Below are 55337 nucleotides of genomic sequence, written 5' to 3'. Positions count from 1 at the left end.
TCCTGGCTCACGGCCGCGCCACCGTCGACGAGGTCGATAGGCGACTGGCCGCTCTCTCCTGACTGTGCCATCCCCTTCCCCGCAAGGAGCACCAAGCATGAGCACCCTCGATTTCAAAATCTTCGATCTGGACTTTCCGGTCGGCAGCAAGAACAAGACGGCCACCCTCGTCACCGGGGAGAGTGAGGCACTGTTGGTCGACGCCGCCTTCACTCGCGCCGACGGCCACCGCCTGGCCGCGGAGATCCTCGACTCGGGCAAGACTCTGACCACCGTCTTCGTCTCCCACGCCGACCCTGACTTCTACTTCGGCGCCGAGGTGATCGCCGACGCCTTCCCCGACGCGAAGTTCGTCGCGACCCCGATCGTCATCGAGCACATCCAGCACTCCTACCAGGGCAAGCTCAAGGCATGGGAGGCCCTCGGCCCGAACCTGCCCACGCGCCTGGTCGACCTGGAGCCCCTGACCGGCGACCTCACCCTTGAAGGACACCGCTTCGAGCTCAAGGGCGGCCCTGCTGGACTGCCCGACCGCCACTACCTGTGGCAGGCCGAGCACCGCGCCCTCCTCGGCGGTGTCCTGCTCTTCCAGCAGGAGCACGTCTGGGTCGCCGACACCCCCACCCCCGACGACCGCGCCGCCTGGGTCACCCTGCTGGACGAGATGGCCGCCCTCCAGCCGGAACTGGTCGTCCCCGGCCACCGCCTGCCCAACGCCCCGGCCAACGCCTCCGCGATCTCCGCCACCCGCGACTATCTGCTCGCCTTCGAGGAGGAGCTCGGCAAGGCCGCCGACGGCGCCGCGCTGACCGAGGCTCTGGTCGCCCGCTACCCGGACAACGGCATGCTCATCGCCGCCCAGATCGGCGCCAAGGTCGCCAAGGGCGAAATGAAGTGGGGCTGACCATGACCGACTTCGCAACGTCCACAGCCCCCGCCGACGTCGTGCGCCGCCAGTACCTGGCCTCCGCGGCCGGTGACCTGGAGGCCCTGCGCGCCACCCTCGCCCCCGACGTGGAGTGGACCGAGATGGCCGGCTTCCCCCTGGCCGGCACCTACCGCACCCCCGACGGGGTCACCACCAACGTGATGGAGCAGCTGGGCAAGGAGTGGGACGGCTGGACCGCCCACGACGACACCTACGTCGTCGACGGCGAGAACGTCGTCGTCCTCGCCCGCTACACGGCGGCCAACAAGGCCACCGGCAAGAACATCGACGTCCGGGTCGCCCACCATTTCGTCGTGCGCGGCGGCCTGATCGTCCGTTTCGAACAGTTCGTGGACACCGCGCTGGTCCGCGACGCCATGACCGACTGACCCTCCGCTACTTGAGGACGGCTCAGATGAACCCCACTGTCGTTCTCGTGCACGGAGCGATGCACACCCCGTGGATCTTCGAACCCCTGCGTGAGAGGCTCAGCGCCCGCGGCATCGCCTCCCGAGCCGTCCAACTGCCCAGCAGCAGTCCAGACAGCGCGGCCGCCCAGGGGCTGGCCGAGGACGTCGAGGTGGTGCGCGCCGCCGTCGCGGCTGTCGACGGACCTGTGGTGCTCGCCGCGCACTCCTACGGCGGAGTGCCGGCGACCTGGGCCGCCGCAGAGTCGGATCAGGTGACGGAGCTCGTCTACATCGCCGCCTTCGCCCTCGAAGCGGGCACCTCGATGATGGAGTGGATGGGCGGCGACTTCCCGCCCACCTGGAACCACTCGCCCGACGGCCTGGCCGTCAAGGCGGGAGACGCCGAGGAGTCCATCTTCAGCGGAGTCGACCCCGCCCTGACCGCCGAGGCCGTCAAACGCCTCAACTGGCAGGGCATGCGCGCCTTCACCGAGAAGCTGGGCGCCGCGCCCGCCCAGGTGCCCCTGACGTACGTCGTGGCCACCGAGGATCCGGCACTGCCGCCCGCGGTACAGGAACAGTGGGCTGCGCGTGCTGCCCACAGCGTTCGTGTTCCCTCCGGGCACTCTCCGCACCTGTCCCATGCCGACGAGGTAGCCGACGTTCTCGCCAAGGCCGTCGCGCGGGCCTCGTCCAACAGGTCCTAGTGATCCACACGGCTGGCTCCTGGCGTTCACCGCCAGGAGCCAGCCTTTCGTCATGAGACCGGCTTTGACCCCTGGGGCAGGGCCGGTGGATCTTCTCAGCGTCGACATCGCCACGAGCCGTTTCCCGCGTCCCCCGGCACTGCCGGGGCACAGACGCCGATCAAGATTGTTGAACGATGGACAGTGGGGGGAAGCCCGTGACAAGGGACGAGGACCACCGAGCACCCGCCTCCTTGGATGTCGTGCGTGCTTGTGCCATCCGAGCCAAGCAGGGTGGCACCGCTCTCATCAGTGCCTCGGACGCCGAGATCGACTCGGCGCTGCGTGGCATGGCGGAGCGTCTGGGATCGGCACGGTCGGCTCTCATAGCCGCCAACGGGAAGGACCTCGCGGCTGCTGTCTCCGCGGGCATGTCGTCCGCGCTTCAGGATCGCTTGCGACTGACCTCGACGCGGTTGGAGGCCATGGCGGCGGAGCTGCGCACACTGGCGGATACCTCGCATGAGCCGAGGGACAAGGCCGTCGAGGTGCGCCCGGACGGCCTCACTCTGTTGGAACGCAGGCGTCCGGTCGGGGTCATCGGCGCCAACTTCGAGGCTCGTCCGAACGTCACGCTCGATATCGCGTCCCAGTTCCTCAAGTCGCGCAACGCGGGTGTGCTGCGCACCGGATCGGCGGCGCTCGGCTCGTCCCGGGCCTTGGTGGATCAAGTGATCGCGCCGGCGCTCGCCGAGGCGGGGCAGGATCCGGACGCCATCCAGCTGGTGTCCAGCGAAGACCGCTCTGCGGCCTACGCGCTGGTGGCCCTGCCCGAGCTGATCCCGCTGGCTATCCTTCGCGGGAGTGGCGACAGCACCCGCGACCTCAGCCAGGAAGGCGCACGTCACGGTGTGCGGACCCTCGCCCATGCCGACGGCGGCGGAGTCCTGTACGTGGACTCGGCCGCCACCGAAACAACAGCACACCGGCTGATCACCGACAGCCTCGACCGCCTGGGCGTGTGCAACCGACTCAATCTGCTGCTCATCGACCGGCCTGTCTACGAAGAGCGGCTGCCCGGCATTCTTCAGCTCCGGCACCGTCTGGGCATCACCGCATCTCTTCCCCCGCACACCCATCCGCGCGGATTCGAGTGGGCACTCGACTCGGAGCGTGCGGCAACCGTGACGATCGACGCCACCGACGGTCCGTCGGACGCGGCGCGGAGCGCGAATGAGGAGACGTCCGGGCTGGCCGCCGCCATCGCGACCGACGACCCTGCCGCCGCTGCCCGGTTCATTGAGGCCCCGCCATCCTGATTCCTGCTGGTCAGCGGTGCTGGCGTGGTGTTTCGATGGTGTTCCCATACTGGTCGGTGCGGAGATCGGTAGCACGTGATTGTCCGTCAGGGGCGTCTTCAGTGGTTCCCGGGTGCGGGCTTCGGTCTGCCGCATAGCTTCGGCCGCGGGAGGGACCGTCATCGTGGACGTGCTGACGTGGACTGTCGAGCGGCGGATGTACCTGGCCGAGCGGGCTGAACTGCTGCGCAAGGAACTGGTGGGGATCGAGGTGGAGGTGGCCCGGCTGGAGGCCGCAGAGGTCGTCTTCGGGCAGTGGGCGGAGGCGACCGACGGCGGACGACAGCCGTCCGGCATCATCGAGCCGGAGCCGGAGCCGGAGCCGGAGCCGGAGCCGGAGCCGGAGCCGGAGCCGGAGCCGGTGGTGGTGGCTGGTCCGGGTGCGGGTGGGATGCGGCTGGTGCCGGACCGTGTCGAGGGCATGGGGGTGGAGGTCCTCACCCCGGAGTACCGGCGGGTCATGGAGATCGTGGCCGGTGCGGATGGTCCGGTGATGGCCAAGGACGTCGCGGTCGCGCTGGGCAGAAAGACGACACCGGCGAAGGTGGAGCCCGTCCGCGGGCAGCTGCGCAAACTCGCCGACCGGGGCTGGATCTCGCGGACCGGCGCGGGACGCCATCAGGTGCGCTGACCGTCAGGGCAGTGACGGAGGGACCGATTCCGGCCGTAACGCGACGGCCTCCGGCGGGAGTTGGTGAATCTGTGACGAAAAACCAGCCCGCCGAAGGCCCTCAGCATGTTGTCTACCAGGTCCGCCTCCCGCTGTCGAAGCGGACCATCGATCTCGTCGCCGGCCTGATACGCCGTCGACGCAACCAGCTGGGCACCCGGTGGCGCAAGCTCGCCCCGGGCGCCCAGGCGGTGATCGTGCTCGCCGTGCTCCGTCACGACCAGCGCCTGGCCGACATGGCCGGCGGCAACCACGTCTCCGCCTCCACCGTGCGCCGCTGGGTGCTGGAAGTCCTCACCCTGCTGTCCGCCCGGGCCCCGCAGCTGGCCGGGCGCTGAAGAAGCTCGCCCGCAGCGGCGGGGTCGTAGTGCTGCTGGACGGCACCCTCGTGCGCACTCGCCGTCGCACCGGGGCAGAGAACCGGAAGAACTTCTCCGGCAAGCACAAAGCCCATGGCCTGCTGTTTCTCGCGCTGACGGACGAGAAGGGCAACCTGATCTGGGTCTCCGCGGCCAGGCCCGGCCGGTCCAGCGAGATCACCGCGGCCCGCCACGACAAGATCACCGGTCATCTGCGCGAGGCCGGACTCGGGGCCCTGGCCGACCTCGGCTTCGTCGGCCTGGACGACGACCCCGACGACCCGGTGATCATCACCGGCCGCAAGGCCACCCGCAACCACCGTCTCACCGGCGCGGAGAAGGAAGCCAACCGCCTGCTCAACCGCGAACGCGCCGCCGTCGAGCACGGCTTCGCCAACCTGAAGACCTGGCGCTTCCTGACCAAGATCCGCATGGACGCCCGGCACGCCACCACCCTCCTGCGCGCCCTGCTCGTCCTCGCAAACACCGAAGTCCACAGGTGACAGACGATCTCCCGAAGAAGATCACCCAGACCCGGGCGAGTACATCACCGCAACCTCACACCATCCCCGCGACCTGCGGAATCAGGATGAAAGCATTTCATTGGGGCGGCGGAAAGTCCGCGAACGCGGTGATGTCTCCGCAACTCGGCCGGTGATTACCACTTGGTGGGGCACAATCAGCTCGAACGTTGCCCTGCGTGCCAGATCCCTTGGATGTGAAGGTGCTGCCCGGATGTGCCGTCGATCAGAGCTTGGTGGTCCATCGGCTTCGGAAGAGTGACCTGAACCGGCAACCACCTGGCGTCCGTAGGGCATGGCGGACCTGACCGGGTAATTCCCTGCAATTTCAGAATCACCTCTCCGGCTCTTTCTGTGGCCGACAGGCGTACGTCTCTCTGACAGCCTCCTGCATACCCTTGGGTATGCAGGACGCGGCCGTCAGCGGACTCGGTGACTGGGTGATCAATCCTTTGTTGCGTTACCACTGGGGTCGTTGAGGCTCTGGCTGATCCACTTTGTCCGGACTGCGTTGTGGTCGTGCTACCGCAGCCGGCCAGCACGAGCAGGCATGCGGTCACCACGATTGCGCCGCCGAGTCTCACAGTCGTCATACCCCTTCGATGTGCAGTGGCGCTGTCCGGTTCCGCTACGCGCCTCGGTTGACCGCAATGAACCGCCGCACTCCCAGGGCTCTCTTGTGGATTGCGGCGTCTGGAGACGGCTGCTGGTGGGGCTGGACTCCAAAGAGGCAACCGGTTGAGACCCCCAAAAGCAGGCTCGGTGTGAAGGGTACCGCTTCATTCCCGCCCCTCCCCTGTAGCGCTGATCATTCTTTCCCAATTCATGATCACTGACCGCGTATCCGGCCCTAAGCTCTCCATCGCTCACAGCTCCGCCGCGCACTCAATCCCCTTATGGTGCGCGCAAATATTGGTGAACAATCTAATCAAGGAAGGGCACCTTGAAGGTAAAATCCAGAACGATGCAGCTGCTCGCCGCCTGTGGCACAACCGTTGTCATATCGGCCGGAATGGCCATACCGAGCGCCCATGCGGCAGTTGGTGACCGCTCCGCAGGGCAAGCTCGCTTGACACTCGCTCAGATCGCCGCCCTGCCGCTGGCAGCTCAGAGCCGCATCCTGGACCCGCTTCGCGCGCTGGCAGCCGCACTGGACACCGCCGGCAAGAGAACCGAGCCTGACACCTACGCCACCGTGCGCATCGATGCTCCCCACGACACCGTCCACGTCGCGCTGACCGATCCCGCTCAGGCCGATAAGCTCATCCAGGCGGCCCGGAAGATCAACCCGCGCATCGACACCCGTCGAGTGACGGTCGACAAGGCGGCGTACACGCTGCGCCAACTCCACGCAGCTCGCACGCAACTGCTCGCTCAGGCCGCCGCGCATAAACTTCCCTATCACGTCTACAGCGTCGCGGTTGCGACCGATGGCTCATCGCTCCAGGTCGGCGTGGACCAACCCACACAGGCTAGTATCCGTACCCCCATGGCCCCAGCAGCCACGGGGCAAGTACAGAAGAACCTGTTGGACGGAGTTACCGTCGCCTTCCAGCAGGGGTACCAAGCTCGACCCACCGACCAGGCACAAGTCAAGTGGGAGGACAGCTCGCCACAGATCGGCGGTGACGTGCTCTCCGACGGGCATGCTGACTGCACCGCGGGTATACCGGCGGTGAAAACCAGTGACAACTCGCCTGTGATGATCACCGCGAACCACTGCTTCACCAACGGTGACGAGGTCTTCACCGAAGGGGGAACTCACCCCGCCTTCGGCGCCTACTACACCACCCCACGCAACAGCGTCGGCAACTACGTCGGTACGGTCACGGGCACCTCCCCAGCGTGGGATGCCGAGGAACTGACCGGTGGCAAGAACAACGCCGACGTCCAGCTCAGCGACACCTGGCACCCGGTGACCTCCGACGCGTACAGCTACGCGGGAGACCTGGTATGCCAGTCCGGAGGCGCCTCGTACTTCATGGGCTACGGCAACGTGTGCGGCATCGCGGTCACCAACCAGGACATAACCTGGAGTTCAACGGACTGGAGCGGCACCCACAATGTCCGTGGCGTTGAGGGTACTCGCATGCAGTCCAACCAGCCCTGGGCTGTGGCGGAGGGCGACAGCGGCGCCCTCGTGTACACGGTCAGCGGTTCCACCTACCAGGCTCGCGGCGTCAATTCCGCCGGTGTAGGCCCCTGCTGCTACTCCTACAACGGCAGCGACGTGGCGTTCAACTACATCCTCTGGACCGAAGCGCCCGACATCCTGGGCCATTTCGGTCTCAAGCTGAACCCGACCACCTGACACGCCAGGCCTGAGACGGTCCGCCGTTCTGCGCGGCGGGCCGTTTTGCATATTTGGTTTGCCGACAGGCAGCCGCGTGGTGACTCTGGTGGTTCGCTGGCCAGGTCGGCGTCGGATCGCTCTGACCCGCGAGGCGCTGTTGGTGCGGAAGAAGCTGAAGGACCTGCGCAGTAGGCGGTGGACATCCGTAAGGCCGAGACGCGGGCGTGCGCACGACAACGCCGCCGGTATCGCCTTGCTGGACAAGGTCGCCGCCGACACCGACATGGTGCAGAAGGCCCTGGTGGACCAGGGGTTCAAGACCACCGTCATCGACCATGGGTAGAAGGTGGGCATCGACGTCGAAGTCGTCGAGCGCAACCCGGCAGCCAGCGGGTTCGTTCCCCAGCCCAAGAGGTGGGTGGTGGAGCAGGTGAACGGGATCACGATGCTGCACCGCACCTGGTAAGGGACTACGAGCACCGGCCCGCCTCCGCCGAGTCGAGGGTGTACTGGGCCATAAGCGACTGGATGGCCCGGATGCTCAACGCGACCTCCATCCTGGCGCGGCGCGTGAGCGGCAGCGAGTTGACCTTGGGAGCGGTGCTGGCACGCCTGGAGGAGCAAGAGCGCGAGATCGCCGCGCAGGCCGAGGCCACGCGGGACGCATCGCGGAACTCACCGCGCAGTTGGAGGAGTTCGACCGCATCGCCGAGAAGGTCCGCATGACCCTGCTGGCGCTGCCTGATCCGTCCCCGCCGACGCCGACGCCGACGCCGACGCCGCCGGCCCCGGAGCTGCCGGACCATCCGGCCTACCGGCAGATCATGCCGCAACCACCGGCTCCGGCTCCGGCTCCGGCTCCGGCTCGATGATGCCGGACGGCTGTCGTCCGCCGTCGGTCGCCTCCGCCCACTGCCCGAAGACGACCTCTGCGGCCTCCAGCCGGGCCACCTCCACCTCGATCCCCGCCAGTTCCTTGCGCAGCAGTTCAGCCCGCTCGGCCAGGTACATCCGCCGCTCGACAGTCCACGTCAGCACGTCCACGATGACGGTCCCTCCCGCGGCCGAAGCTATGCGGCAGACCGAAGCCCGCACCCGGGAACCACTGAAGACGCCCCTGACGGACAATCACGTGCTACCGATCTCCGCACCGACCAGTATGGGAACACCATCGAAACACCACGCCAGCACCGCTGACCAGCAGGAATCAGGATGGCGGGGCCTCATTGATGCTTATGGCGGCTCCGGGGTCTTCTGGAATTCCCCCACGCGACTTCTCGACGGCTCAAGCTGTTGCGACTGCCGGAGACCGGTATCAACATCGACAGGGTCCCGGTCCGCGTGGGCCGGTGAGCTTCCGCGACCTGTACCTGCGGCAGTACGTGGTCGTGCCCAGTTCAAAGAATCTCGGCTAGAACCCTGGCTGCCGGAATGCTGGCCGCTCGGTGGGTGACAGGCTCTGAGGGTCCGTCGGGTTTGTCGTCCCGGTCATGCTCGGGCGTCCTGTCCTGTGGTGCCCGCGTCCTGGCCCAGGGAGGCCGGCCTCCGACGTCGTAGTGCCTCAGCCAGCATCTGGTGTCCGGACTGCTCGGCGTGCACGACTCTGTCGCTGGGCAGGGCGTGCTGCCACCACTCGCCGGCTGCGGTGTCGGGGATGATGGCGATATTTGAAATCGGCTCTGTCCGCAGTTCCGTGAATGATGTTGGTGCTGCGGCAGGCTGCCGCCGAATCGGTCTCACCTCTCAATCGTGCTGCCGAAGTGGCACGTCGTCGGCACAGCCCTCAGCCCGGTGTTTTCCCCCCGTGACGGTGCGGGTGCAGGCTGCTTTACGCCTTGTGTTTCCGGAGCGGCAGCGCGGGCGGGCGCCGGATTACCGATGAGGCGGTTGCCTTCGGCAGGATGGGCGCATGACCGAGATCCGCACACCCCGCCTCCTCCTCCGTAGCTGGCACGACGACGACCTCGTGCCAATGGCGGACATCAACGCGGACCCACGGGTCATGCGCTGGATCGACGACGGCTCGGTGCGCGACCTGGACCACACGGCCGAGGCCATCGAGCGATGGGAGGAGGAGTGGGACGAGGAGGGCTTCGGGCTCTCCGCAGTCGAGCTGCTGGCCTCTGGCGAACTGATCGGCTTCACGGGACTGTCCGTGCCCGAGTTCCTGCCGGAGGTGATGCCCGCCGTGGCGATCAGCTGGCGGCTGGGTTCACAGTTCTGGGACCAGGGGTACGCGTCCGAAGCCGCGCACGCCACGCTGGAGTTCGCGCTTCAGGACCGCGGCCTGGACCGCGTCATCAGCATCAACCGGGTGGGGGACAACGCCTCCGAGAACGTCGCCCGCAAGCTCGGCATGGTGCCCGAGCGGGAGACGGTGCACCCGGTGTACGGCTACCCTCTGCGCGTTCACGCCATCGACCTCACTGAGTTCCAGGCGTAAATCGGCCGAACCATCGATCATCGCAAGACAGCCGACCAATGTCCCTACGCCCCCGAGCTCATTGATCGCGACGGTATGGACACGAGGGACAGATAGTGTCTTCCCGTCGTTGACCTGCGCTTTCACGGAACTGCGGACAGAGCCCTGGAGGCTCTGTCCGCAGTTCCGTGAGCCCTGTTCAGAAGGACCGGTAGATCCCTTCGGGATCATCGTGAGCCCGTGCGGCGTACTCCTCGAAGGCCAGGTTGCCGATGCTCAGGTTGGCGTGGACGTCGTGGACTCCTGCGGGGACGGTGCGGAACTCACGACCGAACTCGGTCAGCTGCTCGTAGTCTTGTTCGTCGACGCACTCCTCCCGCGTCAGCGTGGTGACCGCCAGCAACGCGTGGCTCTCGGCCTGCATGGTCCTCCGGTCGGCGAGGAAGACAACGGCCAGGTTCTCGTCGGCGCGGACCGCATTCAGGGCCTCGTCAACGGTCGCTCCTGTCCAGGCCGGGTCGTCTATGAAGTGGACGTGTGCCTCGTACTGCCTGTCCCCCCAGGGCTCCAGCAGCGCCGCCGTCACGTCCCGCCACGCCTGGTCATCGTCGTAGTCGGTCCTGACGACAAGGACGTCGAACTCATCACGGCCGGTGACGGCGGGCAACGCTCTCATGGATCGTTCTCCTCGGTGACGATCGGTGAGCTGTCCCCGACTGTCTCACGGGCCGCTCCGCGCTGGTGGCGGACCAGGTCGGCGAAGGCCGCGGGCGAGGTCGCAGGCCGGGTGATGTCCTGGCAGGCGAGGCGGACCTGAAGGAGGCGCTCGTTCTGGCTCTCGGTGAGAGTCTCGCGGGGCCGCATGATCCAGGAGGTGATCTTGCACGGGCTTGGAATATCGGCCCGCTCCGGTTCTGCGGTGCCCGTGCGCAGGGCGGCGAGGTGTTTGCGGACAACCCGACGGCTGCCGCGGTAGCCGCGGTCTTCAACCTCACCACCAGCGACCCGGGCAATCCCAGGGTGTCGGTCCCGATGAGCGGTACCGGGACGTAGGCATCCGCCGCAACTGAGTAGTTGACGCGGTTAAGCACCCGGCCGCCACTCGGCGATCTCGGCCCGCGACTGGCGCGTCATCCGCCACACCGAGCGGCAAAGCAGCGAATACCAGCGCCATCTCCTCGGCTACGCCGCGGCCAACCTCGACGCGGCCACCTGGGTCGGGCCAGGTGCCGGACCCGAGCCAACTCAGTCTGGTCGCCGACCTCGTAGTGTCAGAGCCAGGCATGACACCTTGAGGGGAATTTCGCTGCAGGTCAGGCGACCAGTTCCCACCACCATGCGATTTCCGGCAGTGCCGATGACACCAAAGGATCTGGCTGCGGGGCAGTAACGACCCGAAACGGCACGGCGTTTCCTTGCACGTCATACCGAGGCGCTCGGAGTCCCCAGTCAAGGTTTCCCCGCACCAGGTGCTCAAGTTGTCCCAGGTATCGCAACAGTTCAGCGCTCGCGTCCTCACGTGCCTGTCGGATCAACTGCATGAAGACCGCCATCACCGTGTTCCGCAGCTCGAACGCTTTCCTCGCGGCGTAGCCGGCTGAGTGCCCTTCTTGCATCAGAGCTGACACGACGTTCATCTCCAGCGTGCCTTCCAGGGCCTCCTTCTTGTAGGAGTACAGATCGCTGTCCACAGTCACCAGCAGATACGCTGCTTCCGTCACCGCCCTTACCAGCGGCGTTTCCAACTCGGCGTTCGGCAGCACTGTCCCTTCCGCGATCTGGATCACGACCACGCAATACCGGATGGCCCGGTCCATATGGCCGAGGTTCAGATAGTCCCGGAACCCCAGCACCTTGCCCATCTGCCGGTGCGCCACCACCGTCAGCGCACCTACGTACCACTCGACCATCGAGTCGATCCATCTCCGCACCGTGTCCGGCCGGCACTTGGCTCTGATCTCCGCGGAACACGCACGTTGCGCGGCGACCGCACGGTCGAGTCTGGCGAAACCGCTCGGCAGCGGCTCTGCTTCGGGCGACACCAAGGAACGGATCAGTCGACCGACCAGCAACGACACTCGGTCAGGACTCCGACAGATTGGCCCGCTGTCGAAGAGCAGGTCATCCAGTGCGAAGGTCACGTACGCGTGACGCGTCGCCACGTCGAGCAGTTCTCGGTCCCCATCAGGAGCCCATCGGCACACCATCTGGCCGTAGTCGCTCCTCTCCTGTCGCGTACCCGTCCCGATCCCCATCTCTCTTGCCCAGCGCCGCGCTGCCTCGTCAACCTCACCCGCTTCCGGATGAACTGCAGGTGCGATCGGGCAGTAGAAGCAAAAGTCATCAAACTCGACAGATGCCATGATTCCCCCGGAACCTCTGTAGGCCCTTCAGCAGGGCCCTGGGAGGAAGATTCCCTTTCGCGGCGTAGGGGAAGCCCGGAGAGGCTGCACATGCTGCTGTGCCTTCGGTGGCAAGGGCACGGAATCAGGCCACGGCGGCCTCGAACCTCTCCAGCAGAAGTTGCTTCTGCCGGGCTCCAAGCCCTTGGCCCCGCCGGCTGGCGGCGATGTCGCGTGCGGTCACGAGCTGACCGGCGCGGACCCTTCCGATTCCCGGGAGCACCTCCAGCAGTCGGCGCACATGGGTCCGTCGGACGACAGCGCTGTCGCTGTCCAGGAGTTCACGCAGGGAACGGCCTCCCTGGTTGAGCTCGGTGAGGACGAGGGCGCACGTTCTGCGCGAGGCCACGGCCTTCTCCAGGGCGGCGGTCCGCTGTTCCGGCGTTAGCGAGGGCAAGGGCATGACGCCTCCTCAGGGGCGGTCGCCCAGCAATGGGTGATCCTGGGGCGCGCCGGGCTCCTGGCCGTGGGCGAGCCCGACCCCACTGGCCGGCGTGCCGTCCGCGTCACCACCGACGGCCGCCACGCCCTGGCCGTGTGGAAGCGGTGGCGGGCCCGGCCGGTCGACGAACATCGCCGCCGCGACCGACCACTATCGGTCACGGACCGACCACGCCCTCCGACTACTCGGCCTTGAAGCCTGAGAACCCATCAACCCTGCTCCTCGACCCTGCCGACATCGCTCAGCTCCAGCACCGTGACGAGCACGCGATCGCCCCGTGAGTGGTGCGGAATGCTGGCCTCCCGTCTGCTGTGGGCTTAACCTGCGGCCATGTGGGGGCAGGGATCTTCATGGAACAAGAACAAGGCGTTCCTCGCGGTGCAACGCTGTCGGCTCAACCGGCACATGCGTCGTTCGCGGCGAAAGCTGCCGCCCGCCCCGGTGGACCCTCGGTCTGCCCGTCGCCGCATGCGGCTGGGGCTGGGGATCGTGGGCGCGGCATGGGCGACGGTCGTCCTCGCGGATGCGGGGCTGATCCGAACCCATGTGTTGAAGGCGACGGACACCGGGATCGCCACCGCGGCCGGATTCGTCGCTGGAGTGCTGGCATACCTGATCTGGTTCGGGGATGCGGGCACGGCGCACGTCTCCACCGTCGAGGGGAGACGGCTCATGTCTGCCCGCACGCTCACCGGCGTCCGCACGATTGAACTGGACGCTCTGGCCAGTGTCCGCCGGTTCGCTGCGATGGGCCGAGGCGGCACAATCGATGAGTTGCGCCTGCGGGACCGCCAGGGGCTGCGCTTGACGATCGGCCGTGACACACGGGCGGAGGACTCCATACGCCGCGCCGTCCTGAGGGCGGATGCCCAACCGTCCAGCGCAACGGTCAAGGTGACCAGGCATGCCCGTAGCCGCCTGGACCTGGATCCGCGATCATCCGTTCCCCGCTTCGTGCACTTGTTCTTCGGTATGTGGGTCATGCTTGCGGCGCTCCTGCTGCCCGCGCTGGGCAGCTACACCGTCGCCTGTTTCTTGGCGGGAACCAGCGCGTGGGTTTCGACGTCGGGTCATTGACCGCAACTGACACCGAATACCAGCCGCCTTGACCCGAGCACGCGCCCACGAAGCTTCATCTCAGCAAATGAGAACGCAGCACCCCTGGGAGGACACTCAGCACCGTTTCGACGCTCTGCATTTCGCATACCTCCCGATTCTGTGGTGTCCAATCACCTGGCCCCCTTCGCCCGATGCGAACGGCTTTCCCGTTCTCCTTGGCCGGTCGTGACTCCGGCGACTACTACGGGGCCTCCGTCGCCGTAGGAAGATCTCCTCCCGTAGGCGATCCCATGTTCGTCCTTGTCGTACGTACTAGCGTGACGTAGGCGCCCCACTCATACCCTTGAATGCCCTCATTGGGCATCGCTCCGTTCCCCGAAGGTTGCCCCAGGCGTGGCACTGGCCCGAGGCAGGGGGCGGCACCGGTTCCAGATGTCTTTCCGGTGGATTTGACCTTCAATCTTCTGGGCATTGGGGTTCAGGCAATCCAGCTTTCGCCATATCACGCGGGTCCCCCGACGCGCCGTTTCTGACATCTGAACCCGGCCGTCGGTTCTCTGGCATGCTGTTTTCCCCTTCACCGTTTCCGGGTTGGGTGAGCCATCGGACCCAGGGACCTCCCTTCAATTCCTCCCGGCTGAGCCGGGGATACGACAAGGCGCCTCATGGCGCACTGCCAGCGATCCGCGACTTCGAGGGCATTGGGGGCGGCTTCCTTGACTGCCTTGGTGTGGGCAGTGGCCCGGTCCCGGCAGATGATCTCGACTCCGGGATGCTCGGTGAGCCAGGTCGCGAACGTCTCGGAGGTGCGGTCCGGCAGTACGTCCACGACCCGGCCGGACTCGACGTCGACCAGCACGGTGCCGTAGGTGCAGCCCTTTCGGAAGGCGAACTCGTCCACCCCCAGCACCCGCGGGGCACGGTCCGCCACCGTCGGCGCCTTCAGCAGCCTGAGCAGCCGGGTTCGACCCGCGACGTCGCTGAAGCCGATGGGAGCCGGCCTTCGAGGCCGCACTCGCACACCCCGTCGGTGACCTGCTCGTCATGGACCGGGTCATCCTGGAACCAGCATGGCGCGGACTGGGGCTGGCCCCGGTACTGGCAGGCTCCGCCATCCGCCGCCTCTCGCAGGACTGTGTAGCGGTGGCGTGCGAGCCCGGATCTGCCGACGGCGGCGAGTTGACCGAAGAACAGCATCGCGAAGCCGCCGCCAAACTGAGCCGCGTATGGGTGCGGATCGGCTTCGAACCTTTCCAGGACGGCGTGCACATCCTGGACTGCCACCTGCAACGGCCCCAGGACCTCCTTGCCGAACGGCAGGAGGAGTTCAACGCACTGTGCCGCGCCTGGCGGGAGCACCACAGGCCCTAGTGCTGTCAGTGCCCGTTGATAACGTGCTTCGTCCAGTCGTGGAGTGCAGGAAGGGACGGGGCGCGTGCGGGATGTGGCATGCCATCAGGTCGGCGAGCTGCGGTTGGCCGAGGCGCTCGACGACATCGAGGGGCGGGCCTACGCGCGGTGGCACTCGCTGCGGTATGACAGCATCTCGCCGACGCTGATCCGGGCCATGGCGGACGAACTGCTCGACCATGTCGCCGCCCGGGCGGTGACGGAGCCGGGGCTCGACGCCGCGGCCGGCACGGTCGCCGTCACCGCCGCGGAGTGTGTGCACGGAGTGCTGAGCATCATGTGCTTCCCGGACGGGGACCAGGAGATCCGGTTCCCCCTCGTCGGGGAGCGGATCAGCACGGACCGGACGACGACGAGTTCGAGGACGGGTCCATCACCTTCGGGGACGTCGTCGAGGAGGCGCCCACCGCGCGGACCTGGCTCGACATGTTCGAGATGTGTGTCGTCAGCGGGCATGTGTGGGACTGGGAGCGGGTCATCGGGCTGCTGCTGCGCGGCGACTACGCGCCCGCCATCCGTGACGGCGTGCCCTACAACCGGTACACCTCTGTCTCCGCCCCCGCCGACCTCGCCGCGATGGACGCCCTGTGCCCCTATCTCACCGAGGCGGCCGGGCATCTGCCCCGCGACTGGCCGACGGTTCCGCTGCGCAAGCCCGATGCCGGGGAGCGCGCGGAGGCCGCCCGGCGGCTCGACGAGGTCGGCGACGCGCTGAGCGCGGACCAGCGGCTGCTCCGCGTACTCCTCGACGACGACCAGCACGCCTTCGAGGACGCCCTCGTCGCGCGGCTGGTCGCGTACCGGGAGAGCGTCGAGGCCGATGCCGGTGATCTTGCGCCTCGGTCCCTCCTCCCCCTCGGCACCCTCGCCCTGGCCTGCCTCGCCGTCCAGGTCCATGGGTGGGAGCTCGGCGTCCGGTCCGGGTATCTGCCGTACGGTCTGCTGGGATCGCCGGACGCGCTGCGCCGGGCGGCGGAGGGGAACCAGAACAACTTGGGCTACTGGGCCGCCAAGTAGGTCACCCGGGGGGCGGGAAGCTCGGGGAGTGGTCATCCGTGCTGGGCAGCACGGAAACTCCTCGTCAGCTCTCCGACTGGGTCTCGACGCGGGTGACGTGATCAGGGCCGGGATGATCGACGCCGGGCACCATCGGGTTCTCGTAGTCGAATACCACCTTGCCGAAGGAGTCGCTGGTGATGGGTGGGGGGTCGTTGTCGGCGATGATCAGTTGGAGGCGTTCGCCGTACGCGTCAGCCAATGTCCTGAAGCGGCTGTAGATCTCGGTGGCGCGTTGCCGGTCGGAGGCGTTGTTACCGAAGGCCTTGCGCGGTGAATCGATCACGAGGAGAGACGGGACCAGGACGTCGGCGTGGTCGAGTCCGAAAGTGAGGAGAGTGAGGCTGTAGGCCAGGTTGACGGAGGTGACGATGCCGCCGCCGGATGCCTGCAGGCTCTCGAAGGGCTGCCCGTCCACGACGGGCAGGTAGGTGTCGCGGTCGATGACAGCCGTGCTGATCCAGGGCAGACCCCAGCTGGTGAGCAGCCGGCCGAATTCGGTGCTGAGGTCACCGAGCAGTGTCTGGCGGGCCTTGAGTTGCTCGGACTTCTCCTTGATGGCCTTGTTGACCTGCCGGCGTTCGGCTTTGAGTGACCGGATGTCCCTGCGGGAATCCTGGGCCCGGGTGCGCGCCATCGACGCGGCCGTCCTCGACGACCCGGGCGGCCAGGGACTGCATGCACCGCGGGCAGACGACGAACTCGAACGGGGAGAGCTGGTCGATGGCCGTGGCTGCGGTCAAGACGGGAGAGATCGAGTTGAACCTGGGCGACGACGGCTTGCCGCGCCTCCACAAGATCGCTGGCCGCCACCTCCTCTTCGGCCTGCCGGGCGGCCCTGATGGCGCTCTGCAGCTCCTCCCGCAAAGCCGTGTCGGCGGCGGTCTGCTCCTCGAGCTCAGTACGGAGGCCGGTCAGTGCGGACTCGGCCCGCTCAAGCGTGTCGCGCAGCTGCGTGAGTTCGGCCCGCAGTTCGTCGTCGCTGCGAGGATCGGAGGCCGCCAGGAAGGCGCTGACGTTGTCGTGCTCAGTATCTCTGGCGTTCAGCCTGTCAGTGAGCTCGTTCTTGGTGCGCTTGAGCTCCATGAGCGCACTGTCGGTCAGCGCGAACATCAGGCGGAAGAACTCTTTGCGCTTGGGCTCGAACCAACTGTCCAGGTGGCCGACGACCTGGCGGTCAATCTCGCGCGCCTGGAGGTAGACGTAGGCATACAGGTCGTTGAAGGTGAGGTTCTGCGGCCGCGCGGCTCCCTCTCGCCGTGCAGCGATCTGTTCACGCGGGAAGCCGAGGGCATCCAGCAGGTGGTCGGAGAGCGTGGTCACGCCGTCCCCGGCCCGCAGAGACAGCGAGCGCTCCAGGGTGAGGGAGTGGGGGTCGAGGAGATCCACGGTGTCCGCGGCGTCTCCTTCGATGGCGCGCCTGAGGACGACATGCTCGTCGCCGGCCACGACCTCGGCCTGGACGGACAGGACGTTTTCACGGACCGCCGGGGTGAGCATGGCGCTGCCGCCGAGGACGTGCTTGAAGAGCATCAGCAGGCTGGACTTGCCGGTGCCGATGGGGCCGGTGATCACGGTGGCGGGCCGGTCGAAGCGGTAGGTCTGTTCCGTCTCGGCGGTCGTGACGGTCAGAGAGATGATGCGCAGGTTGACGGCCATGTCAGATCTCCGTCCGCCAGGGCCGGTCGACGGCGTCGGGCAGGCGGTCGTAGATGAGATTCTTCAAGGCCGATCCTGATTTGTTGAAATGTCTCTTGAGTACCTTGATCCGGCTGGCGACGACGTCCCATTCGGGTGCGGCGGCGAGGGAGGCCGCGGCGGCGACGCCCTGCGGTGTGGCGTGGAAATCGGCTCGGGTGCTGTCGCCGTAGGTGATCAGGCCTCGGGCGGCGAGGGACCCGAGGATGCTGTAGTAGCGCTGATCCCAGGGCCCGTACTTGTAGCGGGTCATGCGGCTTTCGACCGCGAGGCGCTCGGGCTCTGTGGGGGCGGTTCCCTCTGGCCATGACGCGGGCCCAGCGGGCAGAAGGCGCTCCAGCATGGCTGGGTAGCGCAGCAGGAAGTCGAGTTTGGCGAGCTTGGTGAGGCCGGTGAGGCCGCTCTTGGGGGTGGTGAACTGCGAGATGAGCAGGAGGATGCGCGCCTCGTGGTAGTGGGCCTCGCGCTGTTCGGCCTGCCGGCGTTGCATCCGCAGGCGCGCTGCGGCGGTCTCGAAGTCGGCGCTGTGGGTCATGAGGCTTCCTCGTCCGCGTTGAAAGGCTCGGAGAAGAAGAAGTGGCACTCGTCGCACAACTGGTAGGCCAGCCCCCGCAGGTGCAGGTTGTTGAGCTGGAACGGCGGCGGCGAGGGCAGCGCATCGACTTTCAGTCGCTCGGCCAACAGGTCGTTCATCTTGCGGCCGAACCCGCTGTCTTCGGCGGCTGCCGCGCGCGCATGGCGGCGGCACTCGAAGGCCACCTCCATGACGTCCGTAGACAGGTTCAACAGGTCTGATTCGTCCCGGCCAGGCCGGAGCGGCGTTCGGACCAGGTCGCGAACCACGCGGAGCGGAGCCGTTCGGCGAAGGCCGTCTCGTCCGCGGGCACCAGGCCCTGGCGCAGCTTGCGACTGAGCTTGACGCCTCCTGGTGCCACCACGGGCACTTGACCGGGCCGGAACGTGGGCAGCTGTACCGTCGTGTACGCGATCTGCTGTCGGATGGTCTCGCGGGTGAGTGTGCGCCGGCCGATGCGCTGCTGCATCCGGGTGCTGTGACGGACTCGGCTCGGATCGGCGATGTACGCGGCGAGTTGACTGCGGTCGCTCTCGTCACGGTTGGCCTGCTCGATCCGATCCACGATGGCCCGGTAGGTGCCCTCAAGGTCGACGTGCGCCAGCTGCAGTTGCTCGACGGCAGGCACCAGAAGCCTCTGGATGTTGACGTCGGTGATGTCTCCACGCTGCGGTGGTTCGCACGAGATTTCCAGGACCGCGAGGAAACGCAGGACCTTCTCCACGAAGCCCGTTGGCATCTGGATGTCTGCGAGCGTGCGCACCTGAGGGGTATCCGGGATGTTGGGATAAGGCTGCTTCCAGCGGACCTTCAGCATTTGACGCGCGATCTTCTCTGCCATGGCGAGCCGCCCGTCCGTTACCTCCGGCTCCGGGCCACACATCCGAGCCAACGTGCCGGCGTTCCCCTTGGCCGGGTTCAGCGCAGCGTTCGTCGCCAGTCTCAGGCGGACATTTGCGGCACACTCGCACGCGCACCAACGGTCGAAGAGGTGGGTCAGGCCTCCGCTCTTACACAACTCAGGAAGTGACCACGTGCCCTGCGTTTCTTCTCGGTGCTTGACCGATACCAGCTCCACTGACCCGTCTGCGAGTGCCACGACGAAGTTCTCGTGCCACTCGCAGACGACGAACTCGATGGCGTCCTGGGTGAGCATGGCCAGACAGTCCCGCGCCGCCACCTCCGCCTGAAACCGGTACCGGCCAAGCGTGTCCGAGCCGCTGTCTTCTTCCGGTGCCAGTTCGAAGATTGTGAGCGCTGAACCGTTCGGACTGTCCGGTTCGGTGGACCTCTCGACGCCCTCGGCCCCGGCGCCCATGCCCGCTGCATCGACCATCGACGCCCCCCGCTCCGGCCCTGCTTGAGAGCACGTCCCCACCGCGTCCGTTGCAACGGCGGTTTTGAAGATCTCTACCCGTATCACACTCCAGCACCAACGCGTAACGGTGCGTCGCGCTCGCTATGCATTTGAAGTGCCGCTGGACGAGTCGTCTGTCTCACCGGGTCGGGCCCGGCCGACGCGAGAGGCTCAGGCCCTTCCCGTTGTCCGGCACCGAGCCTTCAGCAGCTGCCGAGGACGCAGATCCGGCCGTGCTTGCCCCGGCAGGTCTCGGTGACATCTATTGATGCGAAACGGTAGGAGTTCTGGGTCGTTGAACCAGAATAGAACCTGTGGTTGCCGCCGTCATCGCCGCTGCTGTACGTGAGGGTTGGGACGCGGAACAGGTCGTCACATTTACCGCGATCATGCTCATCCTCATCGCACTGATCACCTCTGCCGGTGAAGGAGGTAGCTGACCGCAGTGGGCGATCACCCTCGCGGAACACGGCATTCGCCTCCCGACGGCGCCCGCGGAACGCTACGGTCTGTCGCACGATCGAGGGGACGTGAGGGCATGGCAGCACACCGGACCTTCTGCACCTTCATTCCGCCTCACATCCTCATGCGCCTGGCCACCCACGCGGACCCGGCGCTCGCGTACGCGGCCCGCAGGACCCTGGAGCTCGACGCCTACGAGCGCACCCATCGGGATCTGACCACCCTTCTCCAGCTCGATGCGATCCTGGTGATCGGCCAGTCAGGCGCGGACCTTGCGGGAGCGGTGGGCGGAGTGGCCGTCCACGACGAGGTGCACTTTGTGGTCGAAGTGGCCCGCGAGCCGGTTCAGGAAGCGGCATATGACGTCGGCGTCGAAGGTCTCGGTGAAGACCATGAAGTGCATGCGTCCCTTGGTGCTGATCGCGGACATCACGTTGACCGAGAACCGGTTGCCCGTGCGGCGGACGACCGGGGTGCGCCCCTTGGCGCCCCAGGTGCGGCCGGTGACCTGGTCCGAGCGGATGCCGACCTGGTCGGCGAAGAGCACCTCCCCGCCCTCGGCCTTCGCCCGCGCGCGGATGGCCGGCCAGGTCTCCTCCCGCCAGACGCGGACCGCTTCGGCGTCCTGCTCGACGGCCCGCTTGTCCGGGCGCTGGAAGGACAGGCCCCAGCGGCGCAGGTACTTGCCCACCCCCTGCTCGGTCAGCCGCACCCTGTACAGCTTCGCGATCAGGTCTCCCACCCCGGCGCGCGTCCACAGCTGCCCCGCCAGTCCCAGGTCGCAGGGACGGTGATCCAGCACGGCCTGCCGGACCGCCTGCTGCTCGACAGCATCGAGAACCTGATGTTCGCCGACCCGGCGCCCACGCGGCTGGGCCACGAGTGCTTCGCGCCCGCCGGCCAGCCACTTCGCCCACCAGTTGTCCACCGCTTTGAGCGAGACCTGGAACACCGCCGCGACAGCCTCGCGAGTCCGGCCCGCCACCAACGCGGCCACCGCCCTCAGCCGAAGGGCCTCCTGCGCCGCAGGCGACAACTGCCGTGCGTCCCCCACCAGTTCACTCACGCATGGATCAACGACCCAGAACACCTACCGTTTCGGATCAATAGATCGCGGCATCGTGACCTCTGAGAGCGTTGAAGACGCCTCAGGCGGTCGCGGATGAGCCCTGCGGGGCGGCCTCCTGAGGTGGTGCATCGGACGTGGTGCCGGGCACGTTGGTGGCTGCTTGGACGAAGCCGTCAACCACGCGCCCAAGGGCAGCGGTTTGTTCGGGCCCGTCAAGTCGCCTGGCGAGGTGTTCGGCCGCCAAGAGGTAACCGCCTGCGAGGGGCTCGCGGAAGTAGAAGCGGGCTTGTTCGACGGAGACGCGGTAGGTGGCGAGGAGGGTTGAGGATACGTAGCCGCCCAAGGCGGAGATGAAGGCGGTCAACGATCCCAGAGTGATGGCCGTGGTGGTGTTCTGTGAGACGACCACGGCACCGGCGCCGACGAGGATGAGAACTGCGGCTGATGCCATGACCCAGATCGCGAGCCTGAAGGCCGAGCGAGCCTGGCTGGTCGACAACCGGTGATACTCCCGTAGGAGCTCGCGGTTGGCGGACAACGGTGCGTCTGCATCTTGCACGAAGTCCAGCTCGACCAGGCGGACACCGAGTTCTTCCTCGCGTACGACTTCTTCGTATGCGGCCGATCTGTCGGCAGCACGCACGCTCCAGACAACGCTCAGAATGAAACTGAGCGTCAAGGTTCCGACAGGCCACCAGCCGCTGATCTGCGGTTGCTCGGAGTCCTTCTGCCCAAGAAGCCAAAAACAGAAGCACAAAGCGGCAGCCGTAGCGGATAGGCCCGCGAGAACGAGAATCCAAGCTTCTTTCCGAGCAGAGGTCTCTCGGTGTCTCCGCGCCTTCTCGATTTGAGAGTCGGCTTGTGCTCTCGCTGCCCTGACTTCTAGTCGCTCTTCTCGTTTATCGGTTGCAGCGGCGTCGCGGGCCTGCGACTCAGACGTTTGCGTTTCAGGAGTCACCGGGTGGGGTGATTCACTCATGCTCTACCTCGTCGAACAGTCCGGCCTTCTGGCCGCGCTTGGCAGGCCGCAGGGCGCCGACGTCCTCTTCTGGGTGGCTGGGTGCTTCGGGCGGTGGGCATACTGGTAGTGCGCGCTTCGCGTACAGGTGCAGAAGGCCCCGGCAATCCCGCCGGGGCCTTGCTGCGTTACGGGGCGTTGCTAGGCAACGGACCTCAGGCCGCCCTTGCCGGGCTTGGGGGGCCGTTTGGTGTAGCCGGGCACCTTGATCGGAGGCGGTCCGCCCAGGGAGAGCTGCTGGGTCATTTCCTTCTCCAGCTCGTGCTGCGACTCGTAGCCGGCCACGGCCGGGTTGAGGGCGTAGCGGTGGCCGCGGCCGCCGCCGGAGCGCAGCACGATGCCGCGATCGACCAGCAGTCCCATGGCGCGGCTCATGGAGGCCTGGCCGACGCCGAGGATCTCGTCGATCTCGGATTGCTTCATGCCGACAGAGCCTCCAGGGTCCTGGTGCGCGACCATGACCGAGAGGACGTCGATCGCCGTAGGGGTGAGCTGCAGCTGGTGCAGCATGCCCAGCAAGTCCGTGGTGGTCATCATGGCGATGGGATCCCTTCGGTCAGCCGAGCTCTTGCCGGGAGAACAGCGTGAGCTCGGGGGCGAGTTCGTCGGGGAACTTGGAGTCGAGGGCGAGTGCTCGCAGCTCGGCGAGGAAGTCGTGCTGCTCCTGGCCGTTTCCGTTATACGCGACGCGAGGGTTGAGCTGGTAGCAGGACCTCTTGACCTTGCGGATGAGGTTTTTCTCGCAGAGCGCGTCGAGGGCGTGGCCGATGCTGGTCCGCTTCACGCCGAGCTCGCCTGCGATCTCCGCGTGGGTGCACTCGATCTTGCCCTTCTTCTGCCTGCCGATCATGTTTGACAGGACGGCGGCCTGCAGCTTGCTGATGATGTTGTGCATCAGGCAGTAGGGCAGGACGCGCCGCAGGAAGTAGTTGCTGACGAGCGAGTAGCCGGCCTCGCCGAGCATGTCGTGAGGAGGGCGCCGATAGACGACGGTCTTGACCTCGTGGACAGGGCCCTTGCCGAACTGCTCGGCGATCCGGCGCGCGAGATCGGTGCCACCGTCCCTCTCAACAGGCCTTACAGGCTTGGGCGGTTGAGGTCGAGGGCTCGCGCGCCATGCGCGCAGGCCCTCTGCCGCTGCGTCCATGTAGATGATCCTTTCGCGTACAGGTGCTGCGCACTGTACGGCAAAAGTTGCGACCATCCGCATGTTACACGCGGGAGAGTTGCTACTCGCCGCAAGTTTGTGTCGGCAGTCGCCGACATCGGCGCAGAGCCAGCCTGTGCGGCCTCATGCGATGGGACATCGGTAGGCGCGGCCAGGTGCTGACACGGCGTCTGTATGCAACTCGCCGGGTAGTGATCCGGCGATGGAAGTCCTCTCGACCGTGCGCGCTGCGGAGCGTTGAGCCTGGAGGGCAATACTTGCGTCTATTCGCATGTCTCAGCGGAGAGTTGTGGATAGGCGCAAGTTTCTAGGCTGAGTGTGGGCACGGACCGACATCCGAGCACCCCTAATGTCGGTGGTCGCCGACATTAGGTTTCACAAACCCGCAGGTCGGAGGCCATTTTTCTCGAACGTCTCTTAGACCGTGTCCTACGTGGCGAGGCGGACGAGGCGCTTGTAGCAGCACAAGGCCGCAGCGAGACCGAGAAAGGCCAGGTAATTGCGGGGATCGCGTTCGTAGCGGGGGCTGAGTCTGCGGTATCCGGACAACCACGACATCGTCCTTTCGATCACCCACCTGCGGCGGCCCAGCCGTTCGCTGGACTCGATGCCTTTGCGGGCGATCCGGACTCCAATGCGCTTGCCGCGTAACCATTTCCGCAGGTCCGGGCGGTCGTAGGCTTGTCCGCGTGGAGGCGCTGGGGCTTGAAGTACCGGCCGCGATGGGGGTCGTGTCTCGTTTGGTGACCCGCCACCATCGGCTTCAGACCTTCGCTGTCGTGGGTGTTGCCGGCCGAGACGTCGACGACCAGGGGCAGTCCGTTCGCGTCCGACAGGACGTGCATCTTGGAACCCGGCTTGCCCCGGTCCACGGGGCTCGGACCTGTGTGTTCGCCCCCTTTTTAGCCCTGACGTGGGCGGTGTCGAGGACGACACGGGTCACATCGACCAGGCCGACGTCGTCGAGCCGGTGCAGCACGGCCTCGTGCAAGCGGCCCCAGACGCCGGCTCTGGACCAGATCAGGAAGCGGCGGTGAGCGGTCGACTTCGATATGCCGAAGCAGGGCGGCAGAGCCCGCCAGGCACAACCACTGACCAGCACGTAGATGATCGCCGCGAACAGCGTCTCATCAGGCGTGTCCTGCGTCCCGCCGCCCTGTGGCCGCACCCTCGACGGAGGGATCAGCGGCTTCGCAATCTCCCACAGCCCGTCCGGAACAATCCAACTCCACGTACCCCGCCCCATGAACGGACCAACGTCCGCCTCGCCACGTAGGACACGGTCTAAGAACACCAACAGAAAGAAGACCACCCAGCAGAAGACCAGACCCCTCCCTCCGTGCGACCACGACGTCGCACGGAGGCCCGGAGGGACGGACCAGCCCGGCACCACACCGCCCTTGGCGCCCACGCTGTTGGCGGATGACATGCACCCGGGGATCCGGCTGCTGCTCGAGATCGGGGCGGCCCGCCCCGGGCTGCTGCTCACCGGACAGGCGCTGACCGATCAAGGCCGCGTCGTGACCGTGATGCTGGAGGCCGGCTGGAGCCGCGAGCAGCTACAGCACGTCATCGCCGCGAGGCCTCTGCCGAACCCGGTGCGCACCACGGTCGGCGCGATCATCGCCGCCCGTCTGCGCGCCGCCCAGGCCTACCCGCCGCCCGCCCTCGCGGCCAGCCACCGCGACGCGCCCGCATGGGACGACCCGCCGCCGCAGTCGGCGTGTGGCTCCGCCGCCGCCCGCTCGGTGAGCGAGGCCCTGACCTACCGCGCCCTCGTCGAATGCGCCGGCTGCGGCCATCCCGGAACCGCCCCCGGCGAGGACCTCTGCCCGGCCTGCCTGGGCTGGCCGCTGTGCCGCACCTGCCCGGGCCCCACCCCCCGGCGCGCCCACCCGGACGGCGACGGCCGCTGCACCACCTGCACCTCCGCCTTCACCGACCACCTGGAAGGACGCACCTTGTGACGGACACGCTCCACACACCGCCGCCGACCGCGGCCGCGCACCACGAGCGCCCCTTCACCGGCCACCCGAGGCGATGGGAGAAGGAACGCGCCCGAGCCCTGCGCACCGGCCACGTCCGCGACCACACCTGCTCGGCCGACTGCGAACCCGTGCTCGTCCACGAGCGCACGCGGTGGGGTTGGCTCGCCTGGACGGTCCCCGGCGACGGCAGCCCGCCCGCGATTCCCCACCAGATCGGGGTGCTCACCCCGGCCGCGACCCGTGCGCAACGGTTGGCCCTCCGCTGGCTTACCCGGCGTCATGCCCAGCACATCGCCCTGGCCACCATCCCCGGGTCCCTGCGCCTCTCCACTGCGTGCGTCGCCCTCATCAGCCTGCTCGCCGGAGTGTTCGCCGCCCGCCACGGCACCCCCGTCGACATCGTGCTCCCTGCGGTCCTCCTCGTCCCCGTGCTTGCCGAGCACCTGCCCGACCGGCTGGACGCCCGCGCGTTCGAGCACGTCCGCATCGTCGAGGGCGACGTGCCCTGCCGCTACCTGCAGCGGCTCGCCGCCCTGCACACCTCGCTCGTCCAGGCCGCCGCCGGCAGCGACCGCTACGAGCTGCGCCGCTCGGCCGAGATCGGCCAGCACCTGCTGTGGGACGCCGCAGACCTGCTCCAGACCCGCGACGCCCGCTCGGCCTCAGCCGAACTCATCGCCCGCGAGCGGCTGATGCTCCAACTTGCCCACCAGGTCACCCAGGTCCTCAAGCGCACCGCGGACGGCAACGCACCCGGCACGAATCAGGTCTGCGCTCCCGCACGGCCCCTGAACCCGTATTCGTCTGGCGCCCGGCCGACGACCCATCCGGGCCCCCGTCATGCACCGACCCCACCGCTTCCGAAGGGAACCTTCCCCATGCCCCAGGCCGAACTCAGCCAGGACATCCCCACCCTGGATGTCTACCTCCTGTTCGCGCACGAGGCTTACTACCCGGCCGCCGCCCAGGAGATCAACACCACCGTCGTGGCCGCAGCCTCTCTGCTGTACCCCCGCGTACGGCAGCCCGACGGCGCTCGCATCCACGACCGCCTTGTCCACGGTCGCCGACCTGGCGAGATCGTGCCGCTGTCCACGCTCACCCACGAACTCAACGAAGGCGCCGACTGGCCGGCCGTCGGCGACTGGGAGCGCGTCACCACCGACCTGCTCCACCTCGTCCGCTCCGAAGACTGCGATGCCCTCAGCCTCGGTCTGCCCGAGATCGCGCGCGCCCTCGTCTGCACCGGCCCGCACAGCCACGTACGCGCCTATGACGCTGCAGCAGACGACTTCATCGCCTACGGGCCCACCGACCGCGCCGCTGTGCTGGCCGAGATCGACAAGTTTCTCACCAGCCTCGTGGCCGAACAGGATCTGTGGCCCGGGGACGGCCTGCTGCCCCCGATCAACTCTGCGGATGCCAGGTGATGTTCGGCTACGAGGCCTACGAAGTCTGGGCGGAGCTGCGTCGGCTGCTGGCCGGGCGACGGCATCGGAAGCGCCGCGATCGCGGCGGTCTCTGGAGCCGTTGGCAGGAAGGCGTCAGATGGTGTGGATTGGGGGTTCGTCTGGGGCGGCGTTGTTCGCGGCTTCGAGCGCGGCGGTCAGTGCAGCGGCTGCGGCGGCTTCGCCGACAGGAGCGTTGTTTGCCGCTGGGGCAGCAAGGTAGGCCAGTACCTCGTCGCCGCTGGTGAAGGTGCGGAACTCTTGTAGCGCGCGCAGGCACTCGTCGGCGTGTTCGACCCGGGCGACGTACTCCTCCAGGGCGGCGGCCCATTGGTTGATGACAGCCCGGGTCGGGTGGGGGCTGCCGTCGCGCAGTGCCTTGGCGATCTGCCACTCCTGTGCCCGCGCAATCTTGACGCCGTGCGGGTCGATCAGCCCGTGGGCGTACACGGCGGAGGCGGGGATCGTCATCATGGGGCGGTGCAGTCGGTTCATGATGACGACGGCGTCGCGGGGCAGTTCATCGTCGGTGATGTACCGGTCCCGGGCATCGCGGAGGAGTTGCAGGCGGCGCCGCTCCCGGCGGGCCCACCAAGGCACCGCTGAGGGATCGGGGCGGGACAGATTGCGGGGTTCACCGTCGAAGAGGAGGCTCCATACCTCTTCCGGAAGGTCCGGGGTCGAGTACGGCTATCGCCAGCATGAAAACCCCTGTGGTGGAGGGACGTCCGTCGTGAGTGCCCATCGTCCTACAACGCACTGACAGCGCCCCTGCAGCGTCCTGCGTGCCGGGCGCCCCTCAGCACGCTCAACAGACGAGGATCCGTAGCGATGGCCGGTTCCGCGAAGCCGTGTGGCTTCGCGGTGGAGGGGTGGCTGGCCTCTCCGTACCGGCCATCGTGCGGCGTCTGGCCCGCCGGGAGTTCGTCGATCCCTTAAACCAGAGGCCGCGGTCTTACGGTATCCCGCCTGCGACGCGGTTGGTCGAGGTGCAGTCAGGACGGTGAGGAGCGGCGGGCGGCCAGGTCCTCGAGGCGGGAGCGTTTCCAGCGCTGCTGACGGGGACGGCCCGCGCTGCCGCGCCGGTACTCGTACCCGTCGGGCTGCTCAAGGTCGGGCAGGAGTCCGTGCCCGAGCGCGCTGATGAAGCTGTCGGCGTTGTTGTATCCGAGGATCCGGGCTGCCTCGGCGGCGCCGACCAGGTCCTCGTTCTCGTCCTGGTCGGCCGGCGGCAGCACACCGCGCTTGCGGGCGACGGCGACGACGGTGGCCCGTCGCCACTTCTTGCGCGCCGGGCCGCGGCTTCCTTCCTCCTTCACCTGGGCGTCCGGCTCAGGCAGTTCAGGGATGCGCCCCTGGTAGAGGGCGCTGGAGAAGGAAGCCGGGCTGCCGTAGCCGAGCAGCGCAGCGACCTCGGCTGTACCGAGCAGCTCGTCGGGGTCGCCGTCCGCCGAGACCTCAGGCCGCGCTGCCGCCGGAGCGGAGCTGCGCCGGCCCTTGCCGGGGCGGCTGGCGACCCAGGCCACGATCGTGCCGCGGCGCCACATGGGGCCGTCGACGTCCTCGTCGGGCTCCGGGAAGTATCCGGGCCGGTCGCGGAAGTAGCCGTCGATGGTCGACGTGCGGGTGTAGCCGAGAAGCTGGGCCACTTCCCGCTTGGTCAGCAGCTCGTCCTGGTCGGCCTCGAGGACCGCGGCCGGCAGCGCCTTCTTCTTCGGGGCGCGCTGAGCGAAGAATGCGGCGACCTCGTCGTGGCGCCAGAACCGCTTGCGGCCCTCCGTGTGCGCGACCGCGGGGAAGCCGCTGTCCGGGTTGTTGCTCCAGTCGCTGATGCGGGGCTTGCTCGTGCCGAACTCGGACACGATCTGCGCGGTGTCCACGAGCCGGTCGGCGGAAGACATCAGGGCCCCTTTGGAAGGATCAGCACGGCGGTGCCGGCACTCGGACGAGCGCGACATGTTCGATAATGCCAAAAGAGGGGTTTGCTGTCCAGCCTGACGCCAGACCGGCCTACAGTACTTCCTCGCCCAGCAGGCACACCCCGAACCGGGCCGCACGCTCTGCCAGCTCCGTGTAGGCCATCGCGGCCGGCGCGGCATCCCACGTCATGAAAGCAAGAGCGGCGACCGCCTCGCCGCGCGTCATCCCCTCCTCCCACGGCACGCACGCATCGGCGCACCGCTCGGCAAGCTCGGCGTCGGACAGGCTCGCGGTCTCCCGGTCCACGCCGGCCCGGACGTCGGCGACGCCCTCGCACCAGGCGCGGTGGCCCTTGGACAGCAAGTCGCGCAGCCTGTCCGGGGCGCTCACACGCTGGGCCTGAGCGGCGAGTTCAAGCAGTAGGGCGGTGGGGTTCGTCTCCATGGTCATCTCCTCCATCCACTGTAGGGGCGCCCGCTGCGCAGGAGTACAGCGGACGGTGGCCATCAGCTGCGCACGGTGCACCGTCGCACAGCGCGCGGCGGGCCTTCGGGTTCCTTGCGGGGCTTCTTCTCCAGCGCCGCCCGTACCTGCTCTTCATGAGGCCGGTGAACTTCGGGCCGTCGTTCGGGCAGACGATGCCCAGGTCGGGCGCCCCGCGCTGCTCGGCGTGCCGGATCAGGTCAGTAATGCGCCAGTCTGTGCGGGCGCTGTCGCCCGCACCCGCTCAACCTCGGCGTACAGGTCGGCCAGCCGCGATTGCCCGACCAATGGAGAGGAGTCCATGACCGCGCTGTGCTTGGACGGGCAGCAGTCGGAGAACTCGGGTGCGGCCTTTTCGGAAAGGCAGGGTTCGTCATCACGCAGGCGAGGCTCGGCTCGCCATCGTTACCCGACACCGTGATCGCCATCTTGTCCTGCCTCCTGTTGCCAGTGAGCGAGGTCGTGCCGGGCGTGAAGGGTGTCGGGGTGGTCTGAGCCGAGTACCCGCTCCTGGTCGGCGAGAAGTCTCGCTAGGGCCGCCGTGGCACCCGCTGGATCCCCAGACTCCCCTCGATACCAGGCGAGGTTGTGCCGGGTGGCGAGGGTGCGGGGGTCGTCAGGGCCGAGTATCCGCTCCTGGTCGGCGAGAAGCTGGGCGAACCCAGCGACGGCACCCGCCGGATCTCCCGCCTCTCCGCGCCAGTACGCCAGGCTACCCCGGGTGGAGAGGGTGTCGGGGGCGTCGGGGCCCAGTAGCCGTTCCTGGTCGGCCAGCAGATCGGTGAAGCGGGCCACTGCACCCGCGGCATCCCCAACTTCCGCGCGCCAGTAGACGAGGTCTCGGCGGGTAGCGAGGGTGTGAGGGTGGTCGGGGCCCAGCACCCGCTCCCGGTCGGCCAGCAGATCGGTGAAGCGGGCCACTGCACCCGCGGCATCCCCGGCCTCTCCCCAATACCAGGCGAGTTCGTGCCGGGCTTCCAGGGTTTCGTGGTGGTCCGGGCCCAAGTGGCGGTCGCGGGTCTTCCTGAGGTGGTGGAAGCGGACGATGGCTGCGTTGATCTCGACTACCTCTGCCGCGGACTCCAAGGCCGCTGGCAACTGGTCGTCGCAGTGAGAAAGCACCCCGGCGAGCATCTTTACCGCTGGGGCCAGGTCTGATTCGCGAGTGTGCGGATCCTCGTCGGTCAGTCGCTGGAGGATGGCCAGGGCCTCGAGGAGGGTGTTGCCAGCGTCGACAAAGCGCCGCAGTTCTACGAGCGGAATGCTGAGGATCATTAGGAGCTCGGCCAGTGTCGGCCCGAGGTCGTCAGGGGTGGCATCGGCCTTGCGGCGGGTGAGGGCGATCGCCTCGCCGATCGCACCCGCAGCCTCCTCATGGCGCTGCTGGGCTATCAGGCATTTCCCCAGGGCTGCGAACGCCGCCGCTGCGCGACTGGCATTGCCCGCCTCCTTGGAGAGCTCGGCAGCCTGCTGGAACGAGAGGCTTGCCCGGTGGTGCTGTTCGTCCTCCTCAAGGATCATTGCCAGGAAAAACGACGCCGCCGCTGCAGTCTCAGTTTCCCAGCGTCCGCCTGCTTCCAGAGCACGCACCATTGCCTGTTGGAGGGTGCTGATGGCTTCTGCCCGCCGCCCGACGCCGTCCAATGCTTCAGCGAGGTTTATCAGTGCGATAGATTCCACGCTACGACTGGTCTGGGATAGCACAGCCAGAGCATCCTGCAAGGCATCGATAGCCTCGCTATACCTTTCGACGTCCAGCAGTTCAGCGCCGTAATTCATGAGGGCTACGGCTGCGATGTGCTGGTTGGAACCTTTTCGCAGCAGAGGGATGGCTTGCTGGGACATCCGGAGCGACTCCTCGTGGCGCCCAGCGCGCCCTAGGGCCATAGCGAGGGCACGCAGGGCCGAACCCTGACCTGGTCGGTCATCAAGGCCGCGGAATATTTCCGCAGCCGTGCGCGCCTCATCGATCGCTTCATCGATGGCATTCATCTCGCGCAGCGCGTCGCTGAGCGCCACGCCAGCGCGTGCTGCTCCGCGCTGGTCGTTCAAGTCGCGCGCTGCACGGACGGCGAGCGCGGCATTTGCACGCCACTCTTCTAGGTAGCCACGCGTGGAGAGGTACTTCTCAACGGCCATGGGTAGGTCCCGGGCAATGTCGGAGTGTCCCTTTTTTTCCGCCAGCGTTGCTGCAGCGAGCAGATTGTCTCGTTCTGTGTCCAGCCATGCGAGGGCCCGGGTTCGATCTGGGAAGCCGCTAGGCGTTACGTTCGTCAGGTCGAGTACGTAGTCGTTGGCTCTCGTTGCCCGTTCCAGGTAGTACGTGAGAAGCCGCCTGACGTCATCTGCTGTCGCGGGCTCCTCGTCGGCGCGTTCACTCGCGTAGATACGCACTAGGTCGTGCAGGCGCCAGCGTTCCCAGACAGCTCCGGGTTCGACCAAGTGGGCCCGGGCGAGATCCTGTAGTAGTTGCTGGGTGTGAAGGTGGTCGGCGGAGGCCAGGTGAGCGGCTGTCTCCGTGGACAGTTCGGGGCCGGGGTTGAGGGCGACGAGTCGCAACATCCTGGCCTGGGGCTGGCTCAGGTGCTTATAGGACATGTCCAAGGCGGCGCGGACAGCGCGGTCCTCGCGCGTGAGTTGGTCCAGTCGGTGATGGACGTCGGACAGGGACTGGCTCAGGGAGGCAAGGGGACGGCTGGGGGTGTCGGCAAGGAGGGCGGCGGCGATCTGCAGGGCCAGGGGCAAGTATCCGCACAGGTGGGCGATCTGCCGTGCGTGATGGGGGCCTTGGTCGAAGCGGGGGTCGCTCGCGTCGTGAACCTGCTGCGACGACTTGCGGATCAGGTCGACGGCGGCCTCGGGGGACAGCAGGTTGAGCTCAATGCGTTGTCCGAGAGCCAGGTTGTGGCGCGAAGTGATCAGAACTGCGGTGCTTCCATCGGAGGGTATCAGTGGCTGGACCTGTGCGACGGTCGCGGCGTTGTCGAGGATCACCAGCATGCGCTGGTTCTGGCGGGCGTATGTGCTCAGCACTGACCGGTACTTCGCGGCTCGGTCATCGAGGTCACTGGGTATGTGTTTGCTGGGGATGCCAAGGGCGCGCAGCAGACTGTCCAGCGCCGCGTTGGGGGAGACGCGGCGGCGGGCATCGTATCCGTGCAGGTCGCGAAAGAGCACTCCACCGGGGAACCAGCCGGGTTTCAACAGCGCGCACCGGGCGGTCTGCAAGGCAAGTTCGGTCTTGCCGATGCCGGCCAGTCCAGTGACTGCCGCCACCAGCACTGGCCGCTGGCTGTGGCCTGGCCTCAGCAGCTCCAGCAGCCGCTGCTTGTCGTTTTCGCGGCCGGTAAACAGCGCCGGGTCGACGTGCGCAGGCAACTGCCCGGAGATGATCGCCTCGCCAGGTCCCTCGAAGGCGGTCGGTTGGGCCGCGGTCCGCTGCAGCTCCAGCAGTTCCCCTGTCGACAGCGCCAGCGCGCGGGCCACCGCCGCTACTGTCTCAGCCGACGGCACCGGTCCACCGGGCTGGAAGGCTTGCTGCACGGTTGTACGCCCCAGCTTTGCTTTTGCAGCGAGCTGCGTCTTGGTCAGTCGGGCACAGGCCAGTCCCTCACTCAGTCTCCGGCGTAGTTCGGTGAGTGCCGGATTGTGTTGGGTGTGCTCGTCGTGCACCTTGCTCGCCCCCGAGTCGTGATGTGTTCGCCAGTGTTCATCTTCGTTCCGGCGAACCCCGGCGAACACTCATTGCGCAACCTTCGGTTACGTCAACACGCCACCGTGTACAGGGAGCTTGCCGTGTTCGTCGTAGTCGTTCTGCTCACTACCGCACTGGTGATCGTCCTCGCGCTGCTGGCTGCCGCCGGCGCGGCCACACTCGCCCGCCTGGACGGCGCCACCTACCCCGCTTCGCTGAAGCAGGCCGCTGTGACCTTCGCCTCGGTGCTCACTCTTGCGGCCGCCGTCACCGCCGCCCTCGCCGCGGTCTGCTCATACTGACCTTGGCAGGGCCTTGCCGGTGGCCATGTACAGGACGGGGGTGCGTTCCAGGTCGGTGCCGTGTGCGTCGGGTCGGTGAGGATCCGTGCGAGGTAGGCGGTGGAGTCGGCGCCGAGGCCCCAGTTGATGACGGTGTCGAGGTCGTCGGTGGTGCTCAGGCCGGGCAGCGACGGCGTGTACGCGGTGCGGGGCATGGCCTCCGTCACTCCTTCCGGGGGCCGTGCCCGGCCGGACAGCCGGGCACGGAAAGGCGGTTGGGCAGGTCAGCGAAGTTCGGCGAGCGCGTGCGCGGGGTCGGGGACCAGGACGGCGCGCTGCTCGGCGAGCAGGCGGACGTTGCCGTCGGCGCGCACGTCGCCAGTGGGGGGCGAGACGAGCACGGGCCGGTTCAGGTCGACGGCGACCTCGGCGGTGTGCATCGCCGCCTCGGCGTGGTCCAGGGCCTCGACGAGCACCACCGCCCGCACGAGCGCGGCGAGCAGGGCGGCGCTGGCCCGGAGCGTTGCTCCGCTGGCCGGGGTGCCGGGCCGGAACAGGCTGACCACCGCGCCGCCGCTGGCGGGGATGGAGCTCAGCAGCTGGGCGTGGTCGTGCGGATGGGCGCGGTCCAGGCCACGCGGCAGGACGGCGAGCGTCGGGTGCCCGGCCTGGGCGGCGGCCCTGTGGGCTGCTGAGTCGACGCCGTAGGCGAGAGTGGCGGTGACCGTGTGACCGGCCTCGGCGACGGCGGTGGCGAAGGCCTTCGTGCGGGTGAGGGCCTCGGCGGTGGCGGCCCGGTTACCGGTCACGGCAACTGCCCGGGCGGTCAGCTCGGGCAGCTGCTCGTGTCCGCGAACCCAAAGACCGAGCGGGCGGTCGGAGCCGAGGTCGGCGAGGGCGGCGGGTCACGCGTCGTCTGACGGGATGACGAACTGGCACGTCAGCTGGGCGTTGGCGAGTTCCTCGCGCGGCTTGTACTGGGCCAGGCGGCCGCTGGCGTCGTGGTCGACGCCGTATTGCCAGACCTCCTGGGCGGGGTGATGGGCGAGATGGGCGGCGACCTGGTGGGGCGGGAAGTGGGCGGCGAGCGCGGCGCGGGCGGCGCGCTCGGACAGGGCGGTGCTGGGCACGGTGTACCTCCGTGAAGGGCGGCCGGCGGGCATGCCGGTGCCGTGATGGGCGGTGCAGGATCGAGTGGTGGGGTCAGCGGCCGGTGCGGCTGGGCGCGGTGACCGCGTCCCAGGAGCGGCGCGGCGGCGACTGCCACCAGTCGTCAGCTGGTGCGGGGGCGGGAACTGCGGCCGGGGGTTCAGCGCGGGGCGCGGGCCCGGGGGCCGCCGCGGCCGCACGCGGTGCCGGGGCGGGCGCACGTCCGGCGAGGACGGCGGGCAGGGTTGTCATCGATGTAGGCGACGTGGTGGGCGAGGTCCACGCCGACCTGGGCGGAGTCGAGGTGGAGCAGGCCCGCGCGCAGGGCCAGGTTCCCGGTGGCGATCACGTGCACGTCGTCGGTGAGGCACTCGGCGGCGTGCTGGGCCAACGGCCCGGTGACGGTGCAGATGACCGGGACCGGCTCGCCGTCGCGCCACTGCCCGCGGGCACGGTCGTACTCGCGCGGCACCTGCAACACGGTGAACCGGGCGGCGGGTGTGCCGCCTTCGGTGTGGCGCAGCTGCACGGTCCCGTACACGCGGCCGCGGATGACAGCGGCGGTCTCTCCGCTCATGGAGGTACTCCTCGATGCGACGAACGGTCTGGCGGTGCCCGGCAGCCAGCCAAGCAAGTTCCATAATGCCAATAACGGAGCGGGGTGTCATCCCCTTTTTCTTCACCGTGGAGACACCCCTCCCGTAGGGGTCGGCTTCGGCCTACGGCTCGCTCGTCCTCGCCTGGGCGTCATCCCGCGAACGCGCCGTCGGTCGCCGCGCCGCCCTCGACCCTGGTCGGGTGCGCGCCCGTCCCTGTCGACAACTCGTGACATCCGGATCGCGGGGGCCGGGGAACCGCGCTCCGGGCACGGCCGTCTGGGCTGACAACAGACCGCGACAGGCGGGTGACTTTCTGTGGGGGGGCCATGAAGAAGTTCGCGGTACTGGTGGCGTTGCTGGCGATCGCGCTGTTCGCGTACGCCAACAGCGACGTACGGCAGTGGATCGACGACGTGACCGATGACTTCAAGTCCTCGTCGAACGCCGGAGGTTCGTCGGGCGGCGGATCGAGCGGCGGCAGCACGGGCGGCGGCAAGCAGAGCACCCCGAAACCGGGCACCACTCCCGGCAAACCCAAGCCCGGCGGCAACACGGACGACGCCAAGTACGGCGGCCAGCTCCGGGTCACCGACGACGGCGCAGAGAACAACAACTACCCCAACGCGCCGTACATCAACTGCGGGCAGATCGACCTGAACCTCACGCTCGGCACGTACGACAACCGCCAGTACAACGCGTACAAGTGGAAGCTCGGCGCGGTCTCCCCAGGGGTACAGGTCAGCCCGTCAGGCGGCACGGTGGAAGCCGGCCAGTCCCAGTCCGTACACGTCACCGGCTCCTACAGCGGCGCCCGCGTCAGCGTGGCGTTCGTCGCGGTCGGTGGCGGCTCGACGGTGGAGTACAACTGCCGCTGACTCCAAGCTGGCTGATGCATTCGAGGCGTCTGGCCAGGGAGTACGAGCCGCTGCCGGCGACCAGTGAGGCGATGATCCAGCGGTCGATGATCACGCGGATGGGCCGCCGCCTGGCGAGGCCACGCGCCTGCGGCTGGCACTGAAAGCGCCCGACGCCTCCTGGAGCAACCACCCCCATGAGCCGGGCTGGACCAGAGCGGCCGCGATCACCTCCATGACCTCCTGGTGGCCCTGCTCGGGAAGGTCCTTCAGAGCCTCCTCTACCGCGACCGCCAGATCCACCTCGTACGGCATACGAACCCCCGTGCTCGTGATCAAACCGAGCAGCAGCACACGGTGCAGCGGCGATCGCGTAGCGGCCTGTGGATAACGCGCCGTACCGCCTAAACGCTCGCAGTGCTTGCATCTCTCGTCCTTGCCGAACTGCCCAGAGGTCCTCAAGTGTGCAGTGCAGGCCCCCCATGGGCCTGCACTGGCGCTGGCACCCTGAGCCGGGCGCCGGGACACCCCAAAGAGTTGGGGTTCCGGAGCCGACTTGGTGCGCCGAGGATTTTCCGTATGGACACCATTGAGCAGAACAAGCAGACCGTGACCGCTTTCATCGACGCGCTGTTCACCAGGGGCGACCTGTCGGCCGTCGACGTCTACCTCGCCGAGGACTTCGTCAACCACGACCCGCCGGTCGGCGTCGGCCCGGGCCGGGAGGGCATGCGGGCGGCAGGCGCCCTGTTCCGGCAGGGGTTCCCGGACTGGCATTCCGACCTGGGTCTCCTGGTCGGCGAGGGAGACCTGGTGGTCGAACAGTTCACCGCCTCCGGCACCCACCAGGGCGAGGTGATGGGCGTCGTGGGTGACGGGCGCACCGTGGTCCTGAAGGGGATCAACATCTTCCGGGTCCGGGGCGGCCGGATCGTGGAGCGCTGGGGCCGTCTGGACGATCTCGGACTGTTGCGCCGGCTCGGGCTCGTGCCGACGCCGGCCTCGGCGTAGCGTCGATGTCATGGCCACCGGCATCCGGGAGCGACGCGTCGAGCGGCTGATCGACCGCTGCTACGCAGGCCTGGCCCTGCCCGAGCTCACCCTCGAGGTGCTGCACCGGTTGCCGGACATCCTCCCTCTGGAGGCCGTCTTCTTCGCGTCCGTCGATCCTGCGACCCTGCTGTTCACCTCGGTGGCGGCCCAGGAGCCCTTGGACGGCGCCGGGTCCCTCTTCCTGGACAACGAGTACGGGCGCGAAGACGTCAACAAGTTCACCGCGCTCGCCCGCGGGCCCGACACGGTCATGTCGTTGGACCGGGCCACTCGTGGTCAGCGCTCCGAGAGCGCCCGCTACCGGGAGATCATGGCGGGCCTGGGCCTGGGGGACGAGCTGCGGGCCGCCCTGATCGCCGGACACGACTGCTGGGGCGTGCTGTGCCTGCATCGGGCCGACGGGCGGGCCGGCTTCTGCGGCCAGGACCTCGAGGTGCTGAGGAAGATCGCCCCGCACCTGGCCGAGGGCCTGCGCCGTACCGTCGTCCAGGAGGCGCTGAGGCGAGAGGGGCCCGCCACACCGGGCACCCCCGGCGTGATCGTGCTCGACCAGGAGCTCGCCCTCGTCTCGATCAGCCCGGACGCAGAGCAGTGGCTCGCCCGGCTGCCCGGCCCCCGGATCGTGGGACTTCCCCTGCCCGTGTACTCCGTCGCCGCGCACCTGGCCACACCCGAGGAGGTGCCGGGATCGGCCGCGGCGGACCGCCAGGGATCTGTCCGGCTGCCGACGGGCGACGGTCAGTGGCTGTCTCTGCACGCCACCCGGCTGCGAGGCCCTGCGGGGGAGCAGATCGCAGTGATCGTCGAACCTGCCCCCGCCACCGAGATCGGATCCCTCGTCCTGGCCGCGCACGGCCTCACCCCGGCGCAGAACCGGGTGACCGCCCTTGTGCTGGAGGGCTGCTCGACCCGGGAGATCGTGGAGCGGCTCCACGTTTCCGCCTACACCGTCCAGGAGCACCTGACAGCCGTCTTCGCCCGGTTCGGAGTCCACAGCCGCCGGGAGCTCATCGCCGCGCTCCTCTCCTCGCACCGCCCGAGCCAGGAGGAGTGAACGACCGGACGGGAATTGCTGCGCCCTCAGTCTGCAGGTGTCCGCAGCACGACAGCCACGTAGGCTGAGAAGGGCCGAACCCGAGGTGCCGTGTCAGTAGCCCGGGATGTTCCCCGCTGACTTTCTCACGGTGCGGGAACCCTGGGACGGCCCAAGCAATTGCGCTGAATGGCAGGCGATTAACTGCCGAGCCGCACGGGGGGAAGCGATCAAAGGATCCACCATGACGAATGCGAATGCTGAACTGATCGGACGGGGTTACCGTGCCTTCGCCGAAGGCGACATCCCCGCTGTCCTTGAGCTCTTCGACCCCGACATCACGTGGCACGTCCCCGGGCACAGCCCGCTGTCCGGCGACTACCACGGCCCCGACGGCGTCTTGAAGTTCTTCGGCCTGTGCATGGAGCTTTCCGGCGGGACCCTCAAGGTCCTGGCCGACGAGATCCTCGCCGACGGGGAGCGGGTCGTGGTCCTCAGTGAGGTGTCGGCCGAGCGGCACGGCAAGTCCTGGTCCTCCCCGGAGGTCCACGTCTGGCGGGTCGTCGCTGGGAAGGCCGTGGAGTTCCGCGAGTTCCAGGGCGACCAGGAGGCCGAGGACGCCTTCTGGTCCTCGTGAACCTCCAGCTGGCCCCGGGCGCGGCCCTTCCAGCCCGGCAGGGATGATCGCGCCCGCGCCAACGGCCCACACACGGAGAGCCCTGGCCCTGCATCGGAGCCGCCGCCTCGCCGAACGGACTCCCCAACCGGGGCGACTGGCACCGCATCCGAGGAGCGGTGGCAGTCGCGAGTGCAGCAGTCGCGGTCAGGAGGTGACGACGTTGAACGCGGGATAGATCTTCGGCTGAACGTCCGGGGCACCAACCTCCTTGAGCATCGGCATGAGAACCTCCCCGAACTTTTGGAAGGCGTCCTCCGACTCCCAGACGTCCACGACCAGCCAGCCGTTCGGCGTGGGGCCGGCCGCGTGTGAGATCAGGCCCGGGACGGGCCAGTCGGACGCCTTCTTGACGCCCCCGCGACCGCCGGTGATGTGGTTGGTGCCCTGCTCGTACATGGCCTGCGTCATGCCAGGCATATCGAATACGGCGATGATCGCCACAGCGGACTCCTGTGCGGGAATGCGGAATCGGACGAGCACCAGTCGAGCATCCCCCGGGAACCGTCGCGCGCTGGTCTAGGGCGGACGAGTGAAGCCGTCCTGGGAGGCGATCGAAAGGCCAGGCGACTGATCCATCGTGCCCGCCATGGTCGCTCCCGGAGAGCTTCACCATCGTTGGCTCCCTGACCCAACACGGAGTCTGCGGCGGCTGCGCTCCTAAGGGCGTGTCCGACGGGTCAGGTGGCAAAGACGCCAGCCATGTGTAAGGAGCGGGTCTCTCTGGGCGCGTGGCGCCTTCGAACAGAAGGATGGTGGATCGATACAGCAAACCCACATGGGGGAGACAGAGCGTGCGGATCGTCACCCGTGGAAAGGCATAGCTCAGCCAAGGTCCCTTAAATGAAGGGGAGTTTATGCGTCGCACCGTTGCTGTCGCCGTTGGAGCCATCGTGTTCCTCGGGGTGGTGGTCACCCCTGCTAGTGCCGCCTCTGCGCCCTCCGCCGCACCCAGGAGTATCGGAGACGCCTTGACCTGTGTGGTGGGTTCCTTCAGCGACCCCATGACTCTTCTCGCCACACTCCCCGGGTGCCTACCGAAGCTGTTGCAGTGACTGCCAACTGGTCAATGGTGGAGCCATAACCGGACAGCGGCGACGGTGACCGTGCCGTGGAAGGTGTAGGCCCGCCTGTCGAAGCGGGTCGCCACCGCGCGGAAACTCTTGAGCTGGTTGATCGTTCGTTCTACCTCGTTGCGGCGCTGCTCAGTCACCAGACCCATCGGACACTGCCTAGGGCTGCTCCAGTCCCAGGGCGGCGCGCAGCAGGTCGAGCAGGGCGGCGTGGTCGGCGGGCAGGACGGCCTCACGCAGGAGGCGTGTGCGCAGGATGGGAACGTTCAGGCTGATCCCGACCGGGACGTCAGGCGCGTCCGGACGGAACACCAGCTGGTAGTTCCGGGTAGCGATCATCCATGCCTCGAACCGGTCGGCGGGACGTCCGCTGCGGGCGGTGTGCCCCTTGTCCGGCGTCAGCTCGGGGCACGGGCACGACGGGTCGGGGCAGGGGCGGGCGGCGGGATGGGAGGAGAGCACCGGGCGGGAGCGGTAGTGGGTGGCGGTGCCGTTGAGCATCGGGCAGTTCGCCGCGGTGTAGGGGTGGCACTCCGGGTGGAGCGCGGGTTCGGGAGAGTGGCCCTGCTGCTGGTCGGCGGGGCGGACGATGACGAAGAACCGATCTTCGAGCGGCTGGGAGCAGATCTGGCACAGGCGCTGGAGGAAGGCGTGCCGGGCACGGTCGGCGTCGAGGCTGCCGAATACGGCGTGCCCGTTGTGGATCAGGGATACGTACGGCACGACCAGTCGGCCGGCCAGCGGCCGGGCCAGGCAGCGCACGGGGATTGCGCGGCTCATGGAATTCACGCCCCCTTCGTGGGAGTTGCGGGCAAGGACGGGATGGCGGGGCCTGGGCCGGGGGCAGCGCTCGGCGCGCTGCCCCCGAGTCTCCGGGGCGGTCAGGAGTCGGCCGGGGTGTCGGTGAGCTCGATGCAGGAGGCCGGGAGTTTCGGGATGCGGTAGCGCTTCTCGCCCTCGGGGACGGTGAAGCGGGTGTTGTGCGGGTCCCGGCGCAACTGCGCGGTGGACTCCTCGTCCAGGACGAAGTCGAAGCGGCTGCCCGTCTTGTTGGGCTTGCCGACGGTGCCGCTCAGGCGGCGCAGGCAGGCCGGGGTGATCGTGGTGTTGATGCGTCCGATGCGGCCCGGGAAGATTTCCGGGCGCCTGGCAGCGTCGAGTTCGACCAGGCGGGCGGCGGCTGCCTCCTGGACGGCGACCAGGGCGCCGACTTCGGACAGCCCGCCGACGAACGCGCGGATCTCGGCAAGGGTGGGCATGGGTGTGTCCCCTCTTCTGTTCGGTGGGGTGGTCCGGGCGTCTCGTGCGCCCGGTGGAGGAATCCGGCCGCCGGACGGCGGGCCGGGTGGGGGCCGGTCAGCCGAGTGGATAGAGCACCAGCGCGGCGACGGCGTTTGGGGGGATCTGCGGGTAGAGCCTGCGCAGTTCCGCGTCCCGGGCGAGTTCGCTCTCCAGCGGGTAGATCTCGCCGCGCAGCTCTTCGGCTTCGGGGGCGTAGCGAGCGTGCGTGTACGTGCTGAACGGCGAGTAGCCGTTGCCCTCGGGGTCGATGGAGAGCACGACCAGGGTGCTGCCGGGAAGGCGTGCCCAGTCGTTGCCGACCAGGCGGCGCAGCACAGCAAGGGTGAGCGGCTGGTCTCGCTGACTCGGCGCGGGTTCCGCAGGACCGGAGGTGGACATGAGGGACTCCGTGTGGTCGTGAGTGAGCGTCGGGTGCGGGGCCGGGCACCGTCGGTGCCCGGCCGTCCTGCGTGCGTGGTCTGGCTGTGCGGCTCAGGCCTCGTCGGTGGCGTCGGCGTCCTCGCCCCGGTGGGCGGCGACTGCCTGTTCCTCGACCTCGGACAGCCGGTAGGAGCCCTTGTCGTCCTGACCGAGCTTCTCCAGGAGCAGCAGGTAGGCGGCCTGCTGGGGGGTGAGGTCCTCCCACAGGAAGCGGACGGTCATCCGGGCGTCGTTCCAGCCCTTCGGTTCGCGCATGTCGCGCTCGAATGCGGCGGCGACGTGCGCGAACAGCACGTGCGGCAGCCGGGCCTTGGAGACGGTGACCAGCTCCGACAGGCGCACCCGCTCGAACGGTGTCTCGGGCAGCTTCACGCCGAGCAGCGCCGCGACGTCCTCGGCCTCCTGCAGCCCTGCCCACTTGCCGTAGAAGCGGGGCAGGTCCAGCAGCACCGAGGCGGCGAACTTCCAGGCCTCCTCCGGCAGGGCCTTGCTGCCGCGCACCAGCCGGGAGACGAACTCCTGCCTGGGTCCGGCTGCGGCCTTCCAGGCCCGGTTGCACGCGGTGGTGCGGGCCCGCTCGGCGGCCTTGGCCTCGTCCTCGGCCGTCTTGTCCGGCTTCGGCTTGGGGCGCACCTTGTGCCCGTGGGCGGCCGGGTCGGCGCAGTACCACACCGGCTGGTGCTCGTCGTCGAGCCGGGCGCTGTGGCCGGGGCAGCCCTTGTGGTTGTCCTCGGTCAGCGGGTTACCCAGACCGGTGGTCAGGTCCGTGAGCAGCCGGGCGGTGTCCTTCTCCCCGTACGCCAGCCGGGTGGGCAGCAGGGGGATCCCCGCCTGCTCCAGCGCGGTGATGGCCTCCTTGCGGGCGGCGCGGTCGGCCTGGTCGGCCTTGAGCAGGGCGAGTTCCTGGTCCCAGTGGCCGCGCCCGCCGTCCTCGGCGGCCTGGTCCCGGGCCAGGGCCCGCGACAGCCGGTTCTCCGCGTCGGGGACGTCGGCGACCTCGGCGAGGGTGGCCATCTGTTCCAGGTCCATCCCTCCGGCCGACGCGCGGCGCAGGGTGGCGTCGTCGAGCTGCTGGGCGGTCCGAGCCGCTTGCCGGTGCCGCGCTTGAGCCCCAGGGCGCGCGCGGCGGCCTTCTGCTCGACCTCGTCCATGCCGATCAGGGAGAGTTCGGCGGCCTTGAGGGTGTCCTTGGCCGACATGCCCTCGCGCTGGTGGTTCTCGATCAGGGACAGAAACCGCGTCCATGCGTCCCGGCCGACCAGGTCGGCGCGGACGAACGCCTTGATCTGCCGCCGGTCGTGGCCTTCCGCCTCGGCGCTGGCGTTGGCGATCTGCGCGGCCTGGGTGCGCCGCCAGCCTTTGAACGCGCCGTAGGTGCCGTCCGGTCGGGGCCGGACGCTGACGGGGTCCTGGACACCGACGGCCTTGACGGAGTTGATCAGGTCGTCGTCGGGCTCGCGGTCGTGCTCGCGGGCGTTGCAGTCGTCGCGGACGATGGTGTCCGGGTCGAGCAGGACCGCGGTCAGGTCCGCTTCGTCGGTGTCGGCGGGGACGGCGTCGGCCCTCTGGGCGGTGGCGCTGGTCGTGGCTGTGGCCATCTCTGGCCTCCTTTTGCTGGTTGACGGACGTTCAGCGGTGCCGGGAGGGAGCCACCCTCTCGTCAGGTTCCATAATACGGTATTCGCGATGTGGGGCAACTGAGTTTCTGAGCGCTGCCTCAGCGCCAAATGGCAGGTCAGGGCGCCTGACGGCGTCGGGCCGCGTGCACGGAACAGGCGTACACTCCGCGTCTTCCGCCCTGGAGGAGGGGGATGGATGGCATGGCTTTGTTCACGAGATTGGGCAGCAGATGTCGACCACTTTGGGAGGCACGAGAGTCTGGCGCTGTTCGATTGCCAGACGGCTAGAAGAGGTCGGCCGAAGCGCCCTGCGTGACGTTCTCGAGGATCGTGCGCAGCCACGGGTTGCGCACGGCTGGTAGCCGGACCAGGGCGTGCTGGAACGTTCCCCGGTCGGCCCGGAACAGGTAGTTGGGGAGCAGCGGGAGCGGGTCGTCGCGGAGTACATCTGGGGGCATGCGGCCTGACGCGGGAACCGGCAAGTACGGCTGGGGAGAGACCAGCCACAGCCAAATTCCCAGCGGCAGGGGCACCAGGCATGCCGACGTAGCCGGGCTGGTGGGGGTCCAGGTCTGACCTGTCTGGGGATGGACCGGTACGAGGAGGATGTCGACGCCCGCCTCCGGGGAGGGCTGTCCCGGTCCGGCCAGGACGGCGCGCCGCTTCGGGGGGCCTGCGGGCAGCAGGGCGTCGAGCGCGCGTTGGAACACGTCCGCGGTCAGACCGCACGGGACCTTCACCGGCTGCCCTTGGGAGGCAACCAGCAGGTGGGCGAGCGCCAGGCCGGCTGCCGCCTCCCACTGCGGGCTCCACGACCAGCAGTGGTTCGACCCCAGCCGTCCTCCCCACGTAGCAATCGGCTCGAATGGGGGCGTTTTCTCCCCTTTATCTGCCAGTTCCGCCCAGGAGAGGGACGCGGCGTGGATACCGTCAACGGGGACGCGATGCACGGCGTCCGAGCTGAGCCTCACTGCCTGCCAGAGCGAGCAGTCGTCGACCCTGGTCGCCACGGGGAGGTCGCATGCCTCGCATGCCATGTTGGGGCCGTCGGCTCCGTCGAGGCCGCAGCAGGCACCGCCGCGCTTCTCAGGAATCAGCCGGGTTCCACGAATGTCACCGGGCGCGATGACGCTCGCCCCAGGCGTGCTGTCGGACAGGGCGTAGACCGGCGCGTAGAGGCCGCGTGCCTCCGCTTCACCCGGATCGATCTCGTCCCACATCCGCCACGGCCCTCCCCAGGGGTCCGGGTCCACGGCAAACGTCCCGGACTGCATGAGCACCGGAAGCTGGGTCCCGTTCCCGTACTTCTGACGGGCGTGGACTGGCAGTGAGACCTGAGACAGCGGCGTGGTCAAATTGGCGCCGCATCCTGCACACACGAAAACGAACAAACGTCCTCCGCCTGGGAAACAGAAGCATCGTCGCAGCTCGCTGGCAGCTGGCCAACATGTTTTCTCATCCGCTGCGGGAACGGCGCCTGTCACCGTCGTGGCGTACCAACGCAGCGCGGGCAAGCGTTAGCCGCCGCCCCTGATTACAGCAAGCGACTCACGCAGCGTTCGAAATTCCCGGTGTGCTGCAGCGCCTCCCGAACTGGTGAACATCTGCTGAGCGAAGGCAGATGTCACTTGCTCGGTGCAGGGCACGCCGCAGTCGACGCACCTGCGCTCATCGTCAGGTGCGGGGCCGACGCGGACGGCGGACACTCGGCGGAACGTGAAGGTCAGTCATCGTCTGCTGCGGGCGGAATCCCATTGTCACGACGCCGAGCCCTCCACGCGGAGATCGACGACAGGACGAGCGCGAATCCACCGCTCAGCACAGAAATGATGCCGTCCACGCTGGCCACTCCTGCAGCGACTGCGACGGAGACGAAGCCCCCCACCGAGGTTGCTACCAACGCCAGGTATGCCGCCCAACGCTCACGCTCACGCATAGGTCTTCACCCCTGCCACGACGGACGACAGCAATACAACGAGTCCGACGGCGTCCGCACACACCACGTGAAGCCATCCCTTGATGGTGCCATTGCCGTTGTAACAGAGCATTCGCACCCCATAGGGCATGAAAGTGAGCCCCATGACCAAGACACCCAGAGCGGTGAAGACGGTTGTCGTGGCGATGGGTTTGTGATCAAGACTAGCCGCAACCAGTGCTCCGCAGAGTGCCACGGCGGCAGTAACGATCCAATCGATCCAGAAGACTGCGTCATCCAAGACAAGAGCGTGGCGCTTGGGATGTACCGGCTCTCTGGACACTAGCTTCAGCCATGTCTGCAGAGCAGCAACACCAAAGGCCAGCCCCAGCGTTAGTAGCCAGGCCAATCCGCCCCCCAAGGTCGTGCGGCTAGCGGAGGCATCATGCCAGGACAGCGGGGGCCGAGTCAGCGGAATGCCGGAGCGGGTCTCCGGGACCTCGCGGCGTATGAGGAGAACCGCGAGGGCTTCGGCCAGTCCGGAGATGATCTCGCTGGCCGAGGCCGTGCCGGGGCCCGTCAGGCACGGCGATGTCGAAGGTGCACATGTAGTCCTTGTAGGCAGGGCTGTTGGGGTGTCGCCTGGGCGCCCGGGTCCGCCTGCGCGGTGTCTGGGGGTAGCACGGCCCGGAACGGGCAGTGCCAGATGGGGCCTGGGCCCGGGCCAGGGGCGATGGTACCGACGTCGTCGGCGCAGTCGCCCTCGTAGCGCAGCGAGTCCCGGGTCTCGGGGGCGTCTCCCGTCCAGGCGACCAGGTTGCTGAGGCGGTCGAGCATCGTCAACGAGTAGACGGACGAGTCGTGCACGCGCACCTGCTTGATACGCTTGGCACGGCCCTTGATGGCGGTGCCGCTGGCGGGACCGGGGACGAGCACCCGCTTCCTTCGCCGGGTGGGTCAGCGCGTCCAACTCCTGCTCGATCTTGCTTCGCCTCTTGCAAGCGAGCCTGACCTGGTGATGATTTCGTCGACGCTAGTGCCGCATCAGGCAACGTTCGCCTCGTCGTGATGTGTCGCCCGGATGCTGTGCCGGGCGGCGCTGGACCGTCAGAATGATCACGTGGCTGAACGCGTGCAGGTCCGTGAGATCGATGACGACGAGGGCAGGCGGCTGCTACGGATCGTCCGACGGGGCACCGGGTCGGTGGTGACCTGGCGGCGAGCCCAGATGGTGCTGCTGTCCGCCCAGCGCATCCCCGTGGCGAAGATCGCTGAGGTCACGTTCACCAGCGCGGACCGGGTCCGTGACGTGATCCACAACTTCAACGCCGACGGCTTCGACTCGCTCTACACGAAGTACAAGGGCGGGCGGCCGAGGACGTTCACGCTGCCCGAGCGCCGGGAGATCAAGAGATCGCCAAGTCCAAGCCGGTCGAGCACGGCCTGCCGTTCTCGACCTGGAGCCTGGCCAAGCTGGCCGACTTCCTGGTCGCCGAGGGGGTGGTCGACGACATCAGCGATGAGGGCCTTCGGGTCCTGCTCCGCGAGGAGGGCGTCTCGTTTCAACGCGTGAAGACCTGGAAGACCTCCCGCGACCCTGACTACGCGGCCAAGAAGGCCCGCGTCGAACACCTCTACGCGATCGCCGATGGCGAGGTCATACCCGAGGAGGGCGAGCCCGAAGTCGTTTTCTGCATGGACGAGTTCGGACCGCTCAACCTCCAGCCCCACCCCGGCCGGCAGTGGGCCGAATGCGGCGGCAAGGGCAAGGACCCTGACCGAGAGCCCCGGCCCCGGCGGCGCGCGACCTACACCCGACCGCACGGGGTCCGGCACCTGTTCGCCGCCTACGACCTCGCCAAGGATCAGCTCTACGGCCACATCAAGAAGACCAAGAACTGCTCCAAGTTCCTGGAGTTCTGCCGCTACCTGCGCTCGCTGCACCCGGCTGACGTGCGCATTGCGATCGTCTGCGACAACTACTCGCCGCACCTGACGACGAAGCGGTGCCAGCGAGTCGCAACCTGGGCCGCTGCGAACAACGTGGAGATCGCCTACACCCCGACCAACAGCTCCTGGCTCAACCGGATCGAGGCCCAGTTCACCGCCCTGCGCTACTTCGCCCTCGACGGCACCGATCATCCCAGCCACAAGGCCCAGGGCAGCATGATCCGCCGCTACATCATCTGGCGGAACAAGCACGCCGCCGACGAGCGCCTACGCCAAGTCGTCACCAGGGCGAACGTCGCTTGACGCAGCGCCAACTCCGCATCGTGCGCCGCCACCGGTCAGCTACTGCGTACTGCCGTCGTCGAGTCCGGCGATGACTCTGACGTCCGCTTCGGACATGTCCAGGATCCCGGCGATCAGGCGGGCCTGCAGCAAGTTCGGATTGTGTCCGCGGCGGAGCATGTGGATAGTGGACATCGACAGTCCGGCGGCCCTAGCCATGTCCCTGACCGGAATCCCGCGCTGGTCCATCAACCCGGTGAGTATCCGTCCGAACGGATGGGGCTCCGACCGCCCGGCAGGGGCAACGGCCGGGCCGATGACAACGTCACCGATCTTGGCCTGGAAGCACATGAGTTGGTCGCCCGTGAACCCGACTTTCGCGACGAACGGCAGGCTCTCGCCGTTGTCGGAGGCGACCGTTCCCGGGATCGACACCTCGGTGAACCTCACAGCGGGATCGCAGCGGTAATCTCCGGTCTCTACAGGATGTCCAGGCTGGACGCGGTCGACTCTCCAGTCGCGGTTCCACCACGGAAGGTCTTGCAGCGTCTGGTTGAAGAAGGGCGGCAGGACGGTCATGTCCACCGGGTCCGGAGGATTCTTCTGACCTCCCCATATGACACCGGGCCAGTACCTCAGTGCCGCGATCACGTCCGCCGTCAGCGCGCGGTCGGCAGTCTCCACGGCCACACTCTCCCCCAGTCGACGGAGCAGTCTCCCACGACGGGGCGAACGTTGCCTGATGCGGCACTAGCTGCGTGTGGACGCGGGAACACGTGGGCATCGCGTCGACCATGACGGTCACACAGTCCTCCGGGCGCCCGGATGAGGCGGAGCAGGCATGCACACCGGGTAAGGAGCCTGAAGTTATGGCGCTGTTGCTGGAGGAGTACAGGGTGCTGCGTACCGAGTTCGCGCAGCGAGTTGCGGTCCGCGTGCAGTTACTCGGCTTCGTCGGAATCTTGGCCGCCGTCCTGGTCTCGGCGGGCGGATTCCGGCTCGACGAGCCGTACCTGTACGTCGGGTCGGGCATCGGAGTGATCGGGCTGTGGGCGTGGCGTACAACGAATGGCGCCGCTCAACGCCTTGGTATTCATCTGTATGAGGTCGAGAAGCGTCTGAACAAGCTGGCGTCTCAGGCGTACGGCGCTCAGGCGCCGCTGTTTAGGTGGGAGGGGGTGCGGCAACGTCACCGGGCCGACGCTCCCCGGCCGGTGCAGCTACTTCGGCGCACCATCGGGTGAGTGCAGTCCTGTGCTGAACGGCCGCGGCAACATCTGTAGAAAGGCGGCCTTCGCCACGCTGCCCCACCTGAAACCGCAGATCAGGGCCCGGGTGATGGATCGCTGAACGTCACCTGGATGCCGTCCAGTTGGACGGCCACGGTCTGGCCCGGGCCGTTCAGGAGCCTCGCGTAGGCCTCCAGTTCCGTGTCGTAGCGCTCGACCTCGTGCTTCGGCGCCTCGAAGCGGGCTCCGGGCCGGATCGCCCCCCAGGGCTCCAGCAGCCGCGCCACGCGCACCATGCTGGGCTGCGGTCCGGGGTAGATGAAGAATCCGGGTGTCTGCGTGTAGTCGACGTCGACCAGGCCGTACGGCATGTGCCCGGCCATGGCCAACTCGACGGCCAGAGCGCGGACTTGCTCCACCTCGATCAGGTCGTCCGACAGGCCGGGCAGATCCGCTGAGGGGGTCCCGGCGCGCCGGGCGGCCTCGTCTTCGCTGCTCGCGCTCTCGGCGATCCGCTGGGCCCACTGGGCGTCGTCGTAGGTGCGCACGACTGCCCCGGTGAACTGGTCCACGAGATCCCACCCGTCACGCCGGGAGGCCGGCGCGACGTGAAACCGTGCGTCGGGCTGCTGGGCGGGCGGATCGGCGAAGAACACGTGCGCGCTGCCATGCGGCTCTGTCGTCGCCAGTCCGGCCCGGCGCAGGAGGTCGGCGAGGAACGAGGCGACGGCGCGGGACTCCCCGGCGGGCGTGTGCCACCAGGCGATGTGGCACCACCGGTCCAGGCCGAGCGGGTGGGGGACGGGCAGGTCGGAGACAGCCCATCGCTGTTCGGGGCGGTCGGGGAGGGCGGACAGAGCGGTCCGCGCGCGCTCGACGGTGGCTGACAGCCGCGAAGCAACGGCGGTCTGCTGCGGCAGGAGGCGTCGACGGATGTGGTCGGCGGTGTGCCGGGCGGTGGCCTTGTCCTGGGTCTCGCTGGGGCGCGGGCGGGGCAGGGCGGTCACGGTGATGGGCTCGATTGCCAGGTCCTGCGCGGCGGCTTCGGCGGGCAGAACTGCGGTGATGGTGATCCGGGTCCGGGGGCGGTTGGGGACGAGTTCGAGGGTGCGGCCGTCGGCGAAGATGATCCGTACCCGGTCCGGGGCGCCGTCCTGCTCGGTGCGGTGCGCGCCGAGCAGCTCGGCGACGTCGCGGGCGAGGGTCTCCAGACCGGCGGGGGTGGACAGGTCCATCACGGGCTCTCCTTCTGGGCGGTGCGCCTGCGGCGCGAGGGCTGGTCAGCGGGGTGGTCGGCGTGGCGCTGGGTGTCGGCGCGGTAGTCGTCGGCGGTGTATCCGGTGTCGCACCAGGGGCGGCAGAGCTGCCCGGGCGCGGCCCCGCAGGTCTCGCACTTCTCGTCGAAGTCCTCGGGGCTGAACGGCGGCAGGCTCACGGAGCGGTCTTGATCTGCTCGGTCACCTTGCGGGCGGACAGGACGGGGGTGGTCGTCGTCGGTTCGCCGCAGCTGGCCTCCCAGATCTGCGCCGCATTCGACGTGGAGATCTGGAAGTTGGTGGCCGGGCTGATCCGCCACGTGCGGCCGTGCGGGTCGGTCACGGTGTAGGTGAGGTACTGCGGGGCGTCCTGGCGGCCGTTGTCGCTCCAGGTGAGGCCGGCGGCCGTGAGAGCGCGGCCGAGCTCGGCGCAGCGCTCCGGGGTGGCGTGGTCGAACGATGCCACGGGGTGTCTCCTCGCTCGCACTCGATCTGACATGTTCCATAATACTTAATTCATGGGGCGGGGCAACTGGGTTTCCCGGGGCTACCCCACCCCTCCCGTGCCGGTGCGCCTACGGGGGCGTGAGCATGTTCGTCCTGGGCGGTGAGTGCCTGAGCGCCGTTTCCTAAACCGGCCGTAGGGGCCGGTCGAGAACAATGCCTTGAAACCCGGCGTTTGAAGCCGGTTCCACAAGGGGTAGTCAGGCAGCAAGAACCCGTCCCGAGGGCGCGCCTGCAATGCGGCGGTTCGAGCAACACCCCTTGTCAGTTGCTGGATGCCAGATGGATCAAAGGGCCTTCGTGCGATCCCGCCCAACCGAGGAACCCGATTCGGTGTTTCGCCAGTTGATCTCGCGGTCGTGGGAAAGGTACCGGCTTACTGGTTCAGGAAAGCACGACAGCAAGGATCTTGGACATTTCGATGTCCGGGACCCTTGCATGCCGTACAGGTGAGGTCACGGGTCCCGGAGAAGGGACCCTTTTTCATGATCCGCCAGTCAACACGGCTACTCGCCCTCGCCTGCGTGATCCTCTCAGCACTCCTCGTTGCTGTACTTGCTGGTGTCCTATCCTGGACGATCAAGCGGTCCATACCTGAGGCGCTTGTTGCCGCTGGGGGCGGGTTTGTAGGTTGGACAGTTTTGTGCGCCACTGTGATCACTACGTTCGGTCTACTAGGCCCATAGCCGTTGAACAGGCGCGGTAGCCGGACACCTTCACGTAGCCACCCGGCATCGTGTCCAGCCGCAGCTGGTCGGGCCCCAGCTCTCGATCACCTCCGGGGAGAAGATTCTCGACGTCGTCCGCCTCAACCTGGCTGGCCCAACCGGTCAGCTCGTCGCCGAACAGCCGCCGCCACTCCAGCAGGACGGGGAACAACTGCCCGACGTCGTCGACCAGGGCGACGGCGCGGGCCTCGTGCGGGCCGGGGCACTCGGCGAAGCTGGGAGCGTCGGGACGGGTGCGCTCGCCCAAGGTCATCAGCCAGCGCATGATCACACCTTCTCCTTGGTGGTCGGGTATCCCTGGGCTGTCCTGCGGCGGGTGCGGCCGCGCTGCTGCTGGGCGCGCAGTGACGTGACCTCGCCTCGGTACTTGTCCGCGCGGGCCCGCTCCTCGGCGGCTCGCTCGCGGTAGTAGGGGCCTGCCCACTCGAGTACGTGGATGTGGCGGGCCAGCGAACCTTCGTCGTCGGCCAGCATCGGCAGCAGTACGGGGTGCGGGTGGGCCGCGAACAAGCGCGCGATCGTCCACCACAAGGCCACGGCGGCCTTCAGCTCTCGGCGGGCGGTCTCCGACTCTGCCGCGCACCGGACGGCGTCGGCGTCGGCACGCGGGATGGCCCAGTTGAGGAACCGCAGCAGTCCGGGCGTCTTGCGCAGCCTGGACGCATCCAGGATCAGGGGCAGGTCGTCCCGTTGGGCGACGCTTTCAGCGCACGCGCGCAGAACGGCGGTGAGCGTCGCGGCCGTCTTCGGCGACGGTTCGTTCCCGGCGACGGTCGACAGCGGATAGACGGACTCCTCGGGCCGGTCGCCGTACTCGTGGGGATAGCGGGTAAGGCTGCCGTGGTAGCCGGTGCGACCACGGGCCAGCCGGGGAAGGGCGTTGTCGGGGGCGGTCGTCTCGAAGGCGTCGACCGGGCCGAGACAGGCGCGGACGGCGGTGAACTGGTCCCAGTGGCGTGGGTGTTGGGTTCCGGTGACGTGCACGCTGCCGCGCATCGCTCCCTGCAGCTCGAACACGACGCAGTCCGTGCGCCGGGGGCCGGCGGTGGCACGCACGATGCCGGTGGGCGTCTCGATCGTGAGGACGTCGGTGGTGGACATGGGCGGTTCCTCTCGCGGTAGGGCGGACAGCGGGTGCGGGGAGCTGCGGTGCTGGCCGGGGCGGCCGTCCGCCCGGTGGGGCGGACGGCGTCGGCGGGCTACTCCTGCGGCTGCTTGTGGCGGCGGAGGTTGCCCGGTCGGTGAGGGAGGTCTCCTTGCCGCAGGGGCACTTGGCGTAGCGGCGGCCGGTCAGATGGAAGAACTTCGGACCTGCCGCGTTGCCGTTGATGGTGCGGATGGTGCCGGGGACCGGCTCCTTGTTCGTGCAGTAGCCGTCCGGCGTGGCGGCGGGCTTGTCACTCATGGGCGTATGCCTCGGTGGGCTCGTCGGGGTGGTGCAAGGTGGGGGCGGGGTAGACCAGGCGCAGCGGCTCGGTGCTGCCCGGGCAGGGCCTGACCGCTTCCTGGGGTTCGCGGGCTTCCATCGGGTGCAGCCATCCGGCCCGTACGGTCCAGCCGCACGCGCGCGGGCAGGGCTCATCGGCGGTCGTGGCTACCAGGACGGCGTGCCGCACGGTGCTGTACTCCAGGGCGAACGTCAGCAGCGCGAGGAACCGCAGGTACTCCTCTGCGCAGTGGGTCACGCGCAGCGGCGCAGCTCCGACGGACAGGGACAGGTCGGCGATGGCGGTCGTGCCGTTTGTGCACTCGGCAACGATGCTGAGCTGGTGGCTGCCCTCGTCCAGGGCCAGCAGCAGAGCGGCGAGCACGTGGACGGCGCGGCCCACGGCGGACGCCGTGACAGCGTCACCGCTGCGGGTGGCCTGGGGCTCAGACATGGGCGGCCTGCCTGAAGTACTCGAGGGCGAGCTCGTGGGTGTACGCGACGTCGCGCGCGGCCTCGCCGTCGAGGGCGGCCACGACCAGGACGCTGCCCGCGAGCTCCTCGGCGCGGCGCGCGGCGGCGGTGGCCTGCTCCTGGCGCTTGTCCTTGTCGTCCGGCACGCGCAGCACTCGGTGAATGCTCCGCTCCCTGGTGAAGATCACGACGTAGCGGCGGAAGTCCTCGATCCTCGACGGACGGGCCGGGCCGGTCGTCGTGTCGGCCAGCGTCGCGCGGGCCTCGGCGAGCACCTTCGCCACTTCCTCGGTCGCCTTCACACCCGTGTCCCGCAGACTCCCGTTGCGGCCGTAGAAGACTCGGGCCCTGTCGCGGACCGGCGCGAACTCCACCGGGGCGTAGAGGCTGATCACCCGGCGCGCGTACGCGTCGCGCTGGTCCCGCTCGGCCTGGGCGACGCGCGCGGCGTCCGTCACCTTGCCGTGCGTCCAGCCCAGCGCGGCCGCAGCGCAGGACGTGCCGTAGTACGCGACGTCTTCGGCGGTGCCCTCCTCGTTGCCGTCGGCGTCCATCGGCATGAGCGCGACGGTGCGCTTGAGTCCGCGGCGGCCGCAGCAACCGCACTCGGTGAAGTCGTCGGTGACACCGAGGATTTTCCACTTCGGGGTGCGCATGAAGTGCCTTCCGTGGGGCGGTGGGTGGGGTGGTGCTCGTCCGCCGGCCTCGGGGCGCGCGCAGCACGGGGCGGAGGTGTCCTTTGCGCGCGGTCTGCTCCGCAGACGCGACGCGCTGCCGCTACGCGGCAGGGGCCGACGGGGGAGCGCTCCGCGCCCCTGGCACGGGGGTGAGCGCTCCGCGCTCGGGGCCCGTGCGGCCTCTGCTGGCCGGTGGGGGCCGGGCGGGCACCCGTGGGGGAGTTGGGGTGCCCACCCGGCGGTCAGGGGGTCAGACCGTGGTGAGGGCGAATGCCTTCTCCATCAGGTCGCTCGCCGCTCCGCTGATCACCCGCTCTGCGCGGGCTGCGGCCTTGTCGGCGTCGGTCTTGCCCCGGGCCGGTGCGACGTGGTTCGCGTACTCGGTGAGCGCGTTGTATCCGGCCCACCGCGTGCCCCGGATACCGGCCTGCGTGTCGGCGTGCTCGAACAGGTTGGAGATCGCCCCCCACCGCTGGCGCTGATTGGTCTTGGCGCGGGCGTGGTCGCTGTCCTTGACCGGCCACAGCTCATCTACCACCGACTTCAGCTCACTGAGCATCATCTCGGCTTCGATCATGCGCTGCCCGGTTTCGCTGTCGTGGATGAAGTGGAACTCAAACCCCTGAGCGACCGGCAGAAGAATCCGGATCGGACCGGCCGTCGTGTCGAAGCGAATCGACGTGGTGTGCTCGTCCTGATCGTGCACGATTACGGCGTCCCGAAGCAGTTCCGGACGCGGGAAGAAATTCGCGATCCCGCGCGCCCTTTTCGCCTGTGGGGTGTTGATCTCCCCCGGCTCCGACGTCACCTTGCCGTCGATGATGACGATTTCCACGCTTACGCCCTTCTGTTGACGAACATTCGGCGGTGTCGGGAGGGAGCCACCCTCCGACGTGTTCCATAATACAGGAATGAGAGATCTGCTGCACTACCTCACGCGCAAACTCCTGCACTATCTCCTGCACCATCCCCTGACCTCGACCGGCGGCCGGCCTCGCCAACTACCCAGGTCAGGGCACTGGTTGTACGTGGTCAGGGCAGCTGACATCCCCTCTGCTGCCGCTCTCCCTGCCCGAATGAGAAAGAAGGTGGGGGCGGGCAAGGGCGGCGCGGCGGCCTCGGGGATCGGGGCCGGGGTTTCAGGTTGCGCGTCGGCGGGTGCCTCCGCGCTCGGGCGCTGGCGCGCCCGAACCGGCACAGCGGGCTCCTGCGTTGGGCCCGTGCCCTGGTCTGGCTTGCCGAAAGCGGGAGTCACGAGCATCCTTCGCGAGGAAATCGAGATGAGGGTAGGCAGATCGGATGCGAACTGAAACAGCATCAATTCCTTTCGGACAAAACCAACATGGCGTGTCTGTTGTGGGTTGGTTGTTTCGCCGTCCGACCCTGGGGGCCGTTCGGCTCAGGTGCCTCCGTTCGTCACATTCCGGCGTTCTGAATTCGGGGGTTCTTTCCTGTGGCAGGGTATTCGGTGTCTGTAATTCGGAATTCTGGGGGGTGGTCCTCTTTGTTCTGTGCTCTGCGCCCAATCGCTACACAGCTCATATGTTTGATGCATCTCGAAGGTAGCGCTCTCCCGTGCCGGGTTGATGCATCGTCATACCGCCTCATTGGTGGTGATTGGCTGTAGGGTGGCAGCGTAGCGAAGCCCGTTACGGTGTCGGGGTGTGCGGGGTTCGCGCTGATGGTCCGTCAACTCTCTTAGGGTAGTGGACTGGAACTCCAATCGCTACACAGTTCCGCACGTGATGCACGCGCCCCTTGCTGCCAGCCTGGGGCGACCGCGCTTGCGCGGGTGCCTTCAATTCCCGCTTGCGGGAATTGTATTGTGTTTAGAATTCCGTTTACGGAATTCAATTCCCGCGCTTGCGCGGGAATTTGGCGGAGCGTCAGCGAAGCCTTTTCGCTTTGCAGCGGCTTGCCGCTGCAATACCCGCTCCGCGGG

General features: G+C 68.0%; 58 protein-coding genes and 8 pseudogenes (1 of these 66 running past the window's edge). 25 read left to right on the top strand and 41 right to left on the bottom strand.

From position 1 onward, the window contains the following. From ACIBW9_RS42020 to ACIBW9_RS41975, 10 genes are all read left to right on the top strand, one after another. A protein-coding gene (locus ACIBW9_RS42020) for a DsbA family protein (protein ID WP_398963992.1) crosses the window boundary here: on the top strand, positions 1 to 62 show its end. The gene continues 550 nt to the left of window position 1, outside the view; 62 of the gene's 612 nt are visible here — the last part of the coding sequence; its start codon lies beyond the left edge, outside the window; it ends in the stop codon at positions 60 to 62. 35 nt (positions 63 to 97) lie between these two features. Then, entirely contained in the window at positions 98 to 904 is an 807-nt protein-coding gene (locus ACIBW9_RS42015) for an MBL fold metallo-hydrolase (protein WP_398963990.1), read from the top strand. A 2-nt stretch (positions 905 to 906) separates the two neighbouring features. Next, positions 907 to 1317, top strand: coding sequence for a nuclear transport factor 2 family protein (locus ACIBW9_RS42010; protein WP_199875997.1), 411 nt, complete (start codon positions 907 to 909; stop codon positions 1315 to 1317). A 26-nt stretch (positions 1318 to 1343) separates the two neighbouring features. Further along, entirely contained in the window at positions 1344 to 2045 is a 702-nt protein-coding gene (locus ACIBW9_RS42005) for an alpha/beta fold hydrolase (protein WP_398963987.1), read from the top strand. Between the two features lie 242 nt (positions 2046 to 2287). Continuing rightward, positions 2288 to 3343, top strand: coding sequence for an aldehyde dehydrogenase family protein (locus tag ACIBW9_RS42000; RefSeq protein WP_398964004.1), 1056 nt, complete (start codon positions 2288 to 2290; stop codon positions 3341 to 3343). Between the two features lie 163 nt (positions 3344 to 3506). After that, positions 3507 to 4013 (top strand): hypothetical protein, encoded by a 507-nt coding sequence (locus ACIBW9_RS41995; RefSeq protein WP_398963985.1) that lies wholly within the window; start codon positions 3507 to 3509, stop codon positions 4011 to 4013. Between the two features lie 71 nt (positions 4014 to 4084). Continuing rightward, a complete protein-coding gene (locus tag ACIBW9_RS41990; protein WP_398963982.1) occupies positions 4085 to 4390 on the top strand; it encodes a hypothetical protein in 306 nt (101 codons plus the stop codon). Positions 4391 to 4440: 50 nt separating this feature from the next. Continuing rightward, positions 4441 to 4914 (top strand): transposase family protein, encoded by a 474-nt coding sequence (locus tag ACIBW9_RS41985; protein ID WP_398963980.1) that lies wholly within the window; start codon positions 4441 to 4443, stop codon positions 4912 to 4914. Positions 4915 to 5896: 982 nt separating this feature from the next. Next, a complete protein-coding gene (locus ACIBW9_RS41980) occupies positions 5897 to 7243 on the top strand; it encodes a peptidase (protein WP_398963978.1) in 1347 nt (448 codons plus the stop codon). 88 nt (positions 7244 to 7331) lie between these two features. Next, a complete protein-coding gene (locus ACIBW9_RS41975) occupies positions 7332 to 7568 on the top strand; it encodes a hypothetical protein (protein WP_398963975.1) in 237 nt (78 codons plus the stop codon). A 479-nt stretch (positions 7569 to 8047) separates the two neighbouring features. Here the strand turns inward: ACIBW9_RS41975 and ACIBW9_RS41970 are convergent, their stop codons facing one another. Beyond that, positions 8048 to 8269: a hypothetical protein gene (locus ACIBW9_RS41970; RefSeq protein WP_398963972.1), complete on the bottom strand. Its 222-nt coding sequence runs from the start codon at positions 8267 to 8269 to the stop codon at positions 8048 to 8050. 865 nt (positions 8270 to 9134) lie between these two features. Here ACIBW9_RS41970 and ACIBW9_RS41965 point away from each other — a divergent pair. Next, positions 9135 to 9668, top strand: coding sequence for a GNAT family N-acetyltransferase (locus tag ACIBW9_RS41965; RefSeq protein WP_398963969.1), 534 nt, complete (start codon positions 9135 to 9137; stop codon positions 9666 to 9668). A 178-nt stretch (positions 9669 to 9846) separates the two neighbouring features. Here ACIBW9_RS41965 and ACIBW9_RS41960 read toward each other — a convergent pair whose 3' ends face one another. The 4 genes from ACIBW9_RS41960 to mihF all read right to left on the bottom strand — a co-directional run bounded on the left by ACIBW9_RS41960 (position 9847) and on the right by mihF (position 12452). After that, the gene (locus tag ACIBW9_RS41960) at positions 9847 to 10323 is read right to left on the bottom strand and encodes a DUF6924 domain-containing protein (RefSeq protein WP_398963966.1); all 477 of its coding nucleotides are present in this window, start codon (positions 10321 to 10323) and stop codon (positions 9847 to 9849) included. Then, on the bottom strand, positions 10320 to 10511 hold the full coding sequence (locus tag ACIBW9_RS41955; protein ID WP_398963964.1) for a hypothetical protein: 192 nt from the start codon (positions 10509 to 10511) through the stop codon (positions 10320 to 10322). Before ACIBW9_RS41955 ends, ACIBW9_RS41960 begins: the two co-directional genes overlap by 4 nt. A gap of 449 nt (positions 10512 to 10960) precedes the next feature. After that, positions 10961 to 12010: a hypothetical protein gene (locus tag ACIBW9_RS41950; RefSeq protein WP_398963961.1), complete on the bottom strand. Its 1050-nt coding sequence runs from the start codon at positions 12008 to 12010 to the stop codon at positions 10961 to 10963. A 124-nt stretch (positions 12011 to 12134) separates the two neighbouring features. Next, positions 12135 to 12452: an integration host factor, actinobacterial type gene (mihF, locus tag ACIBW9_RS41945; RefSeq protein WP_398963958.1), complete on the bottom strand. Its 318-nt coding sequence runs from the start codon at positions 12450 to 12452 to the stop codon at positions 12135 to 12137. Between the two features lie 369 nt (positions 12453 to 12821). Here mihF and ACIBW9_RS41940 point away from each other — a divergent pair, with 369 nt between their 5' ends. Continuing rightward, on the top strand, positions 12822 to 13568 hold the full coding sequence (locus ACIBW9_RS41940; protein ID WP_398963956.1) for a hypothetical protein: 747 nt from the start codon (positions 12822 to 12824) through the stop codon (positions 13566 to 13568). Between the two features lie 559 nt (positions 13569 to 14127). On the opposite strand, the gene ACIBW9_RS41935 is transcribed toward ACIBW9_RS41940, so the two are convergent. Further along, on the bottom strand, positions 14128 to 14481 hold the full coding sequence (locus ACIBW9_RS41935; protein ID WP_398963953.1) for a transposase: 354 nt from the start codon (positions 14479 to 14481) through the stop codon (positions 14128 to 14130). Positions 14482 to 14594: 113 nt separating this feature from the next. Between ACIBW9_RS41935 and ACIBW9_RS41930 the strand changes: the two genes are divergently transcribed. Next, positions 14595 to 14921, top strand: a complete 327-nt coding sequence (locus ACIBW9_RS41930; protein ID WP_398963951.1) for a hypothetical protein — start codon at positions 14595 to 14597, stop codon at positions 14919 to 14921. A gap of 64 nt (positions 14922 to 14985) precedes the next feature. Next, positions 14986 to 15977 (top strand): annotated as a pseudogene (locus tag ACIBW9_RS41925) (immunity 49 family protein). Between the two features lie 64 nt (positions 15978 to 16041). Here ACIBW9_RS41925 and ACIBW9_RS41920 read toward each other — a convergent pair. From ACIBW9_RS41920 to ACIBW9_RS41900, 5 genes and pseudogenes are all read right to left on the bottom strand, one after another. Further along, entirely contained in the window at positions 16042 to 16653 is a 612-nt protein-coding gene (locus ACIBW9_RS41920; RefSeq protein WP_398964006.1) for a hypothetical protein, read from the bottom strand. A gap of 344 nt (positions 16654 to 16997) precedes the next feature. Beyond that, positions 16998 to 17675, bottom strand: a pseudogene (locus ACIBW9_RS41915) (AAA family ATPase); the annotation flags it as partial. Position 17676: 1 nt separating this feature from the next. Next, positions 17677 to 18249, bottom strand: coding sequence for a hypothetical protein (locus ACIBW9_RS41910; protein WP_398963948.1), 573 nt, complete (start codon positions 18247 to 18249; stop codon positions 17677 to 17679). Then, complete coding sequence (locus tag ACIBW9_RS41905; protein WP_398963945.1) at positions 18246 to 18479, bottom strand: hypothetical protein; 234 nt, start codon at positions 18477 to 18479, stop codon at positions 18246 to 18248. The genes ACIBW9_RS41910 and ACIBW9_RS41905 overlap by 4 nt, the downstream gene beginning before the upstream one ends. Positions 18480 to 18496: 17 nt before the next feature. Further along, a complete protein-coding gene (locus ACIBW9_RS41900; RefSeq protein WP_398963943.1) occupies positions 18497 to 19624 on the bottom strand; it encodes a dsDNA nuclease domain-containing protein in 1128 nt (375 codons plus the stop codon). Positions 19625 to 19959: 335 nt separating this feature from the next. On the opposite strand from ACIBW9_RS41900, the gene ACIBW9_RS41895 reads away from it, so the two are divergent. Further along, positions 19960 to 20085 carry a hypothetical protein gene (locus ACIBW9_RS41895; RefSeq protein WP_398963941.1) on the top strand — a complete coding sequence of 42 codons (126 nt, stop codon included), beginning with the start codon at positions 19960 to 19962 and terminating at the stop codon, positions 20083 to 20085. A gap of 284 nt (positions 20086 to 20369) precedes the next feature. Here ACIBW9_RS41895 and ACIBW9_RS41890 read toward each other — a convergent pair. From ACIBW9_RS41890 to ACIBW9_RS41870, 5 genes and pseudogenes are all read right to left on the bottom strand, one after another. Beyond that, positions 20370 to 21113: pseudogene (locus ACIBW9_RS41890) on the bottom strand (IS630 family transposase); the annotation flags it as partial. Positions 21114 to 21255: 142 nt separating this feature from the next. Beyond that, complete coding sequence (locus tag ACIBW9_RS41885) at positions 21256 to 21855, bottom strand: hypothetical protein (protein ID WP_398963939.1); 600 nt, start codon at positions 21853 to 21855, stop codon at positions 21256 to 21258. Positions 21856 to 22335: 480 nt separating this feature from the next. Then, positions 22336 to 22728: a hypothetical protein gene (locus tag ACIBW9_RS41880; RefSeq protein ID WP_398963937.1), complete on the bottom strand. Its 393-nt coding sequence runs from the start codon at positions 22726 to 22728 to the stop codon at positions 22336 to 22338. Between the two features lie 22 nt (positions 22729 to 22750). Then, positions 22751 to 23341, bottom strand: coding sequence for a replication/maintenance protein RepL (locus tag ACIBW9_RS41875; protein WP_398963934.1), 591 nt, complete (start codon positions 23339 to 23341; stop codon positions 22751 to 22753). 450 nt (positions 23342 to 23791) lie between these two features. Continuing rightward, positions 23792 to 24608 (bottom strand): annotated as a pseudogene (locus tag ACIBW9_RS41870) (IS5 family transposase). On the opposite strand from ACIBW9_RS41870, the pseudogene ACIBW9_RS41865 reads away from it, so the two are divergent. Further along, positions 24604 to 25329, top strand: a pseudogene (locus tag ACIBW9_RS41865) (hypothetical protein); the annotation flags it as partial. The pseudogenes ACIBW9_RS41870 and ACIBW9_RS41865 sit on opposite strands and share 5 nt — an antisense overlap. Continuing rightward, positions 25326 to 26780: a hypothetical protein gene (locus tag ACIBW9_RS41860; protein WP_398963931.1), complete on the top strand. Its 1455-nt coding sequence runs from the start codon at positions 25326 to 25328 to the stop codon at positions 26778 to 26780. The pseudogene ACIBW9_RS41865 and the gene ACIBW9_RS41860, both read left to right, overlap by 4 nt. 114 nt (positions 26781 to 26894) lie before the next feature. Here the strand turns inward: ACIBW9_RS41860 and ACIBW9_RS41855 are convergent, their stop codons facing one another. The 4 genes from ACIBW9_RS41855 to ACIBW9_RS41840 all read right to left on the bottom strand — a co-directional run bounded on the left by ACIBW9_RS41855 (position 26895) and on the right by ACIBW9_RS41840 (position 32873). Then, positions 26895 to 27398, bottom strand: a complete 504-nt coding sequence (locus tag ACIBW9_RS41855) for a hypothetical protein (protein ID WP_398963928.1) — start codon at positions 27396 to 27398, stop codon at positions 26895 to 26897. Positions 27399 to 27793: 395 nt separating this feature from the next. Next, on the bottom strand, positions 27794 to 28699 hold the full coding sequence (locus ACIBW9_RS41850; protein WP_398963925.1) for a helix-turn-helix transcriptional regulator: 906 nt from the start codon (positions 28697 to 28699) through the stop codon (positions 27794 to 27796). 109 nt (positions 28700 to 28808) lie between these two features. Beyond that, a complete protein-coding gene (locus ACIBW9_RS41845; RefSeq protein ID WP_398963922.1) occupies positions 28809 to 29162 on the bottom strand; it encodes a hypothetical protein in 354 nt (117 codons plus the stop codon). 444 nt (positions 29163 to 29606) lie between these two features. Beyond that, a complete protein-coding gene (locus ACIBW9_RS41840; protein WP_398963920.1) occupies positions 29607 to 32873 on the bottom strand; it encodes a tetratricopeptide repeat protein in 3267 nt (1088 codons plus the stop codon). A 123-nt stretch (positions 32874 to 32996) separates the two neighbouring features. Between ACIBW9_RS41840 and ACIBW9_RS41835 the strand changes: the two genes are divergently transcribed. Beyond that, positions 32997 to 33197: a hypothetical protein gene (locus tag ACIBW9_RS41835; protein ID WP_398963917.1), complete on the top strand. Its 201-nt coding sequence runs from the start codon at positions 32997 to 32999 to the stop codon at positions 33195 to 33197. A 263-nt stretch (positions 33198 to 33460) separates the two neighbouring features. Here the strand turns inward: ACIBW9_RS41835 and ACIBW9_RS41830 are convergent. The 3 genes and pseudogenes from ACIBW9_RS41830 to ACIBW9_RS41820 form a co-directional block, all read right to left on the bottom strand. Beyond that, positions 33461 to 34063 (bottom strand): annotated as a pseudogene (locus tag ACIBW9_RS41830) (DNA-processing protein DprA); the annotation flags it as partial. Between the two features lie 18 nt (positions 34064 to 34081). Continuing rightward, the gene (locus tag ACIBW9_RS41825; RefSeq protein ID WP_398963915.1) at positions 34082 to 34306 is read right to left on the bottom strand and encodes a hypothetical protein; all 225 of its coding nucleotides are present in this window, start codon (positions 34304 to 34306) and stop codon (positions 34082 to 34084) included. A 179-nt stretch (positions 34307 to 34485) separates the two neighbouring features. Continuing rightward, the gene (locus ACIBW9_RS41820) at positions 34486 to 34902 is read right to left on the bottom strand and encodes a single-stranded DNA-binding protein (protein ID WP_398963912.1); all 417 of its coding nucleotides are present in this window, start codon (positions 34900 to 34902) and stop codon (positions 34486 to 34488) included. 348 nt (positions 34903 to 35250) lie between these two features. Between ACIBW9_RS41820 and ACIBW9_RS41815 the strand changes: the two genes are divergently transcribed. From ACIBW9_RS41815 to ACIBW9_RS41795, 5 genes are all read left to right on the top strand, one after another. Then, positions 35251 to 35799 (top strand): hypothetical protein, encoded by a 549-nt coding sequence (locus ACIBW9_RS41815; protein ID WP_398963909.1) that lies wholly within the window; start codon positions 35251 to 35253, stop codon positions 35797 to 35799. A 14-nt stretch (positions 35800 to 35813) separates the two neighbouring features. Further along, positions 35814 to 35942, top strand: coding sequence for a hypothetical protein (locus ACIBW9_RS41810; RefSeq protein WP_398963906.1), 129 nt, complete (start codon positions 35814 to 35816; stop codon positions 35940 to 35942). Positions 35943 to 36357: 415 nt separating this feature from the next. Continuing rightward, complete coding sequence (locus tag ACIBW9_RS41805; RefSeq protein ID WP_398963903.1) at positions 36358 to 36789, top strand: ester cyclase; 432 nt, start codon at positions 36358 to 36360, stop codon at positions 36787 to 36789. Positions 36790 to 36799: 10 nt separating this feature from the next. Next, entirely contained in the window at positions 36800 to 37885 is a 1086-nt protein-coding gene (locus tag ACIBW9_RS41800; protein WP_398963900.1) for a LuxR C-terminal-related transcriptional regulator, read from the top strand. 223 nt (positions 37886 to 38108) lie between these two features. Beyond that, entirely contained in the window at positions 38109 to 38501 is a 393-nt protein-coding gene (locus ACIBW9_RS41795; RefSeq protein WP_398963897.1) for a nuclear transport factor 2 family protein, read from the top strand. A gap of 186 nt (positions 38502 to 38687) precedes the next feature. Here ACIBW9_RS41795 and ACIBW9_RS41790 read toward each other — a convergent pair whose 3' ends face one another. From ACIBW9_RS41790 to ACIBW9_RS41750, 9 genes and pseudogenes are all read right to left on the bottom strand, one after another. Next, a complete protein-coding gene (locus tag ACIBW9_RS41790; RefSeq protein WP_398963894.1) occupies positions 38688 to 38984 on the bottom strand; it encodes a hypothetical protein in 297 nt (98 codons plus the stop codon). 622 nt (positions 38985 to 39606) lie between these two features. Next, positions 39607 to 39744, bottom strand: a pseudogene (locus tag ACIBW9_RS41785) (IS5/IS1182 family transposase); the annotation flags it as partial. Between the two features lie 28 nt (positions 39745 to 39772). After that, entirely contained in the window at positions 39773 to 40393 is a 621-nt protein-coding gene (locus tag ACIBW9_RS41780) for a cell envelope biogenesis protein OmpA (RefSeq protein ID WP_398963892.1), read from the bottom strand. A 101-nt stretch (positions 40394 to 40494) separates the two neighbouring features. Further along, on the bottom strand, positions 40495 to 40872 hold the full coding sequence (locus ACIBW9_RS41775; protein ID WP_398963889.1) for a hypothetical protein: 378 nt from the start codon (positions 40870 to 40872) through the stop codon (positions 40495 to 40497). A gap of 97 nt (positions 40873 to 40969) precedes the next feature. Next, a complete protein-coding gene (locus tag ACIBW9_RS41770; RefSeq protein ID WP_398963886.1) occupies positions 40970 to 41293 on the bottom strand; it encodes a hypothetical protein in 324 nt (107 codons plus the stop codon). An 800-nt stretch (positions 41294 to 42093) separates the two neighbouring features. Further along, positions 42094 to 42933, bottom strand: coding sequence for a ParB/RepB/Spo0J family partition protein (locus ACIBW9_RS41765; RefSeq protein ID WP_398963884.1), 840 nt, complete (start codon positions 42931 to 42933; stop codon positions 42094 to 42096). A 305-nt stretch (positions 42934 to 43238) separates the two neighbouring features. After that, positions 43239 to 44345 carry a hypothetical protein gene (locus tag ACIBW9_RS41760; RefSeq protein WP_398963881.1) on the bottom strand — a complete coding sequence of 369 codons (1107 nt, stop codon included), beginning with the start codon at positions 44343 to 44345 and terminating at the stop codon, positions 43239 to 43241. A gap of 537 nt (positions 44346 to 44882) precedes the next feature. Then, positions 44883 to 45170, bottom strand: coding sequence for a hypothetical protein (locus ACIBW9_RS41755; protein WP_398963878.1), 288 nt, complete (start codon positions 45168 to 45170; stop codon positions 44883 to 44885). A gap of 278 nt (positions 45171 to 45448) precedes the next feature. After that, positions 45449 to 45805, bottom strand: coding sequence for a hypothetical protein (locus tag ACIBW9_RS41750; protein WP_398963875.1), 357 nt, complete (start codon positions 45803 to 45805; stop codon positions 45449 to 45451). Positions 45806 to 45989: 184 nt separating this feature from the next. Here ACIBW9_RS41750 and ACIBW9_RS41745 point away from each other — a divergent pair. Then, positions 45990 to 47122, top strand: a pseudogene (locus ACIBW9_RS41745) (IS630 family transposase). A 39-nt stretch (positions 47123 to 47161) separates the two neighbouring features. Here the strand turns inward: ACIBW9_RS41745 and ACIBW9_RS41740 are convergent. Then, positions 47162 to 47785 (bottom strand): multiprotein-bridging factor 1 family protein, encoded by a 624-nt coding sequence (locus ACIBW9_RS41740; RefSeq protein ID WP_398963872.1) that lies wholly within the window; start codon positions 47783 to 47785, stop codon positions 47162 to 47164. 185 nt (positions 47786 to 47970) lie between these two features. Between ACIBW9_RS41740 and ACIBW9_RS41735 the strand changes: the two genes are divergently transcribed. Then, complete coding sequence (locus tag ACIBW9_RS41735) at positions 47971 to 48345, top strand: hypothetical protein (protein ID WP_398963869.1); 375 nt, start codon at positions 47971 to 47973, stop codon at positions 48343 to 48345. 80 nt (positions 48346 to 48425) lie between these two features. On the opposite strand, the gene ACIBW9_RS41730 is transcribed toward ACIBW9_RS41735, so the two are convergent. From ACIBW9_RS41730 to ACIBW9_RS41695, 8 genes are all read right to left on the bottom strand, one after another. Next, a complete protein-coding gene (locus tag ACIBW9_RS41730) occupies positions 48426 to 49565 on the bottom strand; it encodes a hypothetical protein (RefSeq protein ID WP_398963866.1) in 1140 nt (379 codons plus the stop codon). Then, positions 49565 to 49765: a hypothetical protein gene (locus ACIBW9_RS41725; RefSeq protein WP_398963864.1), complete on the bottom strand. Its 201-nt coding sequence runs from the start codon at positions 49763 to 49765 to the stop codon at positions 49565 to 49567. Before ACIBW9_RS41725 ends, ACIBW9_RS41730 begins: the two co-directional genes overlap by 1 nt. Continuing rightward, entirely contained in the window at positions 49762 to 50052 is a 291-nt protein-coding gene (locus tag ACIBW9_RS41720) for a hypothetical protein (RefSeq protein ID WP_398963861.1), read from the bottom strand. Before ACIBW9_RS41720 ends, ACIBW9_RS41725 begins: the two co-directional genes overlap by 4 nt. A 698-nt stretch (positions 50053 to 50750) precedes the next feature. Then, entirely contained in the window at positions 50751 to 51083 is a 333-nt protein-coding gene (locus tag ACIBW9_RS41715) for a hypothetical protein (RefSeq protein WP_398963858.1), read from the bottom strand. Positions 51084 to 51085: 2 nt separating this feature from the next. Next, the gene (locus ACIBW9_RS41710; protein ID WP_398963856.1) at positions 51086 to 51919 is read right to left on the bottom strand and encodes a hypothetical protein; all 834 of its coding nucleotides are present in this window, start codon (positions 51917 to 51919) and stop codon (positions 51086 to 51088) included. A gap of 296 nt (positions 51920 to 52215) precedes the next feature. Beyond that, positions 52216 to 52698 (bottom strand): hypothetical protein, encoded by a 483-nt coding sequence (locus ACIBW9_RS41705; protein ID WP_398963853.1) that lies wholly within the window; start codon positions 52696 to 52698, stop codon positions 52216 to 52218. Further along, a complete protein-coding gene (locus tag ACIBW9_RS41700; RefSeq protein WP_398963851.1) occupies positions 52691 to 53374 on the bottom strand; it encodes a hypothetical protein in 684 nt (227 codons plus the stop codon). Before ACIBW9_RS41700 ends, ACIBW9_RS41705 begins: the two co-directional genes overlap by 8 nt. Positions 53375 to 53645: 271 nt before the next feature. Continuing rightward, entirely contained in the window at positions 53646 to 54230 is a 585-nt protein-coding gene (locus tag ACIBW9_RS41695) for a DUF932 domain-containing protein (RefSeq protein ID WP_398963848.1), read from the bottom strand. Positions 54231 to 55337: the final 1107 nt, after the last annotated feature.

The organism is Streptomyces sp. NPDC049541, from assembly GCF_044465725.1.
GTDB lineage: Bacteria > Actinomycetota > Actinomycetes > Streptomycetales > Streptomycetaceae > Streptomyces.
This window is presented reverse-complemented; position numbering and strand designations above follow the sequence as displayed.

Excerpts from the sequence above, each read along its gene's own strand:
- ACIBW9_RS41880 (WP_398963937.1), bottom strand. The coding sequence starts at position 22,728 with ATGACCACCACGGACTTGCTGGGCATGCTGCACCAGCTGCAGCTCACC.
- ACIBW9_RS41815 (WP_398963909.1), top strand. The coding sequence starts at position 35,251 with ATGAAGAAGTTCGCGGTACTGGTGGCGTTGCTGGCGATCGCGCTGTTC.
- ACIBW9_RS41965 (WP_398963969.1), top strand. The coding sequence starts at position 9,135 with ATGACCGAGATCCGCACACCCCGCCTCCTCCTCCGTAGCTGGCACGAC.
- mihF (WP_398963958.1), bottom strand. The coding sequence starts at position 12,452 with ATGCCCTTGCCCTCGCTAACGCCGGAACAGCGGACCGCCGCCCTGGAG.
- ACIBW9_RS41950 (WP_398963961.1), bottom strand. The coding sequence starts at position 12,010 with ATGGCATCTGTCGAGTTTGATGACTTTTGCTTCTACTGCCCGATCGCA.
- ACIBW9_RS41850 (WP_398963925.1), bottom strand. The coding sequence starts at position 28,699 with ATGTCTTCCGCCGACCGGCTCGTGGACACCGCGCAGATCGTGTCCGAG.
- ACIBW9_RS41910 (WP_398963948.1), bottom strand. The coding sequence starts at position 18,249 with ATGACCCACAGCGCCGACTTCGAGACCGCCGCAGCGCGCCTGCGGATG.
- ACIBW9_RS41715 (WP_398963858.1), bottom strand. The coding sequence starts at position 51,083 with ATGCGCTGGCTGATGACCTTGGGCGAGCGCACCCGTCCCGACGCTCCC.
- ACIBW9_RS41810 (WP_398963906.1), top strand. The coding sequence starts at position 35,814 with ATGCATTCGAGGCGTCTGGCCAGGGAGTACGAGCCGCTGCCGGCGACC.
- ACIBW9_RS41795 (WP_398963897.1), top strand. The coding sequence starts at position 38,109 with ATGACGAATGCGAATGCTGAACTGATCGGACGGGGTTACCGTGCCTTC.
- ACIBW9_RS41930 (WP_398963951.1), top strand. The coding sequence starts at position 14,595 with ATGGACCGGGTCATCCTGGAACCAGCATGGCGCGGACTGGGGCTGGCC.
- ACIBW9_RS41730 (WP_398963866.1), bottom strand. The coding sequence starts at position 49,565 with ATGGACCTGTCCACCCCCGCCGGTCTGGAGACCCTCGCCCGCGACGTC.
- ACIBW9_RS41980 (WP_398963978.1), top strand. The coding sequence starts at position 5,897 with ATGCAGCTGCTCGCCGCCTGTGGCACAACCGTTGTCATATCGGCCGGA.
- ACIBW9_RS42010 (WP_199875997.1), top strand. The coding sequence starts at position 907 with ATGACCGACTTCGCAACGTCCACAGCCCCCGCCGACGTCGTGCGCCGC.
- ACIBW9_RS41765 (WP_398963884.1), bottom strand. The coding sequence starts at position 42,933 with ATGGCCACAGCCACGACCAGCGCCACCGCCCAGAGGGCCGACGCCGTC.
- ACIBW9_RS41900 (WP_398963943.1), bottom strand. The coding sequence starts at position 19,624 with ATGGTCGATGCAGCGGGCATGGGCGCCGGGGCCGAGGGCGTCGAGAGG.
- ACIBW9_RS41820 (WP_398963912.1), bottom strand. The coding sequence starts at position 34,902 with ATGAGCGGAGAGACCGCCGCTGTCATCCGCGGCCGCGTGTACGGGACC.
- ACIBW9_RS41710 (WP_398963856.1), bottom strand. The coding sequence starts at position 51,919 with ATGTCCACCACCGACGTCCTCACGATCGAGACGCCCACCGGCATCGTG.
- ACIBW9_RS41780 (WP_398963892.1), bottom strand. The coding sequence starts at position 40,393 with ATGAGCCGCGCAATCCCCGTGCGCTGCCTGGCCCGGCCGCTGGCCGGC.
- ACIBW9_RS41735 (WP_398963869.1), top strand. The coding sequence starts at position 47,971 with ATGGCGCTGTTGCTGGAGGAGTACAGGGTGCTGCGTACCGAGTTCGCG.
- ACIBW9_RS41875 (WP_398963934.1), bottom strand. The coding sequence starts at position 23,341 with ATGGACGCAGCGGCAGAGGGCCTGCGCGCATGGCGCGCGAGCCCTCGA.
- ACIBW9_RS41770 (WP_398963886.1), bottom strand. The coding sequence starts at position 41,293 with ATGTCCACCTCCGGTCCTGCGGAACCCGCGCCGAGTCAGCGAGACCAG.
- ACIBW9_RS42015 (WP_398963990.1), top strand. The coding sequence starts at position 98 with ATGAGCACCCTCGATTTCAAAATCTTCGATCTGGACTTTCCGGTCGGC.
- ACIBW9_RS42005 (WP_398963987.1), top strand. The coding sequence starts at position 1,344 with ATGAACCCCACTGTCGTTCTCGTGCACGGAGCGATGCACACCCCGTGG.
- ACIBW9_RS41805 (WP_398963903.1), top strand. The coding sequence starts at position 36,358 with ATGGACACCATTGAGCAGAACAAGCAGACCGTGACCGCTTTCATCGAC.
- ACIBW9_RS41960 (WP_398963966.1), bottom strand. The coding sequence starts at position 10,323 with ATGAGAGCGTTGCCCGCCGTCACCGGCCGTGATGAGTTCGACGTCCTT.
- ACIBW9_RS41955 (WP_398963964.1), bottom strand. The coding sequence starts at position 10,511 with ATGCGGCCCCGCGAGACTCTCACCGAGAGCCAGAACGAGCGCCTCCTT.
- ACIBW9_RS41700 (WP_398963851.1), bottom strand. The coding sequence starts at position 53,374 with ATGCGCACCCCGAAGTGGAAAATCCTCGGTGTCACCGACGACTTCACC.
- ACIBW9_RS41845 (WP_398963922.1), bottom strand. The coding sequence starts at position 29,162 with ATGGAGACGAACCCCACCGCCCTACTGCTTGAACTCGCCGCTCAGGCC.
- ACIBW9_RS41775 (WP_398963889.1), bottom strand. The coding sequence starts at position 40,872 with ATGCCCACCCTTGCCGAGATCCGCGCGTTCGTCGGCGGGCTGTCCGAA.
- ACIBW9_RS41905 (WP_398963945.1), bottom strand. The coding sequence starts at position 18,479 with ATGGAGGTGGCCTTCGAGTGCCGCCGCCATGCGCGCGCGGCAGCCGCC.
- ACIBW9_RS41940 (WP_398963956.1), top strand. The coding sequence starts at position 12,822 with ATGTGGGGGCAGGGATCTTCATGGAACAAGAACAAGGCGTTCCTCGCG.
- ACIBW9_RS41920 (WP_398964006.1), bottom strand. The coding sequence starts at position 16,653 with ATGGCGCGCACCCGGGCCCAGGATTCCCGCAGGGACATCCGGTCACTC.
- ACIBW9_RS41705 (WP_398963853.1), bottom strand. The coding sequence starts at position 52,698 with ATGTCTGAGCCCCAGGCCACCCGCAGCGGTGACGCTGTCACGGCGTCC.
- ACIBW9_RS41800 (WP_398963900.1), top strand. The coding sequence starts at position 36,800 with ATGGCCACCGGCATCCGGGAGCGACGCGTCGAGCGGCTGATCGACCGC.